Here is a 55399-nt window from a genome sequence, read left to right on the forward strand (position 1 = left end):
ACCGCCCGCATATCCCTTCATTCATCCAATTTTCAAAGAGCTACCCGCAGACAAAAAACTTGCGATACACCAGCTACCTGGCGTATCCCTCGCGCCTTGCCTCCAGATTTTCCGAACCTCAGCGCCGCATCCCGCCGCTTCCGCCCGTCGCCGCCGCGTCTCCGCTTCGGTGAGGCGGTATTTACGAATACCAACCAAAACCCGCAAGAGGGAAAATGACAGGAAGATGACGATTCTTTGGAAGCCGCCATCTTCCCCTGCGATTTCATATACTTAAACAGAACCTCCGGTCATGCCTGCCGGGTCGTGGGTCACATTTCCCCCCGCGATCGTCAGGGCGATTCCGGTCCGGCCCAGCGAATCCGGGGGAATCGACTCGATATCGCCGTCGATCAGCACCAGGTCGGCCGCGAATCCGGGCGCGAGCCTTCCCGTCAGGCCTTCCATATGCGCGGCGCGGGCGCCTCCGGCGGTATAGGCGCGCAGCACCTCCATCAGTCCGACCCGCTCATCCGCCGCACCTTCGAAGGGCACCCGGGTCAGCGCGGCCTGGATTCCCCGCATCACGCTGACATCCGTCACCGGCCAGTCGGAAGCGAAGGCCAGGGGCGCGCCATGCTCGACGAGCGTCTTCCACAGATAGGCGTCCTGCCAGCGGTGGCGGTGGAAGACATGGTCCATCGTCGACATCGGGAAATCCATCGCCCCCGGAGGATGCGGCGGCTGCACGCTGGCGGTGATCCCCAGCGCGCCGAGTCGCGGCACGTCGGCCCGGTCGATCAACTCGATATGCTCGATCCGGTGCCGGCTGTCGCGCTTGCCGTTCGCCTTCTGCGCCGCCTCATAGCCGTCGATCGTCTGCCGCACCGCCCCGTCGCCGATGGCATGGACGGCGATCTGCAACCCGCGACGGTCGATTTCGACACAGATCTCGTCGAACCGCTCCGGCGGGAACAACGGCGCGCCCCGTTCGGTCGTGCCCGGATAGTCCTGCAGCATATAGGCGGTGCGGCTGTCGACCACGCCGTCCATGAACATCTTGACGAAACCGCTCGTCACCCAGTCGCCCCGGAACTCCGCTGCCATGGCGCTGGCGCGCTCCAGCTCGGACAGCTCCATATGCGGCTTGAAGTGGAAGGGCACCTTGACCCTTGCCGTCAGCCGTCCCTCCGCCGCCAGCTCCTGCAACAGGACACAGGTGTAGCGGTTGCCGTCCATGTTCACCATGCTGGTGATCCCGTGCATCGCGCAATGCGCCAGGCCGGCGACGATCTTCTCCTTGTCCTTCGCGCGCTGCGCCGCATCGGGCCAGGGCTCCGGCTCGCCCCCGGTGGCGATGCCCAGCTGCAGGTGCAGGTCGCCGGTCAGCGCCAGCACCGGGCTGAACGCCTCGAACTCCAGCAGCTCGCCGGTCGCGGTGCCGTCCGCGCCCATCACCACCACATGGCCCTGGGGCATTTCGGCCCCGTGCAGGATCCCCGCCGCCTGCAGCGCCGCGGTGTTGGCCCAGACCGTATGGTGATCCGGCGACATCATCGCGATGGGCCGGTCCGCGATCACCCGGTCCAGATCGTGCCGCGTCACCGGATGCTCCAGGATCTCGTAGGCGGCCCCCTGCGCCATCAGGAGCGGCAGGTCCGGATTCTTCGCCGCATAGGCCCGGAAGAGGCGCGCCAGTTCGTCGAAGCCCTGCACCCCGCCCAGCTGCAACTGCGTCAGCTCGTTGCCGCCCAGCACCAGGTGCAGGTGGCTTTCGACGAAGCCCGGCAGCAGCGTCCGTCCCCCGGCATCGACCACGCGCGTCGAGGGCCCGGCCAGCGCCTCCACCTCGGCCCGGCTTCCGACCGCAAGGATGCGGCCCGCCCCCAGCGCCACCGCCTCGGCGCGCGGCCCGGCCTCGTCCATCGTCAGGACCTTCGCATTGGTGATGATCGTCTCTGGCTGCATCTTCCAGCTTCCTCTTGGTGCAAATATTCCGGAGTCCGGGACGCCCCTGGGGTCAGCCCCGGGCGACCCGCTCTGCCATGACACACAGCATCTCGAACATCAGGCTGATCCCCAGCCAGGCCGTCCCGCCGCTCGCATCGAACGGCGGCGAGACCTCGACCAGGTCCGCGCCCACCACATCCAGCCCCCTGAGCCCCCGCGCGACCTGCAGGGCCTGCCACGAGTTCGGCCCGCCCACCTCGGGGGTCCCGGTGCCGGGCGCGAAGGTCGGGTCCACGAAGTCTATATCATAGGTCACATAGACCGGCGCGGAGCCCACGATCTCCCGCGCCTCGGCCATCACATCCTCGGCCCCGCGGGCGTGGAACTCGGCGATCGGGATGATGCGGATGCCGTTCGCCTCGGCGAAATCCCAGTCCTCACGGCCATAGGCGGTGCCCCGGATGCCGATCAGCACATAGCGCGAAGGCTCGATCAGCCCCTCTTCCACCGCGCGGCGGAACGGAGTGCCGTGGTTATATCGCGAAGTGCCGAAATAGACGTCGTTCAGGTCGGTATGGCTGTCGAACTGGATCATCCCCACCGGCCGCGCCTTCGCCACCGCCCGCAGGATCGGCAAGGAGCACAGGTGATCGCCGCCCCCGGTCAAGGGTCGGATCCCCGCCGCGACGACGTGGGTATAGAAGGCCTCCATCCGCGCCATCGAATCCATCAGGTCGCCCGGATTGGGCGCCACATCCCCAAGGTCGGCGCAGCGCGCCAGCTCGAAGGGCGCCACCCAGGTCGCCCCGTTCACCGCCCGGATCATCGTCGACAGGTCGCGCAACTGGCGCGGTCCGTGGCGCGCGCCGGGGCGGTTCGTCGTCCCGCCGTCCCAGGGCGCGCCGATCAGACCGATCTCGACCTCCGCAAAGCGCGGATGCCCGAAACCGACATGCGGCAGGCGCATGAAGGTCGGCACTCCGGCAAAGCGGGGCAGGTCAAAGCCCGAAACGGGCCGAAAGAACGCATCCATCACCGCAAGCTCCCTGAGTCACGCTGGCATCTGATCATCCCTGACCGCGCCTGTCAGGCCGCAAAGCGACACCGGGTCGGGGGAAACCCGCCGCCCGGCCAAGGCGACCCTTGACCGGCCTGCCGCGATTCCCCCTTATCGGGGACAACCGTCCAAGGAATACGAAATGTTCTCCAAGACCGCCGACCCGACCTCCGCCCCCGCCCAACCCCGCAACCAGGGTCCGGGGGGCAATACCGGACGCTCGGTCCTCGGTGCCGATCTGCGCATCACCGGCGAGATCACCACCACCGGCTCGGTCGAGGTCCTGGGCGAGATCGACGGCAACATCACCGCCAACGGCCTGATCGTCGGGCATGAGGGGCGGGTGACCGGCTCGGTCACCGCCCAGACGGTCGAGGTGCGCGGCAAGCTTGACGGCAAGGTCACCTGCGAGAACTTCACCCTCCGCGCCTCGGCCGAGGTCAAGGCCGACATCACCACCGGCGGCATCATCATCGAAAGCGGCGCCCGGATCGAGGGCCGCTTCCTCAAGGCCAAGGGCTAGCGGACCGGCGGGATCGAATAGGTCAGGCTCGCCCTGGCAACCGGCTCGGCCTGGCCCTCGCTGCGCACCAGCACATCGCCGACCGCCAGACTGCGCCCCAGCTTCAGAAGCCGCGCCTCGCCCAGAAGGTCGCGCCCGGCCACCGGCTTGCGCATGAAGTCGATGGAAGAATTCGTCGTCACCGCCAGCGCCACCGGCCCGATCCGGCTAAGGATCGCCAGATACATCGCCACATCGGCCAGCGCAAAGATCGACGGGCCGCTGACCGTCCCGCCCGGCCGCAGGTGCCGCTCGGCCACCTTCAGCCGCAGGAGCAGACCCTCCGGCCCCACGCGCTCCACCGCGAAATCCTGCGCCACCTGGCCGAATTCCCGCTCCAGAAAGCCGCTCAGCCCTGCGGTGTCCAGTCGAAGCTCCATCATCCCCTCTCCTCTCCGGCCCGGAAACGCAGCAGGAGCGCCGCGATTGTCCAGCCGGTCAAAGCCATCGCCAGACAGGCGGCATAGACGGCCACCGGCCCGCCCGCCACCAGCATCCAGGCTCCCAGCGCCGGGGCGACCGCGCTCGCCAGGATCGGCGACATCGCCACCGCGCCCGAGATCGTGCCGAACCCCTCGCGCCCCAGGATCTCGGCGATAAGCACCGGCCGCAGGATCGACATCAGCCCCGCCCCCGCGCCCTGTGCCAGCGCGAAGCCGAAGACCAGCACCGGCGCCAGCCCCGCCAGCCACAGCACCGCACTCGCCGCGACCACCCCGCCCAACGCGATCAGCGTGGCGCGGGCATTGCCGGCCCGCGCCTCGCCCAGCATGAACAGAAGCCGCCCCGCCACCTGCGACGGCCCGATGCAGGCCGCCGCCGTCGCCGCCATCGCCGGACCCGCACCCCGGTCGGCGAACAGTTCCAGCACATAGGTGATCAGCACGCCATGGTTCAGCCAGATCAGCCCGAAACAGGCCACCAGCGCCCAGAAGGCCGGCCGCCGCAGCGCCGCCGCCAGCACGCCGGACGGAGCGGGGACGGGAGCAGCCCCCGCCCGCTCGCGCCGCCGCAGGCTCCGCACCGCCCAAAGATTGCAAGGCATCGCCAGCAGCGTGACGCCGACAAAGACCGCAAGCCCGCCCTGGCCGCCCAGCCGCTCGCCGACCCAGTGGCCCAGCGGAAAGGCCAGCGTTCCGGCAAAGCCCGCGACCAGAGTGACCCTGGTGATCGCCGCCCGCGCGCCTCCGCCCAGCCTGCGGGTCAGGAAGGCGAAACAGGTCTCGTACAGGCAGCCCGCCTGCGCCACGCCCACCAGTGCCCAGGCCGCCAGCCAGACGGCGGGCGTCGGCGCCAGCGCCATCCCCGCGACGCCGAGGGCCGCCAGCACCGGCCCCCAGACCAGCATCTCGCCGCCCAATCCCCGGTCCACCAGCCGCCCGGTGACCACGGTGAGGCTCGCCATGATCAGGAAGGCCAGCGACGGCCCCAGCGCGAGGGTGGCCTTGGACCAGCCCGTCGCCGCCTCGAGCTCGGGCAGAAGCGCCGGGAAGGCATAGTAGGACCCGGCATAGACCACCGTCTGGCCCACCGCCAGAAGCCAGACCGCCGCCCCGCCCCCCTCGCCGGCGCCCGACGCCTGCGTGCCTGATCCCGCTCTGGCCAAAGCTTACCAGTTCCCTAACGCCCGCAGGCAAGCCCTTGAAATTCCACAGGCCGGGCGTCACAACCCGTAGATCTCGCCGAACTTGGCCTCCAGATAGTCCAGCAGCGGCCCCTCGTCCGGCTCGAACCCGCAGGCCCGCCGCACGACATCCCGCGGCTCGTAGAGCCCCCCATGCCGCTGCAGCCGCTCCCGCAGCCACCCCGTCGCCGCGCTGACGTCCCCCGCCGCCATCATCCCGTCCAGCCCCGGCACCTCGGCCCGGAGGGCCTTCACCAGACAGCCCGCATAGACGTTCCCCAGCGAGTAGGTCGGGAAGTAGCCGAACAGCCCGCAGGACCAGTGCACGTCCTGCAGCATCCCGTTCGACGGCCGGTCCACCGCCACGCCGAAATCGGCCCGGAACCGCTCGTTCCACGCCGCTTCCAGATCGGCCACGTCCAGCTCGCCCCTGATCAGCGCCCGCTCCAGGTCGAACCGCATCATCACATGCAGGTTGTAGTGCACCTCATCCGCCTCGGTGCGGATATAGCCCGGATGCACCCGGTTCACCGCCCTGTAGAAGCCTTCCGCATCGCCGATCCCGAACTCGCCGAACACCTCCCGCATCCGGCCGTAGAGCCAGCCGGTGAAGGCCCGGCTGCGGCCCAGCTGGTTCTCGTAGGACCGGCTCTGGCTCTCATGCACCCCCATCGACACGCCCTGCCCGATGGGGGTCAGCGCGAAAGCGGGGTCGATCCCCTGCTCGTAGGCGGCATGGCCGACCTCATGGATCGTCGAATAGAAGCAGTTGAACGGGTCGGTCTCCGAGACCCGCGTGGTGATCCGCACGTCATGCCCGGAGCCCGAGCTGAACGGATGCACCGCCAGATCGACCCGCCCCCGGCTCCAGTCATAGCCGAAGGCCGTCGCCAGCTCGCGGCTCAGCGCAAGCTGGTCCTCCTGCCCGAACCGGCCCACCACCCCGTGTGGAGCCTCGGCCCCCAGAATCTTCTCCCGCAAGGCCACCAGACGCGGCCGCATCGCGTCGAACATCGCCGCGATCGCTGTCCCGGTCATGCCCGGCTCGTAATCGTCGACCAGCGCGTCATAGGGATCGCCGCCCGCCGCCAGCGCCCCGCCTTCCTCGCGCTTCAGTTCCACGACCTTGCGTAAGGTCGGCAGGAACCCCGCCACATCCTCGCGTCCCCGGCACTCGGCCCAGATCCCCTGCGCCAGCGAGGTGACGCGGGCGATCTCCTCGGCCAGCCGCGCCGGCACCTTCATCGTCCGGTCATAGGATCGCCGGATCTGCCGCAGCTGCGCCGCGCCCACCGCATCCGGCGCAACCGCCTCGGCCAGCCAGCCGGCAATCCGCGGGTCGGTCCGCCGCGCATGCAGCACCGCTTCCAGCGCCCCGATCTCCTCGGCCCGCTGCCCGGCGGCGCCCTCGGGCATCACCGTCTCCTGGTCCCACCCAAGCCGCCCCGCGACCTGAGCCAGCGCCTCGGTCTGGCGCTGGAAGGCCATCAGATCATCATACGCGCTCATGCCGTGCCCTCCCGGATCGACCCCGCCACGGGATATTGTGCCAGATGCCGTGCCCGCAGGATCAGCACCCAAAGGATCACCGCCCCGATCTGATGCGTGATCGCGACATGCGCCTGCGCCACGGTAAGCACCGTCGCGATGCCGAAGCCCATCTGCACCAGCAGCATCGCCAGCATCTGATGGAACGCCGCCCGCGTCGCCTGATGGCTGGACTTGCGCCCGCGCAGCCAGACCACGATGCCGAAGGCCAGCAAGAGATAGCCCGACATCCGGTGGATGAACTGCACCAGACCCGGGTTCTCGAAGAAGGCATGCCACATCGGCAGCGTCCCCCCCTGCCCGTCCGGCACATAGAAGGCATCCGCCGGGAAGAACTCGCCGTTCATCAGCGGCCAGGTCGGGAAGGCACGGCCCGCATCGATCCCGGCCACCAATGCGCCCAGCAGGATCTGCAGGAAGGCGAAATGCATCAACCCGGTGGCGAGGCCGAAAAGGCGCGCCTCCCGCCCGCGCCGCGCGGTCATCAGCGCCGCCTCGGACCGCCCCAGCAGGAAGACATACCAGGCGATGAAGCCAAGGATCACGAAGGCCAGCCCCAGATGCGTCGCCAGACGGTAGCTCGCCACGTCCAGCATCGCACCCGTCAGGCCCGAGGAGACCATCCACCAGCCGATCGCCCCCTGCGCCCCACCAAGGGCACCCAGCAGCAGCAAGCGCCCGGTCCAGCCCGGCGGGATCTGCCGCGCCAGCGCAAATCCCAGGAAGCCCGCCAACCAGACCAGGCCGATCAACCGGCCAAGCTGGCGATGCCCCCATTCCCACCAGTAGATGGTCTTGAAATCCTCAAGGCCCATCCCCTTGTTCTGCAGCTGGTATTCCGGGATCGCCTGGTATTTCTCGAACTCCGCCTGCCAGCTTGCCTCATCCATCGGCGGCAGCGCGCCCGTCACCGGCTTCCATTCCGTGATCGACAGGCCCGAATCCGTCAGGCGCGTGAGGCCGCCGACCGCGATCATCGCCACGACCAGAAGGAACAGCGCGACCAGCCAGATCCGGATCCCGCGCCGCGCCCCCTTGGATCGCGCGTCGATTCCCCCCCCGACCGGAGGCGCCGGGACCGCATGCCCCTCGCCCACCTCTTCGAAAATGCTGCGCTTTCCGGTCATGGCTCACCTGTTCATTGCGCCCGGACAGTATGCCTGCCCCGGATGGCCTTCAAGGCCCCGCCATTTCACATCGGCCCGAATATCCCCGGCGGAGGCGCCGCCCCCTGCCGCCGGGCGCGCGCCATCCCCCTCCGCGCAACGCAAGGTAGGGTGGGCAATATTGCCCACCTTACGCCTGCGCCTCAGCCCAGCGGGGCGAGCAGGGATTTCAGCGCGGAGAGCGGGTCCTCGGCCGACCAGATCTCCTCGCCCACCGCGAAGAAGTCGGTCACCGGGCCGAAGCGGGCGACGAGTTCGGAGGTCAGCGCGCCCTCGGCGATGACCGGGACCTCGATCACCTCGGACCACCATTCGAAAAGGTCGAAGGGCGCCTGGCTGCCGTCGCCGAGCGCCGTGGCCCCGATCGGCCCGAAGGCGACGTAATCCGCCCCGGCCTCTCCCGCCGTCATCCCGTCATGCTTGCTGCTGCCGCAGAAGGCGCCGACGATGGCATCGGCCCCGAGATCCTTGCGGGCGCTGCGGACATGGCGCGAGCCGTCGGTCAGGTGGACGCCGTCAAGACCCAGCCGCTCGGCCAGGATCAGGTGGTTGTCGATCACCACCGCCACGTCGCGGGCATGGGCCGCCTCGCGCGCGGCATCGGCGGCGCGCATCAGGATGTCCTCGTCCCTTGTGCCGAGCGAGAGGCGCAGGCAGGCGATTTCGGCCCCGTCGAGGACCCGGCCGATCCGGTCGGCGAAAGTGTCGGGGTCGAAGGCGGGGGGCGTGATCAGCGTGATCTGCGGGCGGTCGTCAGCGGCCATTCCTGGGGCTCCGGTCTTGCTCTCGCGGCCGGTCTAGCAGCCTTTCGCCGGCTTGGCGAGGGCGGGGCCTTGCTTGCCAGGGGGCCGGGGCTGGCCTATCTGGCGGCAAGGTTTCCGCGAAAGGTGGCGCATGCTCCCCCCTCATACCGTTCCCCCGGTCTTCATCCTGGTCCGGCCCCAGATGGGCGAGAACATCGGCGCGGCGGCGCGGGCGATGCTGAACTTCGGGCTGGAGCGCATGCGGGTCGTGGGACCCAGGGATGGCTGGCCCAACCCGAAAGCCGTCGCGATGGCGAGCGGGGCAGGGCGGGTGCTGGACCATGCCGGGCATTTCGCCGACCTGGCCGGGGCGGTCGCGGACTGCGACTTCGTCTTCGCCACCACCGCCCGGGGGCGGGAGCTGGTGAAGGAGGTCGTCACGCCGGAGCGGGCGATGGAGATGACCCGGGCTCTGGGGGCGGAGGGGAAGCGGGTCGGCGTCCTGTTCGGGCCCGAACGGGCGGGGCTGGAGAACGAGGACATCGTGCGGGCCAATGCGATCGTGACCGTGCCGGTCAACCCGGAGTTTCCCTCGCTGAACCTTGCCCAGTGCGTCCTCCTTCTGGGCTACGAATGGCAGCGGCAGGGGGCGGGAGTTCCCCCTTCGGTGATGGAACTGGCCCGGACCGACTTTGCGAGCCGCGAGGAGGTGGAGCGGTTGGGAGACCACTTCGAGGAGCGGCTGGCAGCAGCGGGGTTCTTCTTTCCCGAGACCAAGGTGGAGGGGATGAAGGCCAACCTGCGGAACATGTGGGGCCGGCTGGGGCTGACGCGGGCCGAGGTGCAGACCTTCCACGGCATGCTGCGGCAGATCGCGTACAAGTTGAAGCAGCAGGGCGACTGAGGCGGATTGTCCAGGCGCGGCCAAGTTTCAAGGTCAATAATGTCACGGTGTTTCAAACGCTGTCCCACTGGGCAGTCCCGGCAAGCGGCACCCCAACCCGGTGTAATCGGGATTGTGGCAACTTTGCCGATTACACCGTGCGTGCAGCACGTTCACAGGTTTGGCCGAATTGCCATGCAGTATACCTCCGGGAATAGTCCGATAGAGCAGCAATCGGCGCATCGGCGATTGCCCCAACCCCAGCGGGAACCAGATGGCCGGACGTCTTTTGGAAATCGATGCCTTGCGCGGGATAGCCGCTCTGGCGGTGGCGTTTGTCTTCCATATCCATCATCTGCTGGGGTATTATCGGACAGGTCCGCTGGACGGCCTGCCACTCTTTTCGTGGCTTCACGACTATGGGTTCGTGCTCGTCGACCTTTTCTTCGTGATCTCCGGTTTCATCTTCGCCCATGTCTATCTTCCCGACGGACGGCTTAAGACCGACGCCCGCACTTTCGCCGCGGCGCGTTTTGCGCGGCTTTATCCTCTGCATCTCGTCACGCTTCTGGCTGCGGCGGCCGTCCTTGCGGCGGGACCATCGGCAACGGCAGAAGGCTGCTGCAACGACGCTTATCACTTCGCTCTCAACCTGGTGATGTTGCAGGAGACGGGACTTAACGAGGGCATGAGTTTCAACACGCCCTCCTGGTCGATCTCGGTCGAGGTGTTGTGCTATGTCCTTTTCTATCTTGTCGCCGCCCTGGCGACGACCCGGTTCTGGCATCTTGCCTTCGTCCTATGTGCGGCCGGCCTCCTTGGCACAATGTCGGGCGATGCGCAGCTCGACCATATCGCGCGCGGAGTGTGTGGCTTCTTTGCGGGAACCCTTGCCTATCGGCTTCGGTCCATGACGGTCGGCATCTGGCTGGCCTTGCTCCCGACCGGATTCCTGGTCGCGGATCTGGTCCCCGGCCTTGCGTTCGGCGCCGTGCTGGCTGTGACCTCCTGGCCTGCAGCGGTAAATCTGGCGCGCCGGGTCGCCTTGCTGCGATCCCCCGCGCTTGTCTGGCTGGGGGATCGCAGCTATTCGATCTATCTCATCCACTCCCCGCTTTACATGGCGATCAACGTCCTGGTCTTTTCCGGCGAAGCGGTTCCGCCATCCTTGACCGTTCCGCTGATGCTGGTGGGCTGGGTGCTGCTTCTTGCACTGGCGGATCTCAGTTTCCGGTATCTTGAAAGCCCCGCCAGGCGCGCATTGACGCAAAGACTGCTCCGGGCCCGTCGCAACAGCCGCAGTCCCGCATGATGCAGGGATCTTGCCGACGGTGGCGTGCGGGCCTTGGCCGCTTTGGTCCACCTGGGCTATCATGGCCCGATAAAAAACGCAGATGGCGGGCAGGATCATGAGACAAGAGGCGAGCGGCGTGGCTTTCACGCGGCGCGGGGCAATGCTGGCGGGGGTGGGGGCGGTGCTCTCGGCCTGCGTCGGCGTGGCGCGCAGCGGCGGAGGCTACCGGGCGGCGGACCCGGCCCCCAGGGCGGTGCCGGATGCCGGGTGGGATGCCTGGGTGAGGGGATTCAAGGGGCGGGCTGCCGCGCGGGGGATCTCTCCGGGCGTCGTCGATACGGCCTTCCGGGGGGCGGGGTTCCTGCCGGAGGTGATCGAGAAGGACCGCAACCAGACCGAGTTCAAGCGCAGCCTGGAGGATTACCTGAACATCGCCGCCTCAGACGAGCGGGTGAGCCTGGGCCGCCAGAAGTTTGCGCAATATGGCGGCGTGCTATCGGCCATCGAGAACCGCTACGGCGTCGAGGGCCATGTCGTTGCGGCGGTCTGGGGGCTGGAGAGCTTTTTCGGCACAAGGCGCGGAAATGTCCCGGTGATCAGCGCGCTCTCGACGTTGGCCTACGAGGGGCGGCGGGGCGCGTTCTTCGAGGACCAGCTGGTCGCGGCGCTGAAGATCCTGCAGGCGGGGGATGTCTCGGCGGCAGGCATGACGGGAAGCTGGGCGGGGGCGATGGGACATACCCAGTTCATCCCGACCTCCTACCTTGCCTATGCGGTGGATTTCACCGGCGACGGGCGGCGCGATATCTGGAGCGAGGATCCTTCGGATGCGCTGGCCTCGACGGCGGCCTATCTGGCGCGTTCGGGCTGGACGCGGGGACTGCCCTGGGGGATGGAGGTCACGCTGCCCGCGGGCTTCGCTCCAGGGCTGCTGGGCCGGGGCAAGGGCCGCCCGGCCGCGGACTGGGAGGCGCGGGGCGTGCGCTCGGCGGATGGGCGGGCGCTGGCGGGCGGGTCGATCATCGCCGGGGGCGGGCCGTATTTCCTGCTGACGCAGAACTTCGCGACGATCCTGCGCTACAACAACGCGCAGAATTACGCGATCGGGGTCGGGCATCTGTCGGACCGGCTTCTGGGCCGGGGCGGGGTGCGGGCCGCGTTCGGGCCGGACGCCAGCGGCATGACCAAGGCGGACCGGCAGGAGTTGCAGCGCCTGCTGACGGCGCGGGGATTCGATACCGGCGGCACGGACGGGGTGATCGGGGCGAAGACGGCGGCGGCGATCGGGGCATATGAGGCGAGCGTGGGCCTGCCGGTCACCGGCGAGCCCTCGCTGGAGTTGTTGCGCCGGTTGCGCTGAAGCGGAGGCGCAGGGTGGGTGAATCACCCACCCTACTCGACCGCCCGGACATGCGCGGTGCGGATCACGCGCTCGCAGTGCTGGGCCAGGACCTTGCGGTTCTCGAAGGCATCCACCGGCACCTCGGGATGGAAGATCACCTCCACCTTGCCCTGGCGGGGGGTGGCCAGCACCTGCAGAAGGTGGCTGGCGAAATCCATGTCCCCCCACCAGCCGTAGTGCCGCCGGTCCGCGCCCTCGGGCGCATGGAGGATCACGGTCACCGGCTGGATATGCATCGAGCGCACCAGGGCGGGCTCGAAGAAAGCCTGGAAGAGCGTGCTCTTGAACGGCAGCACCCGGATCGCATCGGTGCTGGTGCCCTCGGGAAAGAACAAAAGCCGGTGCCCGGCATGAAGCCGCACCTCGAAGACCTGCTGCTGCCGCTTCGCCTCTACCCCCTTGCGCGCTATGAACACCGTCCCCGTTGCCCGGGCGAGCCAGCCGATTCCAGGCCAGGCGGCGACCTCGGCCTTGGCGACGAAATAGACCTGCTGCACCGCGTTCAGCACGAAGATGTCCAGCCAGCCGGCATGGTTCGCCACGATGGCGCCCGGCGCCGCCATCGGCCGCCCCTGCACCACCAGCGGCAGGCCAAGCGCCCGGAGCACGAAGCGGCAGACGCCCTGCGTTATCCGGGGCGTGACCGGACGCGCCTGACCGTAGAGCGGCCATTCCACCAGCCGCACCAGCAACAGGACCAGAAGCCCGCCATAGGTGGCAAGGCCGATCAGCCCGCCACGCCAGGCCACGCGGAACCAGCCCAGGGGTCCGATTCGCTGGCGTGGCGGCGGGACGTCCTGCCAGCCGCTCACGCCTGGCCCTTCTTGCGGATGTAGAAATCGCGGTGCCGGGCCGACATCTGGCCAGTATCCATCACCAGGCAGACATCGGTGGTGTTGAAGGGCCGGTCGACCCAGGCCCCGTCGCCGACAAAGCCGCCCAGCCGCAGATAGGCCTTGATCAGCGCCGGGATCGCCGCCATCGCCGTCTTGCGGTCCAGCTCTGCCGCCGGGATCAGGTCCATTTCCAGCCGCTCGGGCGGCAGGGCGCGGACCCGCATTCCGGGCGGCGCGAGGTGGTGGTGGTAGAGCCAGGACAAGGGGCCGGCGAGGGCCACCGGATCGGTGCCGTGGAAGCTTGCCACTCCGAACAGGACCTCGATCCCGCGCTCGAGCACATAATCCGCCAGCCCGTTCCACAGATGGAACATCGCCGTCCCGCCCCGGTGGTCGGCATGGACGCAGGAGCGGCCGAGTTCCAGCAGCCGCCGGCCCGAGGCCAGGAGCGGCCCCAGGTCATATTCCGATTCCGAGTAGAACCGCCCCGTCTCGGCCCGCCGGTCGCCCGGCAGCACGCGATAGGCGCCGATCACATGCGCGAGGCTTGCCGGATCGACGCGGCGATCCACCAGCACCAAATGGTCGAACCAGGGGTCAAGCTCGTCCCGCTCCAGCCGGGCGGCGTGATCGACCAGCGGCCCGTCCCCGCCCAGTTCCGCCACGAAAACCTCATAGCGCAGGCGCTGCGCCGCCGTCAGATCCTGTGGCGTGGTCGCGATCCGCACGAGGTAGGGAGAGTCTTCGGCTGTCATCTCTGGTCGCTTCAGGCTCGGGCCCGTCTGACTTAGCCAGCCCCCCGCCGCAATGCAACCACTTGCGGTCCGGGCGGAAAGGCGGAACAATTCACGGTTGAGATGTCCCGGTCGGTTCGCCTATAGGCGGATCAACCCGTTACAGGAACCAGTGCGATGTGTCTCAGGTCGATCACCACCTTGCCGGCATGCTCGAAGTTCACGGTGATCCGCGCGCCCACCACCGACTGGACCTGACCCAGGCCCCAATCCGCCTGCTCCGGGTGGCGCACCAGCATCCCTGGCTCCAGGAACGACTGCATCCCTTATTCCTCACTGGACATCCGATGACCGACCGACCCGATCTTGCCGCCCTGATCGCCTCGCGCATCTGCCATGACCTTATCAGCCCGATCGGCGCCATAGGCAACGGGGTCGAGCTTCTGACGATGGAGCCCGGCGGCCAGCGGCCCGAGATCGCGCTGATCTCGGAAAGCGTGACCAATGCCAATGCGCGCATCCGCTTCTTCCGCATCAGCTTTGGCGCGGCCTCCGGCGACCAGCGGATCGCCCGGTCCGAGGTCCTTTCGGTGCTGACCGACCTCACCCGGGGCGGCCGGGTGAGCTATGCCTGGACCTCGGCCTCGGACCTGTCGCGGCGCGAGGTGCGGCTAGTGTTCCTGCTCTTGCAATGCCTGGAGAGCGCGCTGCCCTATGGCGGCAAGGTGAGCGTGACGTGGGGTGAGACGGGCTGGCAGGTGCTGGCCGAGGCGCCGAGGCTGAAGGCGGATCCGGCGCTATGGGAAGTGCTGACCGAGCCACGCGCGCCTGCCGGGATCGGGGCGAACCAGGTGCATTTCGCGCTGGTGCCGGACGAACTGGCCCGGCAGGGGCGGGGGCTGATCACCGAGATCGGCGAGACGACGATCCGGCTGACGTTCTAGAGCAGGTGACGCAGGCGGGTCTGGATGAAGGGGATCAGCCCCCAGACCATGCAGATCACCATCATCGGCACGAAGACCAGGTTGCGCAGCAGCATCGGCCAGCCGTCGGTCAGGGGCAGGATAACCGCCTGAAGCAGGCTGACGAGGGGATAGACCCCGAGAAAGACGAGGAACGCGAAGCGCAGCCGCGACGGCGCGCGGGTTCGGGCTTGATTTTCCGGCATGTGAGTCCTTAATGAAACGGAGTGTTCCGTTTATATGAAACGAGACGTTTCGTTTCGCAAGGGGAAAATGTCTGAAACCCGACCCCAGCTATCGGAAGCGCGCAGCTCGGTCGGCGCGCGCCGGTCCGAGGCGACGGAAGCCGCCGTGCTGGAGGCCTTCGCCGCCTTGCTGGCCGAAGTCGGCTATCCGGCGATCACGATGGAGGCGGTGGCGCGGCGCGCCCGGGCCGGCAAGGCCACGGTCTACCGCTGGTGGCCGACCAAGGCGCATATCGCCCTGTCGCTGATCTCGAAGGCGAAGATCGAGATTCCCGCGCCGCGAGGCCTTTCGCTGCGGGAGGACCTGATCGACTACATGACGCGCGTCGTCGGGCTGTGGCGGGGCGACGCGGGCCTGCCGGTCGGCCTGCTGGTCCGGCACTGCTATGCCGAGGCCTGGTCCGACCCGGAACTGGCGGCGGCCTTGCAGGCGGAACGGCGCGAGCGCTGGACGATGCTGAACGCCATCATCGAGGCGGCGGTCGGGCGGGGGGAATTGCCGCCCGGGACCGACCTGGCGCGGGCCAAGGACTTCGTGATGTCCTGGCCGTTCTACCTGCTGATGACGGACCGGCTGCCGGCGCCCGACGAGATCGCGCGCATGGTCGACGACACGCTGGACGGGCTCAGGGCCGGATCGTCCCGTCGCCCGTCACCAGGTATTTGAAGCTGCACAGCTGCTCGGCGCCCACGGGGCCGCGGGCGTGCATCTTGCCGGTGGCGATGCCGATTTCCGCGCCCATGCCGAACTCGCCGCCGTCGGCGAACTGGGTCGAGGCGTTGCGCATCAGGATCGCGGAGTCGAGCCGGTCGAAGAAACGCTGCGCGGTGGCGTCGTTCTCGGTCAGGACGCTTTCGGTATGCTGGCTGCCGTATTTGCGGATATGGGCGATGGCCTCGTCCACCCCGTCCACCAGTTTCGCGGCAATGATCATGTCAAGGAATTCGCGCCCGAAATCATCGGGTTGCGCCTTCTTCGTACCGGGGATCTTCAGCAACTCGCCCTCGGTGCGGACCTCGACGCCGGCCTTCAGCAGGTCCTCGATCAGCACGGCTCCGTGCTTCGTATAGAACTGCCAGTCGATCAGCAGACACTCGGCCGCGCCGCAGATGCCGGTGCGGCGGGTCTTGGCGTTCAGCACCACCTTGCGGGCCTTCTCAAGGTCGGCGTCGCGGTCGGCGTAGATGTGGCAGATGCCTTCCAGATGAGCGAAGACCGGCACCCGCGCCTCGCGCTGCACGAGGCCGACGAGGCCCTTGCCGCCGCGGGGGACGATCACGTCGATATGGTCGGTGGCCTGAAGCATGGCGGTGACCATCTCGCGGTCGCGGGTCGGGATGAACTGGATCGAAGTCTCGGGGAGGTTGGCGGATTTGAGGCCCTCGACCATGCAGGAATGGATCGCCTCCGAGGTCTCGAAGCTTTCGCTGCCGCCGCGCAGGATCACGGCATTGCCGGATTTCAGGCAGAGCGCGCCAGCGTCGGCGGTGACGTTCGGGCGGGACTCATAGATCACGCCGACGACGCCCAGGGGGGTGGCGACGCGCTGGATGTGGAGGCCGTTCGGACGGCCCCATTCCGCCAGGATACGGCCCACGGGATCCTTCTGCTCGGCGATCTGGCGCAGGGCATCGACGATCCCGCGCAGGCGGTTGTCGTCGAGGCGCAGGCGGTCGAGCATGGCCGGGGTCAGGCCCTTCTGCGCGCCGGCGTCGAGGTCGAGGGTGTTCGCGTCGAGGATTTCCTGCCGCCGCCGCCAGACCGCATCGGCGGCGGAGATGAGGGCGGCCGCCTTGCGTTCCGAGGAGGCGCAGGCGAGTTCGGCGGCTGCCGCGCGGGCCTTGCGGCCGATTTCGGTCATCAGGTCGGTGAACTGGCCGTCCATTGTCTCGCTCCGTCTCATCCGGGGCCAAAAGTTTTCGAAAACTTTTGCAAATTCCTTCGAAGGAATTTGGCCCCTCACACCACCATGTCGTCCCGATGCACCAGCGCCGCGCGGCCCTGGTAGCCGAGGATCGCCTCGATCTCGCTGGACCGATGCCCCGCGATCTTGCGGGCCTCCGCCGAAGTATAGCGCACCAGCCCCTTGCCGAGAACCACGCCCTCGGGCGACAGGATCGCCACCGGCTCGCCCCGGCCGAAGCTGCCGGTGACCTTGGTCACGCCAGCGGGAAGCAGGCTCTTGCCCGCACGCAGCGCCGTCACCGCGCCCGCGTCCAGCATCAACTCGCCCTTCGGCTTCATCGCGTTGATCCAGCGCTTCCGCGCGACATGCGGGTCGGCGGCGGGAACGAACCAGGTGCGCGTCGCGCCCTCGGCCAGGGCCTTCAGCGGCCGCAGCGTCGAGCCCTCCATGATCGCCATGGCGCAGCCGCCCGCCACGGCGGTCTTGGCAGCCAGAAGCTTGGTCTTCATCCCGCCCTTGGACAATCCGCTGATCGGATCGCCTGCCATCGCCTCGATCTCGGGGGTTATCGTGTCCACCACGTCGAAGCGGGTGGCGGCGGGGTCTTCCTTCGGGTTGGCGGTGTAGAAACCGTCGACGTCGGAGAGGAGCACCAGCTGGTCGGCACCCACCGTCACCGCGATCTGCGCGGCCAGCCGGTCGTTGTCGCCGAAGCGGATCTCATCCGTCGCCACCGTGTCGTTCTCGTTCACGATCGGCACGACGCCGAGGCCGAGGAGGGTTTCCATCGTCGCGCGGGAGTTCAGGTAGCGGCGGCGGTCCTCGGTATCCTCCAGCGTCACCAGCACCTGCGCGGTGGTGATGCCGTGCGGAGCAAGGACCTCCTCATAGGCGCGGGCGAGGCGGATCTGACCGACAGCGGCGGCGGCCTGCGATTGTTCCAGGGTCAGCACGCCGGGCGGCAGGTCCAGCACCTTGCGGCCCAGCGCGATCGAACCGGAGGAGACCAGCACCACATCCGTGCCGCGCGTCTTCGCCTCGGCGACGTCCAGCGCCAGCGCCGAAAGCCAGTTCTGCTTCAGCCCGGTGCGGCGATCGACCAGCAGCGCCGAGCCGATCTTGACCACCAGCCGCTTCGCCGTCCGGACATCGGGCGCAGAAAGGGTCAGGGCTGCCATGCGCCGCGTTCCTCCTCGGGCTCCTCGGCCTTGATCGTGGCGTAAAGCGCGCGCAACACCTCGGGCAGGCCCTTGCCGGAAACGCCCGAGATCACATGCACCGGCCCGCCCGAGGCCTTTTCCAGCGCGCGGCGCCGGTCGCTGACCTGTTTCGCATCCATGGCGTCGGTCTTGTTCAGCGCCAGGATCCGGGGCTTGTCGCCAAGGAGGTCGGAATAGGCCTCAAGCTCGGTCACGATGGTGCGGTAGTCCCTGGTGATCGTGGAGGAGGTGCCGTCGACGAGATGCAGAAGGACCTTGCAACGCTCGACATGCGCCAGGAACTGGGTGCCAAGGCCACGACCTTCCGAGGCGCCCTCGATCAGGCCAGGGATATCGGCCATGACGAATTCATGCCCGTCGATCCCGACGACGCCGAGGTTCGGGACCAGCGTCGTGAACGGGTAGTCGGCGATCTTCGGCCGCGCGTTCGAGACGGCGGCGAGGAAGGTGGACTTGCCGGCATTGGGCAGGCCCACCAGCCCCGCGTCGGCGATCAGCTTCAGCCGCAGCCAGATGGTGCGCTCGATGCCTTCCTGGCCGGGGTTCGCCCGGGCGGGTGCGCGGTTGGTCGAGGATTTGAAGCGCAGGTTGCCCCAGCCGCCGTTGCCGCCCTCGGCCAGGCAGACGCGTTGCCCCGGTTCGGTCAGGTCGGCGAGTACGGTCTCCTCGTCCTCGTCCAGGATCTCGGTGCCGAGGGGGACTTTCAGGACGATGTCGTCGCCCGACTTGCCGGTCTTCTGGTTGCCCATGCCGGGCTGGCCGGACCTGGCGAAGAAATGCTGCTGGTAGCGGTAGTCGATCAGGGTGTTCAGCCCCTCGACCGCTTCGGCCCAGACGCTGCCGCCATGGCCTCCATCGCCGCCGTCGGGGCCGCCGAATTCGATGAACTTCTCGCGCCGGAACGAGACGCAGCCGGCCCCGCCGCCGCCCGAGCGGATGTAGACGCGTGCGAGGTCGAGGAACTTCATTGCCTTGGCTTTCGGGAAGGGGTCAAGGGTCAGGGGATACAGGAAGCGGCGCGGATGCTCAAGCGGGCGGTCGGGGCAGGGCGCGGGCGGAGGGTGGATGGTTCACCCCCCTGCCCTTATGCTTCGGATCCGGCGCGACCGCAGGCTTCAGACCGGGCGGTCCTGTCCCAGCTTGCGGATGTAGGTCCAGGTCGGCACCGTTTCCCCGCGCGCGACCGAGAAGCTTTCGGCATCGCCCAGATACTGGAAGCCCGCATTGGTGAGGACCCGGGCCGAACCCGGATTGTCCTGGAAGGCCTCGGCGAACATGGTGGAGTTCTTCTGCGGATTCGCCGCCACCAGCGCCTGCACCGCAGCCGAGGCGATGCCGTGGTTCCAGAAGGCGGGCGCGACCCAGAAGGCGACCTCGGACTGGTTGCGGTCCATCTTCTTCAGGCTGATCACGCCAAGGACCTCGGGCAGGTCCGAAACCGTGCCATCCATCACCCAGATGTCCTCATCCGCGCCGGGAGCCATCGCCCGGGCACAGAAAGCCTCGGCCGCGCCGGGGGGAAGCGGATGCGGGATGCCCTGGGTCGCCTCGGCCACGCGCCTGTCGCCTGCGTAAAGCGCGAACAACCCCGCGTCGGACTTGCGCACCGGGCGCAGCGTGAAATGTTCGGTCGGAATCTCGACCGGAGCGGCGAACTTCTCCAGGATCATGGCTCCCCTCCTTTGAAGCACATGTGGGGATTGCAGACTGGCCCCGCAATCGCCCGATTCTTTGACCGTTTCGCGCCGGATTGACGGCAGTTTGCGCCAGACCCCGGCAAGCCCCCGGAAACAGGCAGGGGGACCGGCCCTTCGGCCGATCCCCCCTTCTACAATCCGATTGTAAAGGTTCGGCTTACTCGGCTGCCTCCGCGACCGGGAGAACCGAAATGAAGGTGCGGCCCTTGAGGCCCTTCTTGAAGGTCACGCGGCCTTCGACCGTCGCGAAGATGGTATGGTCGGTGCCCATGCCAACACCCTCGCCCGGGAACCACTGGGTTCCGCGCTGACGGCAGATGATGTTGCCCGGAATGGCGAGCTGGCCGCCGAACAGTTTCACGCCAAGGCGACGACCGGCCGAGTCGCGGCCGTTGCGGGTAGAACCGCCTGCTTTCTTCTGTGCCATGGGGGCTTACTCCTGCGCTGCAGCGGCCTTGGCGGCGCGCTTCGGTTTCTCGGCCTTGGCGGTGCCCGGCGCTTCATGCGCGGCGACGCGGGCTGCGGCGGTGCCGGTGGCGGCCTTGACGCCGGTCTTGTCGGCGCCGGTGGCGAGGACCTCGGTCACACGGACCAGCGTCAGGTGCTGGCGGTGGCCCTTGGTGCGCTGCGACGAATGCTTCCGGCGGCGCTTGACATAGTGGATGGTCTTTTCGCCCTTGATCTGGTCGATGACCTCGGCCTGGACGGCCGCGCCGGCAACCAGCGGCGCACCGACGGTGGTGTCGACCATCAGGATGTCGTTGAACTGGATCTTTTCACCAGCGACGGCATCAAGCTTTTCCACGCGCAGAACGTCGCCCGCCTGCACCTTGTACTGCTTTCCGCCGGTCTTGAGGACCGCAAACATGGGTCTTTCCTTTTCTTGCTCCGCGCCCTGTGGCCCCCTTCACGGGTGTTGCCGGGTTTCCCCGCCTCGGACAGCGCGCCCGTTCGGGCGTCATGAATGAATAGGCCCGGCGAGAGTCGCCACTCGCCGGGATGCGCGCTTATGCGTCGAACCCCGGTGGCTGTCAAGCGCGCCCGTCAGATGTCGTGGCCCTGCATCGCCGTCCCGGCCGCCCGGCCCAACTCGTAGGAGACCCGGCTGAACACCTCGTCGAAGGCCAGGAACAGCGCCGCGTTCAGCCGCTGGCCGGCGGGGCTTTCCATGAAGTCGGCGTAGCTGGCCAGTTCCGCCTCGGTCAGGGGCGCATAGGCGAGCCCGAGATAGGCCTGCAGCCAGGAGGTCGTGTCGGCGCGGATCATCTCCTCCTGCGCCCAGACCTGGGCCATCAGCTCGTCCCGGGGCAGCGAACCGCCATCGCCCGAGGTCTCGGCCAGGCCGGTGAGGAAGGCGAGGTTGCCCGAGAGGCCGCCGGCCACGTTCATCTCGATCAGGTCGCCCGCAGCGATGAACCGCTGCAGGAGCTTGACCTTGGGGTCGCGGTCGGCGGCGCGGGTTTCGGCGGCGACGCGGGCGGCTTCCTCCTGCGCCTCGTCCAGGAAGGCGCGGCGGGCGTCGATCTCGAGCCCCACGACCTTGCGGCCAAGCTCGCTGGCGAAAAAGGCGTCGATCTCGGCCAGAACCGCGGCCTCGGCCCCGAGTTCGCGCTGCAGCACGGCTTCGAAATCGGCTCGCAGGCGCGGCACGTCGTAGATCCGGCCCACCCGCTCGCGCCAGCGCGGGCCGCCGCCATCGGGGAACATCCGGGTTTCGAGATCCTCGCCATAGGCCAGCCCCTCGTCGTGCAGGACGGCGAAGAGATCGTCGAGCCGCAGCGCCTCGGCCAGCGCCGGGACCGAGGTTTCGGCCGCCGGGGCCTCCTCGGCCAGCGCGGGCAGGACCAGGGGCGGGGTCAGGGCCAGCAGCGCGGCGAGGACGAGAATGGGCAGCGGCATGGCGGATCCTTGACGATTGCGGCGACAGGCGCCCGGAGCAGAGGTAGAGCCTGCCGCCCCCCTTGCCAAGCGCCGCGCCCGCAAAGAGCCGTGATCGGCGGAGGAGTGCGAATTGCCCCTTGCGCATCGCCCCGCGCACCGCTATCCAGCCGCCACATAGACGACCCCTGAAGCGCGGAGAGGTGACGGAGTGGTCGATCGTGGCGGTCTCGAAAACCGTTGTAGGTTTGCGCCTACCGTGGGTTCGAATCCCACCCTCTCCGCCACCCTTAGAAAATTCCCTGATTTCTCAAGGAGATGACAGACATTTTGTCAAACCGCGGAGGCGGGTTTGACGGTTGTTAGTCCTCTTTCGATCCTCCGATTGCTGCCATCGCGGCATAGTCCATGCGGACTCGTTTTCGCAGTTTGGCGAGCCCGCAGGCGAGCCTTTTACTCGGCCGCCACTGAAATGACTGCACATCATCGCCTCGTCGGACCGGTGGCGTGAGAACCGGCCGATTCAATGCAATCGGTGATTCATGCCCCTGCCCGATCGGGAATTGTGACGACGAAAAGTTGCGCCGGCTCATCGCTGTCCGAGACAGCGTAATGCTCCACCTTGGAGTCGAATTGGACGCAGTCACCCTTCTTCAGGATGAAATCGGCTCCGGCATAGGAGAACCGCACCCGACCCTCGAGCACGAGGAACACTTCCTCGCCCGAATGCTTGAAATGGCTGGGCTCCTCTCCATTGGGTACCGGCACGGTCAGGAAGAACACCTCGGCGCGGGGGTCGAGCTTGCCCGTGGAGGCCAGTTCGAACAGGTAGCCTGAATCATTTCCCCGTTTCGTGGGGATGCGTTCGTTGGCCCGCACCACCGAAATGGGCTGGCGTTGCCCCTCCGGCATCAGAAGATCGCTCAGCGGGATGCCGAAGGCGTCGGCGAGACGGACCATGACCCCCACCGAGGGCGTGGCCTGGTTGTTCTCCACCTTGGACAGATAGCCCTTTGTCACTTCGACCTGACGTGCCGAAGCTTCAAGCGTAAGGCCGCGCGCCAAGCGGGCGCGGCGCACGGCGACGCCGATGCCTCCTGTCCTGTCGTCAGCTTGCGTCACGGCGCTTTCCCTCACTGCGGTGGCCAAACGGGGGCCGACAGCCCCCTGCACCGACATTACATGCAGGTTTCCGGGGATTCCAGGTTTTTGTTGACATGAAGTTTTTCATGAGGAAACATCCATGAAACTCTCCTCCAAGCGCCGGTACTCCGATGAACGATGCCCAGCCCGTCCGCGATCCGCTCCTCCAACCATTGCGGCTCGGGCATCTGACGGTGAAGAACCGCATCGTCAGCACGCCCCACGCCCCCGCCTATGCCGAGGACGGCAAGCCGAAGCTTCGCTATCAACTGTACCACGAGGAGAAGGCCAAGGGCGGAATCGGTCTCACCATGTTCGGCGGGTCGTCCTTCGTGGCGCCGGACACGCCTTCGGTCTTCGGCCAGATCGACGTCAGCAATGACGAGATCATCCCGTGGTTCCAGGAATTCGCCGACCGCATCCACCGCCATGACTGCGGGCTGATCTGCCAGATCTCGCACCTTGGCCGGAGGACGACCTGGAACTCGGGCAACTGGCTGCCGGTCGTCGCGCCTTCGCCCGTTCGGGAACCGGCCCACCGCGCCTTTCCGCGCGCGATGGATCGCCATGACATCCGGCGCATCATCGCGGCCTATGCGGCGGCGGCGCGGCGTTGCCGCAAGGGCGGGTTGGACGGGACCGAAATCCTGGCGCACGGCCACCTGCCGGACCAGTTCCTCTCTCCTGCCACCAACCTCCGCGACGACGAATACGGCGGGTCGCTGGAGAACCGGCTGCGCTTCACCATGGAGATGCTCCAGGAGGTGCGGGCCGCCGTGGGCGACGACTACATCCTTGGCATACGTTTCGGGGCGAGCGAGGACATGAAGGGCGGCTACGGCCTGTCCGAAGGCATCGAGGCGGCGCAGATGGTGGCCGAAAGCGGCCTCGTCGACTACATGACCGTCAATTTCGGCCATATCGAAACCCATTACGCGCTGGCGCAGCACATTCCCGGCATGTGGTCGCCCCTGGCGCCCTGGCTCTCCCGGGTGGCCGAGTTCCGCAGACACGTGAAACTGCCGCTGATCCACGCCTGCCGCATCGCCGACATCGCCACCGCACGCCATGCGGTCTCGGAGGGGATCCTCGACCTCGTCGGCATGACCCGCGCCCATATCGCCGACCCGCATATCGTGCGGAAGATCGCCGAAGGGCGGGAACAGGAGATCCGGCCCTGTGTCGGCGCCAGTTACTGCCTCGACCGCGTCTCGCAGGGGGCGGATGCGCTTTGTCTCCACAATGCGGCCACCGGGCGTGAGGCATCGGTGCCCCATGTGATCCGCAAGGCTGATGGACTGCCGAAACGCGTGGTCGTCGTGGGCGGCGGCCCGGCGGGGCTGGAGGCCGCGCGCGTCAGCGCCGAACGCGGGCACGATGTCACGCTGTTCGAAGCCGGCACCCAGTTGGGCGGCCAGATCCGCATCGCGGCGCTGGCCGCCTGGCGCAAGGATCTGATCGGAATCGTCGACTGGTACGCCGCGCAGCTCGAGCGGCTGGGCGTGACGATCCGGTGGAACGTGATGGCCGGCCGGGACGAGGTCGAGGCCGAAAGGCCCGACGTGGTGATCGTCGCCACCGGCGGCCTGCCCGATACCGATTTCGTGCCGGGTGGAGAGCTGGCGACCAGCGTCTGGGACGCGCTGGCCGGGGCCCAGCTGACCGGAGACATCCTTGTCTACGATGACAACGGCCAGCCTGCGGCCCCTTCCTGCGCCGACCATCTGGCCGGACACGCCGATGCCAGGGTCGAATATGTGACCGCGGACCGGGCGGCGGCGATCGACATGGGGACGCAGAATTTCTCGATCTTCCTGCGGAACTTCTACCGCAAGGGGGTGACGATCACCCCGGACTCGCGCCTTGCCGGGATCGAGCGGGTGGGAAACAAGCTGAGGGCGACCTTCAGCAACGAATATGGCGGCCCGGACATCGAGAGGATCGTCGACCATGTCGTGGTCGAGCATGGGACCGTGCCAGCGGACGACATCTATCACGACTGTCGCGCGCTGTCCTCGAACGACGGGGTGACCGATGTCGATGCGCTTCTGGCCGGCCGTCCCCAGTCCCTCCAGCTGAACCCGGAAGGATCGTTCCGGCTGTTCCGTGTCGGCGATGCCGTCACCAGTCGCAACATCCACGCCGCAATCTACGACTCCCTCCGGCTGTGCAAGGATCTTTGAGGCGATGCAATGGCTTACGACCTGGACGTTGCCCGGATGAAGGCGCTTTCCCCCTCGCCGCTCGGCGCGCCTTCCGCCTCCGGGTCCCCGGCCCCCGAACCATCGCGGCCGGTGATCAAGCTGGATCACCTGTCGAAGAGCTTCGGGACCTTCCAGGCACTGCAGGACATCAACCTTTCGGTCCTGCAGGGGGATGTGCTGGCCATCATCGGGCCCTCGGGGTCGGGCAAGTCGACGCTTTTGCGCTGCATCAACTGGCTTGAGCCGGCGAACAGCGGCAGGATCACCGTGGGCGACCTGTCGCTGGATTGCAGCAAGCCCGTGGGCAAGGAGCAGATCACCACGCTCCGGCGGCAGTTGGGCATGGTCTTCCAGTCGTTCAACCTGTTTCCGCATATGACAGTGCTACGCAATGTCAGCCTTGCGCAGGAACGCACCCTCGGCCGCAGCCGTCGCGAGGCCGACGAGGTCTCGATGGGCCTGCTCGAGCGGGTCGGGCTGGCGGACAAGGCGCACCAGTATCCGGTGCGCTGTTCCGGCGGCCAGCAGCAGCGCATCGCCATCGCCCGCGCCCTGGCGCTGGACCCCAAGGTGATGCTCTTCGACGAGCCGACGTCGGCGCTGGATCCCGAACTGGGGCTCGAGGTGCTGGCCGTGATGCGCGAGCTGGCGTCCAGCGGCATGACGATGATCGTCGTCACCCACGAGATGGGCTTTGCCGAAAACGTGTCGGAACACACGATGATCATGGCCGACGGCCAGATCCTGGAATACGGCCCGAGCCGCGAAGTGATCCGCAATCCGCAGACCGAGCGCGCGCGCCGGTTCCTGCGCGCGGTGAACGACAGATGACCTGGGGGCACCTGGTCCACATCGCCTATGGCATCCCGCTGACCCTGGCGCTGACCGGCGGCGCGTTCTTCGTCGGCGCTGTCCTGGGCTTTCCGATCATGCTGCTGCGGGAAAGTTCCTTCATGCCGCTCAAGGTGGCGATGATCGCCATCATCGCCTTCATCCGGGCGCTGCCGCCGATCCTGTGGGTCTTCCTGCTTTATTTCGGCATCGGGACCGGGCTGATCAACCTGTCCCCCTTCGTCGCCGCGGTCGCCGCCTTCGGGATCATCGCCGCGGTCAACATGGCCGAGATCTACCGCGGGGGGATGGTCTCGATCAGCGCCGGCCAATGGGAAGCCGCGCATGCGCTGAACCTGTCCCGCCTCAGCATCTGGCGTGACGTGATGGCGCCGCAGATGGTGCGCGTGGCCCTGCCACCCTCGGCCACCTACGTGATCGGCCTGATGAAGGACAGCGCCATCGCCTCGACCATCGGCGTCGCGGAACTAGCCTACCGGGGCAAGCAGGTCTCGCAGATGAGCTTCGAGGGCCTCCTGCCCTTTACCGTGGTGGGGGCCTGCTACATCGCGCTGAGCCTGCCGGTGGCCTGGCTGTCGCGCACCGCGGAACGCAAGCTGAGGGCGAAGGTAGCACGCTGATGGACATCCTCGATTCCCTTCTGATGGGCGTTACCTGGGCGGATGTGCAGTCCTGGCTGCCGGGGTTCTGGAACGGTTTCATCATATCGCTCGAAGTGACGGCCGCCTCGCTGGCGCTTGGCATCCCGATGGGTTTCCTGCTGGCGCTCGGGGTGCAGTCGCGGCGAAAGGTGCTTCGGCTTGCAAGCCTTGCCCTGGTCGAGATCGGGCGGGGCGCGCCGGCGCTGGTGCTGCTGCAGCTGGTCTACTTCGGCCTGCCGTCCGCCGGATTGTCCCTGTCGGCCTTCCTTGCGGCCGTGGTCGCGATCAGCTGGAACACCGGCGCCTACACATCCGAAATCATCCGCGCCGGGCTTGACGCGGTTCCCGCGGGCCAGCGCGAGGCGTCCCACGCCCTCGGCCTGTCGGCGCTGGACGAATTGCGCTTCGTCATCCTGCCCCAGGGCCTGAGGATCGCCGTGCCGGCGCTGATGGGCTTTGCCATCCTCGTCTTCCAGGGCACCTCGCTCTGCTTCGCCATCGCCCTGCCGGAAATCGTCAGCCGCGCCTACGACATCGGCTCGATGTATTTCTACTACTTTCCCGCACTCGCCGTCGCCGGCCTGTTCTTCGCGGCGGTCTGCATACCGGCCTCGTTCCTTGTGGGATGGATCGAGCACCGGGCCGGCGCCTATGCGCGCCGATAGATCAACAAGAGTCCCAACAGGAGGAATGCAACGATGATCCCGAGAATGACCCTGGCCGCCGCCCTTCTGATCTGCGCCAGCCCGCTGGCAGCGCAGGACTGCACGCCCACCGTCAGCTTCCCCACCGTCGAGGAGGGCTATCTGACCATCGCCGCGGTGACCTATGCGCCCTATTCCTACATCGACACCAATGGCCAGATGCAGGGTGTCGACGGGGCGATCGCGGCCGAGATCGCCAAGCTCGCCTGCCTCGAGGTGAAGGCGGTCCCCTCCGATGCAGCGTCGGGCATCCAGTCGGTGATCGCCGGAAAGGCCGATATCTCGACCGGGGACTGGTACCGCACGGCCGAGCGCGCCCGTGTCGTCCTGCTGTCCGCGCCTCTCTATGTCGATCAGATGGCGATCTACTCCAAGGCCGGGCACACCAAATTCGCCGATATCGAATCCGGCACGGTCGGTTCGGTCCAGGGCAACCTCTGGGTCAACGACCTGCGCGAGATCCTTGGCGAAAACCTGAAGCTCTATCCCGACTCGGTCGCCATGCAGCAGGACCTGGTGGCGGGCCGCCTCGATGCCGCGGTGGACGGCAATTCGATCGGCGTGGTCGCCCAGGCGCAGGGCGGGCTGGAGGGCATCCAGATCAAGGTGATCGAGCCCGACGAGCGGATCGGCGCATCGCAGGAAGCCGGCCAGGGCACCTTCCCGATCAACAAGGACAACGCCGAGATGCTTGCCGGCATGGACGCGGCCATCAAGCAGCTGCACGAAACCGGCAAGATCGCCGAAATCCTTGCCGCCCACGGGCTTGACGCCTCGGCCGCCGAAACCGGCGAGCCGCGCCTGATCGAGTGACGCGAGGACCGGCGGCGCCCTGTCCGGGCGCCGCCACGACATCGGGGGAACCAGGATGACCGGGATCTACGACGCCGTGGTGGTCGGCGGCGGAATCATCGCCGCGGCGGCCGCGCAGCACCTGACGGCCGCCGGGTATCGCACCCTGCTGGCGGAACGCGGCGACTATGCCTCGGGCGCCTCCAGCCGCACGTCGCGGCTTCAGCATTGCGGCCTGTCCTATTTCTCGCCCGCGGGCAACTCGATGGCCGCATTCCTGCTGAATCCGCGCTTCGCACTGAAGAGCATGGAACTGACACGGCGGGCGATGCAAGGACGCGCGGAGTTCGTGAAGACCTCGCCGGAACGGGTAAGGCCGATCACCTTCTTCGTGCCGCTCACGCGGGAAAATGCGATCCCGGTCTGGAAGGCGAAGCTGGCCTTCAGGATGATGCAGCTGTTCGACCGCGGCTCCACCCCGCTCGATCTTCGGGTGCTGTCGCCGGACGAGGCACGACGGACGCCGGTCCTTCAGGGTCTGGCCGGGCTGGACGCGATCAGCGGCGCGATCAGTTTCACCGAATATCAGTATCTCTGGCCCGAGCGCATCGTCATCGACACGATCATGAAGGCCCGCGACGCCGGGTGCCAGGCGTTGAACTACACTCCGGTCGTGAGCATCGCCCGCGACGGCGAGGGGTGGCGCGTGACATTGGCGACCGCCGATGGCCCCCGCGAGGTGCGGACCCGCGCAGTGGTCAACTGCGCCGGGGTCTGGGTCGACGAGGTGACGGCGCTTACCGGGGCGAACGGCGCGCGCCTGAACTCCGGCGCCAAGGGCACCAACATCGTGCTGCGCCTGCCCGAGCGGTTCCGCGGGATCGGCCTGGACACCGTGACCTCGACCGGGATGGCCTTCTACCTCATTCCCTGGGGCGATCTGCATTATGTCGGCCCATGGGACAGCCCTTCGGACGGCCGGCGCGAGGATTTCCGCGCCACCGGCCAGGAGATCGACGCGATCCTGAACGAGCTTGCGCTGCTGTTCCCCGACCTCGGCCTGTCGCGAAAGGACGTGGTCTTTTCCTGGGCGGGGGCACGGCCGCGCACGGCACAGGACGGACATCCGCTCGGTACGATGGAGGTGATGGAGCACGACCTGACCGAAAGGGGCATGCCGAATTTCTTCGTGTTCACCGGCGGCCTGTTGATGACGCACCGCGACGCCGGGCGCCGCCTCACGGCGGCCGTGGCACGGCGGCTCCGCCCCTCGGGTCCGTCCCTGCCGATCGATTACTCCGCGAAAGCGGTGCCGGACGGCGACCGGGTCAGCGAGCTGTCCGTCGCCCATGCGATCGAACAGGAACAGGCGAGGAGCCTCGCCGGAATCCTGCGACGCCGCCTGAGCGTCGGGTGGGAACCGGACCTCGGCCTGCCCCATGCCGAAGAAGCCGCGCGCATCGCCGCTCCCCTGCTCGGGTGGACCTCGTCCCGGACACGCGACGAGGTGGAACGGTTCCAGAGACAGACCGCGCTGCACTACGCGCGCCCAACCTGAGGACGAGGCATGCTTCATCTCGACGCCGAGGCGGTTCACGCGGGCCTGCCGTGGCCGGACCTGGTAGAGGCGCTGCGCCTGGCCCATGCGGCAAGGTCCAAGCCGGATGCCACCACTGCGATCTTCGACGCGCCGGATGGCAGCGGCGACCAGTTCGTCAACCTGACCGCCTGGTCGGGCGGCCGGTCGATCGCGGTGAAGCTGGTGGGCGTCTTTCCGGACAATCCCTCCCGCGCGCTGCCGGAGCCTTCGATCCAGGGCCTCGTCGCGCTGTTCGACGGAGCGACCGGGCGACCGCTGATGACTTGCGACGGCGCGGCGTTGACCTACCGCAAGACCGCCGCGGATTCGGCCCTGGGCGCCGCCCTGCTGTCGCGACCGGACGCCGAAGTCCTGGCCATCGCCGGGGCCGGTGGCCTCGCGCCTTTCGTGGCCGAAGCGATCGCGGCCGTCCGGCCGGTCCGCCGGATCCTGATCTGGAACCGCACGCGACCCCGCGCCGAGGCCATGGCCCGAACCTTGCGCGGTCCCGGTCGCGAGGTCACGGTGATCGACGACCTCGATGCGGCCCTGCCCGAGGCCGACATCATCAGCGCCGTGACGATGGCCACCGCTCCGGTGATCCGCGGCCGATACCTGAAGCCCGGGGCACATGTCGACCTGATCGGCGCCTATCTTCCGACCATGCGCGAGGCGGACGCCGAAACGGTGCGCCGCGCCGGCAGGATGTTCTGCGACCACCGCGCGGGCTTCGCCGCCTCGGGAGACGGGGCCGCGCCTGTGGCCGAAGGGCTGGTCACCGGACCCGAGGCCGACCTCTTCGATCTTTGCACCGGCCGCCACCCCGGAAGAAGCTCGCGCGAGGAGATCACCGTCTTCAAGAACTGCGGCGGCGGCCACCTCGACCTTTTCACGGCGGAGCGTCTGTACCAGCATCAAGCAGCGACGCACGGAAGGCTCGGCCTCGATGCCTGAGTCCAGCGGCGTTGCCGAGGCAACTGAAGTTCGTTCCGGCAAATCGCGGCATGGCGCCGGGGAAGTCCTGGCCGGCATGGCCGGACGGCACACCGGGAAATCGCGACGATCGTAGGCCTTGCCGGCGGAGAACCGGGAGCCGAGCACCCCCGTCAGACGCCCGATTTTCGCGGCCGTCGGAATCCCGGCCCGCCCGGCCAGCCGGAGAGCTTGCGGCCCGAGGCGATCCGCGCCACTCTGGCCGGCGATGACCCTTGCCGCGCCCAGCCCACGCCTGATCCCGCTTGACCTTGCGCGGACGCTGGCGATCCTCTGCATGGTCGCCTTCCACTTCACCTTCGACCTTGCCCTGTTCGGCTATATCGCCCCCGACACGATGGGCCGGCCGTTCTGGTACTATTTCGCCCGGATGATCGCCGGCAGCTTCCTGTTCCTCTCGGGCGTCAGCCTCTGGCTGGCGCATGGCCGCGGCATCCGCTGGCCCGCCTTCTGGACCCGCTTCGCCAGGATCGCGGGGGGCGCGCTTCTGGTGAGCATCGCCAGCATCTGGCTTGTGCCCGGCGGAACGATCCTGTTCGGCATCCTCCACGCCATCGCCGCCGCCAGCCTCCTTTGCCTGATCGCGCTGCGCCTGCCCTGGCCCGTGACGCTTGCCCTCTCCGCGCTGATCCTTGCCGCCGCCTGGGGGCCGCGTTCTGCGGCCTTCGACCCGCTGTGGCTGGTCTGGACCGGCCTGGCCGAAAGCCGTCCGATGATGGGCGATTATGTCCCGCTGATCCCCTGGGCCGCACCGGCACTGGCTGGCGTCGCCCTTGCCAAGGCCGTCCGCCTTGACCTCTGGCGCGGCGCCACCCCCACCCGGCTGACCCGCGCCCTGTCCTTCCCCGGCCGCCACAGCCTGGTGATCTACCTGATCCACCAGCCCATCCTTTTCGGCCTGTTCAACCTCTACGCCCGGGTCGCGTCCTGACGCTTTCCCTTCCCGTCGCTTTCCGGTAATCCCGACCCGAAGTTTGGGAGCCGATCCGATGAAGTTCACCCTGTCCTGGCTGAAAGATCACCTTGAAACCGAAGCCGGCACCGAGGCGCTGGCCGAGGCGCTGACCGACCTGGGGCTGGAGGTCGAGGGCATCGAGGACCCTGCCGCAGCACTGGGACCGTTCCGCATCTGCCGGGTGATCGAGGCCGTCCAGCACCCGAACGCCGACCGCCTCCGCGTCTGTCGGGTGGAAACCTACCCGGAAGGCCCCGGCGGCCGGACCGAGGAAGTCCAGGTCGTCTGCGGCGCGCCCAATGCCAGGACCGGCCTCGTCGGCGTCTTCGCGCCCCCCGGCACCCATGTCCCCGGCACCGGCGTCGACCTGAAACCCGGCAATATCCGCGGCGTGGATTCCAACGGGATGCTCTGCTCGGAACGTGAGCTGATGCTGTCGGACAACCATGACGGCATCATCGAGCTGCCCGCCGACGCGCCCCTGGGCGTGCGCTACATCGACTGGAAGGGCGTCAACGACCCGGTGGTCGAGATCAAGGTCACCCCCAACCGCCCCGATGCGCTGGGGATCCACGGGATTGCGCGCGATCTGGCCGCGCGGGGCCTGGGCAAGCTGAAGCCCGTCACCGTGACGCCGGTCGAGGGCAAATTCCCCACCCCCATAGCCGTCCATATCGACGCAGGCTTGAAGGCCAAGGGCTGCCCGCATTTCGCCGGCCGTCTGATCCGCGGCGTGACGAACGGCCCCTCGCCCGACTGGATGCAGGCGCGGCTGAAGGCCATCGGGCTGCGGCCGATCTCGGCACTGGTGGACATCACCAACTACTTCACCTTCGGGCTGAACCGCCCGCTGCATGTCTTCGATGCGGCCAAGGTCAGGGGCGACCTCCATATCCGTCCCGCGCGGGAAGGGGAAACCCTGCTGGCGCTGGACGGCAAGACCTACACATTGACCCCCGGCCAGATGGTCATCGCCGACGACCACGGCCCGGAATCGCTCGCCGGGATCATGGGCGGCGAGACTTCGGGCTGCACGCCGGAGACGACCGACGTATTCCTTGAATCGGCTTGGTGGGACCCGATCACCATCGCCGCGACCGGCCGCGCGCTGAAGATCAACTCCGACGCCCGCTACCGCTTCGAGCGCGGCGTGGACCCCGCCTTCACTCTGCCGGGACTGGAGCTGGCGACGCAGATGGTCCTCGACCTCTGCGGCGGCGAGGCCGGAACCGTGGTGCAGGACGGCGCCCCCATCGACCCGACCCGCAGCTACCGGCTGGACCCCGCCCGCGTGGTCAGCCTCGTCGGCATGGAGATCCCCGAGGCCAGCCAGCGCGCCACGCTGGAGGCTTTGGGCTTCGTTCTGGACGGCAATGACGTGACGCCTCCAAGCTGGCGGCCCGATATCCTGGGCGACGCCGACCTGGTCGAGGAAGTCGCCCGCATCGCCAGCCTGACGAAACTGCAGGGCGCGCCGATGGCCCGGACGCAGCCGGGTGTGCCACGTCCGATCCTGACGCCGCTCCAGGTGCGTGAACGGACCGCGCGGCGCACCATCGCGGCGCTCGGCTACAACGAATGCGTAACCTACAGCTTCATCGACGCCAGGGCGGCGGCGCTGTTCGGCGGCGGCACGGATGCGGTGCGGGTGGAAAACCCGATCTCCTCCGAGATGACGCATCTGCGCCCCGACCTCCTGCCCGGCCTCCTCGCGGCGGCGGCAAGGAACCAGGCGCGCGGCTTCATGGACCTCGCGCTCTTCGAGATCGGTCCCGCCTTCCACGGCGGGGAGCCGGGCGAGCAGCACCTGCAGGCTGCGGGCCTGCTGGTCGGCGCGGCGGCGGGCCGCGACCCCCACGGCAGCCGCCGGATGATCGACGTCTTCGACGCCAAGGCCGATGCCGAGGCCGTCCTTGCCGCCCTCGGCGCGCCGGCACGGGTGCAGATCAGCCGCAAGGTCGCGCAATGGTGGCACCCCGGCCGCTCCGGCGTGATCGGCCTGGGGCCGAACGCGATGGCGACCTTCGGCGAGGTTCATCCGCGCGTGTTGCAGGCGATGGAGGTGAAGGGCCCCGCCGTTGCCTTCACCGTACTTGTCGCCAATATCCCCGCGCCCAAGGTCAAGACGCCGACCCGCCCGGCGCTGGCGATCAGCGACCTGCAGGCGGTGGAACGTGACTTCGCCTTCGTCGTCGACGCCCGGGTCGAGGCGCTGACCGCCGTCAACGCCGCGCAGGGCGCCGACAAGGCGCTGATCGAAAGCGTGCGCGTCTTCGACCAGTTCGCCGGCGAGAAAGCCGAGGCGCAGATGGGATCGGGCAAGAAGTCGATCGCCCTGACCGTCCGGCTGCAACCGCAGGACAAGACCCTGACCGAGGCCGAGATCGAGGCGGTTTCCGCAAAGATCATCGAGAAGGTGACGAAGGCCACCGGCGGCAGCCTGCGCGCCTGACCGGGCAGGCGGGCGGTCCGAGTGCCGCCTGCCCCCGTGACGTCAGTTCCCCGCGCCGACCATCCTGCGGTGGGCGATGACCCGCTCCAGCCAGCCCAGTTCCATCTCGGGGACGGACGAGAGCAACAGGTCGGTGTAGTCGTCGAAGGGCGGGGCCAGCACGTCGCTCTTCTGGCCGTAGCGCACCACCGCGCCCTTGAACATCACGGCGATCTTGTCCGAGATCGCCCGCACCGTCGCAAGATCATGGGTGATGAAGAGATAGGCCACCTGACTTTCGGCCTGAAGGTTCAGGAGAAGCTTCAGGATCCCGTCCGCCACCAGAGGGTCCAGCGCCGAGGTCACCTCGTCGCAGATGATCAGCTTCGGCTTGGCGGCCAGCGCGCGGGCGATGCAGACGCGCTGCTTCTGGCCACCGGAAAGTTCGGCCGGGTAGCGGGCGGCAAAGCCCTTGCCCATCTCGATCTGATCCAGAAGCTCTTGCACCCGCCGGTCCCGCTCGGCCCCTTTCAGGCCGAAATACAGCTCCAGCGGGCGGCCGATGATCGTGCCCACGGTCTGGCGCGGGTTCATCGCGGTGTCGGCCATCTGGTAGATCATCTGGATCTCGCGCAGGTCGTCCCGTGACCGGCCCGCCATGTCGTTCGACAGCGTCCGCCCGGCAAAGGTGATCCGGCCCGACCTCGGCGGCAGGAGGCCGGTGATCGCCCGCGCGAGGGTGGACTTGCCCGAGCCGGATTCGCCCACCACCGCCAGGGTCTGCCCGGCCGGCAGGTCGAGCGAGACGTTCTTCAGCACGTCGAAATTCGTGCCGCGATAGCGGGCGGTGACGTTCTGGATCGACAGCACCGGCGGGGCGGGCGGCTTTTCGGCATGTTCCAGCGACCGGACCGAGACCAGCGCGCGGGTATAATCCTCACGTGGGGCGTTGATCACCTGGTCGGTGGTGCCAAGCTCGACCATCCGGCCGTGGCGCAGGACCATGATGTCGTCGGCAACCTGCGCCACCACGGCTAGGTCATGGGTGATGTAGAGCGCGGCCACCTGCGTGTCGCGGATCGCCTCCTTGATCGCGGCCAGCACGTCGATCTGCGTGGTCACGTCCAGCGCCGTGGTGGGCTCGTCGAAGATCACCAGATCGGGCTTGGGGCACAGCGCCATCGCCGTCATCACCCGCTGCAACTGCCCGCCCGAGACCTGGTGCGGATAGCGGCGGCCGATGGTTTCGGGCGAGGGCAGGCCCAGCTTGCGGAACAGCGCGACCGCCCGCGCCTCGGCCTCGGCCCGGCCCATCAGGCCATGCGAGAGCGAGGTTTCGATCACCTGCTCCATCAGCCGCTTCGCCGGGTTGAACGACGCGGCGGCGGATTGCGAGACATAGGTGACTTCCCTCCCCCGCAGGGCGCGCAGGGCGGCAGGCGGGGCGGTGCGGATGTCGCGACCGTTCAGCCGGATCGTGCCCCCGGTCAGCCGTACCCCGCCCCGTCCATAGGACATGGCGGAAAGGCCGATGGTGGACTTGCCAGCCCCGGATTCGCCGATCAGCCCCAGCACGCGACCGCGCTGAAGCTGCAGGTCGACGCCATGGACCAGCGTCACCTCCTTCGGCGGCTCGCCGGGCGGGTAGGCGGTGGCCTCGATCACGAGGCCCTTGATGTCGAGCAGGAGATCGTCAGCCACCGCGGCCCCCTTTCAGGCTGGAGGTGCGGGTCAGGATCCAGTCCGCGACCAGGTTGACGCTGATCGCCAGCGCGGCGATGGCCCCGGCCGGCAGAAGCGCAGCCGATTTGCCGTAGATCAGCCCGTCCTTGTTCTCCTTCACCATGCCGCCCCAGTCGGCCAGCGGCGGCTGCACACCAAGGCCGAGGAAGGACAGGGTCGAGATGAAGAGGACGGCGAAGATGAAGCGCAGGCCGAACTCGGCCACCAGGGGCGACAGGGCGTTGGGCAGGATCTCGCGGAAGATCACCCAGCCGCCCTTTTCGCCGCGCAGCCTGGCGGCCTCGACATATTCCATCACCGCGATATCGGCGGCGACGGCGCGCGAGAGGCGGAAAACGCGGGTTGAATCGAGGACGCCGATGACGAGGATCAGCACGGTCAGGTTCAGCGGCAGGACCGAGAGCAGCACCAGCGCCACGATCAGCGCCGGGATCGCCATGACCAGATCGACCGCCCGCGACAGGAGCTGATCGATCCAGCCGCCCTTCACCGCCGCGAGAAAGCCGAGGAAGGCCCCAAGCGAGAAGGCCAGCACCGAGGAGGCCAGCGCCACGAAGATGGTGATCTGCGCGCCGTAGATCAGCCGCGAAAGGATGTCGCGGCCGATGGTGTCGGTGCCCAGCCAGAACTGCGCCGAGGGGCCCTCCCAGACGCCGCCCACCGGGGCGTCGATCGGATAGGGCGCGATGAGATGGGCGAAGACCGCGATGAACAGGAAGCCGCCGGTCAGCACCAGCCCGATGAGGGCGGAGATCGGTATCCTCATTTCGGGTGCCTCAGGCGGGGGTTGGCAAGGATGCCGATGATGTCGGCCGCCATGTTCAGGAAGATGTAGACCGCGGCGAAGATCAACCCGACCGCCTGCACCACCGGCAGGTCGCGCTTGGTCACATGGTCGACCAGATACTGGCCGAGGGCGTTGTAGCCGAAGACCACCTCGACCACGACGACGCCGACCACCAGATAGGCCAGGTTCAGCATCACCACCGAGACCACCGGCGCGATGGCATTGGGGAAGGCGTGGCGCCAGACGACAGCCATGGGCGAAAGGCCCTTGAGCTCGGCCGTCTCGATATAGGCGGATTGCATGACGTTCAGGATCGCCGCCCGGGTCATCCGCATCATGTGCGCCAGCACCACCAGCACCAGCACGATGACCGGCAGCGCCACAGCGTGCAGCTTGGCCCAGAAGCCCATGCCGGGGAAGACCATGGCGACGGGCTGGAACACCGGGATCAGTTGCGTCAGCAGGTAGATCACGAAATAGGCCGCAACGAATTCCGGCAGCGAGACGGTGGAGAGCGTGATGCCCGAGATCACCTTGTCCGGCCATCTGCCGGCATAGCGCGCCGCGATCAGGCCCAGGATGATCGCCAGCGGCACCGCGATTGCGGCGGCGCAGCCGGCAAGGAACAGCGTGTTGCCCAGCCTCTGGCCGATGGATTGCGCGATGTCGGCGCCATTGGTCAGCGCCTTGCCCAGGTCGCCGGTCAGGATGCCGCCCAGCCAGGCGAAATAGCGGGTCAGCGGCGGCTCGTTCAGGCCCAGTTTCTCGCGCAGGTTGGCAAGCGCCTGCGGCGTGGCCGACTGGCCAAGGATCGCCTGCGCGGTATCTCCCGGCAGGGCCTCGACGCCCAGGAAGATCACAGCCGAGACGGCCAGAAGCAGAAGCAGGCCCAGCGCGACGCGCTGGACCAGAAGTCTGACGATCAGATGCACCGGCGGAGCCTCAGGCGAGCCAGCACTTCGATGGGGCGCGGTAGTTCATCATCTCGGCGTTGGGATCATCGATCCAGCCGCCGACCGCATCGCTGACGCCTGCGACGAACTCGTTGAACATCGGCAGGATCAGGCCGCCCTCGTCGCGGACGATATGGGCCATCTCGGAGTACATGCCCTTGCGCTTGTCCTGGTCCAGCTCGGCCCGGGCCGCCATCAGAAGCTCGTCGAACTTGGCGTTCTTGAACTTGGTGTCGTTCCATTCCGCCGTCGACAGATAGGCGGTGGAATACATCTGGTCCTGGGTCGGGCGACCGCCCCAATAGCTGGCGCAGAAGGGTTCGACGTTCCAGACGTTGGTCCAGTAGCCGTCATCGGGCTCAAGCTGGATCTGCAGCGGGATGCCCGCCGCATTGGCCGAGGCGGCAAACAGGTTGGCCGCATCCACCGCGCCGGGGAAGGCGCCGGGGGCGCTGCGCAGGATGATCGGGCTGCCGTCATGGCCGGACTTGTCGTAATATTCCTTGGCCTTGGCGGCATCGTATTCGCGCTGCTCGATGCTGTCGTCGAACAAGGGATAGGCGGCGTTGATCGGAAAGTCGTTCCCGCGCGAGCCGAGGCCGCCCAGGACCTTGTCCACCATCTCCTGCCGGTTGATGCCGTATTTCAGCGCCATGCGCAGGTCGTTGTTGTCAAAGGGCGCCTTGTCGACATGCATGATGAAGACATAGTGACCCCGGCCCACGGCCCGGCGCACCTGCACCCCCGACACGCCCTTCAGAAGCTCCACGATCTTCGGATCGACCCGGTTGATCATGTGGACCTGCCCTGCCTGCAGGGCTGCGGTGCGGGCGGTGTTGTCGTTGATCGACAGGATCTCGATCTCATCGGCGTGGCCGGTGTTCGGGTCGAAGTAGTTGGGGTTCTTCTTGTAGGCGTAGCGGACGCCCGGCTCGAAAGATTCCAGCAGATAGGGACCGGCGCCGATGCCGGCGGTCGGATCGTCATAGCCGCCACCGGGCTGGATGATCAGGTGATAGTCGGTCAGCAGGTAGGGAAGGTCTGCCGAGGGGAATTCCAGCGTGACCTCAAGCTTGTCGCCCTCGGCCTTCATCTCGGAGATGCCCTTGACGATGCCCAGCGCGCCGGATTGCGCATTCTCGTCGGTGTGCCGCTTGTAGGTCGCCATCACGTCCTCGGCCGTCACGGTCTTGCCGTTCGAGAATTCCACGCCCTGGCGGATCTTGAAGGTCCAGACCTTGGAATCGGGCGAGGAGGTAACTTCCTCGGCGATCCGCATCTCGACCTGGCCCTCGGGGGTCATGTCGACCAGTTGCTCGCCCCATTGCGCGTTGCCGACCTGCGGCACGACCGAAGCGGCCAGCGCCGGGTCCAGCGTGTTGGTGCTTTCGCCGCCGGCAAGGCCCGCGCGGAGCGTCCCGCCCTTCTTCGGCTCCGCATGGGCGGCCTTGGTGAAAAGCGCGCCGGCAAGCCCCGCCGAAAGGCCGAGCGCCGTCGAGCGGCCGACGAATTCGCGCCGCGTCATCCGACCGCGCCGCACGTCCTCGATCATATGGTCCAGCCGCTGGCTTGCATCGTTCATCTGGTGTCTCCCTGCTTGCAGACCCGGAGTTTCCCCGGGGGATTCTTGTTATGTGGTGGAAGGCCACTAGACTGCGAAGCCCGCCACAGAGCAAGCTTTTCGCACCGCCGGGGCCGCATTTCCTGTCGGGCGACGCCGCCAGACCGATGCGAATCGCTGTGCAAGCCCGATCCCGTAGCGGCCGCCGGATTTGCGGATCGGCCGGGCGGGCTAGTCCTCGACCGCCACCATATGCCCCGCACCCCGGTCGACCAGCCGGACCCGGGCCGGGCCGGAGCCCGCGGGATGGACCGGACTTGGCACGTCGCCCGTCGGTCGCACGCCCGGCGGACGGCGGTGGCCGGGGTCGGGAACCGGGACCGCCTGGATCAGGCGGCGGGTGTAGGAATGTTGCGGATTGCCGAAGATCTGGGCGCGGGTGCCCATTTCGACGATCTGGCCCAGATACATCACCGCCACCCGGTCCGAGATGTTCTCGACCACGGCCATGTCGTGACTGATGAACAGGAAGGCGATGCCGAATTCCTTTTGCAGCGTGCGCAAGAGCTCCAGCACGCGGGCCTGGACGCTGACGTCCAGCGCGCTGACGCTTTCGTCGGCGATGATCAGGTCCGGTTGCAGCGCAAGGGCGCGGGCAATGCAGATGCGCTGGCGCTGCCCGCCCGAGAATTCGTGCGGATAGCGCGCCAGCTGGTCGGCCGTAAGCCCGACGCGCTGCATCAGGTCGGCTGCCCGGGCACGTCGGCCGGCGGCGTCGCCGATGCCGTGGATCACAAGCGGCTCGGCGATCTGGTCGCCCACGGTCATGCGCGGATCAAGCGCGGCCATCGGATCCTGGAACACCATCTGGATCCGGCGGCGCAGTTGTTTCATCCCGCCGGGATCCACGGCGGAAAGCGTCTCGCCCGCCACCTCGATCCGGCCCTGATGCGGCACGAGGCCCACCATGGCCTTGGCGATGGTGGATTTGCCGCAGCCGGATTCGCCCACCAGGGCGAAGGTCTCGCCCCGGCGGATGTCGAAGCTGACCTGCTCGACCGCGTGGACATGATGCGTGGTGCGGCCCAGAAGTCCGCCCTTCAGGGGAAAGCGCACCACCACGTCGGACAGCCGCGCCACCGGGGCATCCGCCACGGCCGGCCGGCCCGCGCCCTGCCCCATGCGCGGCACGGCGGCCAGCAGGTCGCGGGTGTAATCGGCCTGCGGGTCGGAAAACAGACGCTCGACCGGGGCTTCCTCGACCATGGAGCCGTTGCGCATCACGATCACGCGGTCGGCCATTTCGGCCACGACGCCCATGTCATGCGTGATCAGAATGATGGCCATGCCGGTATCGCGCTGAAGATCGCGCAGAAGGTCCAGCACCTCGCGCTGCACGGTCACGTCCAGCGCGGTGGTCGGTTCATCGGCGATCAGCACCTCGGGGCGCAGGGCCAGGGCCATGGCGATCATCACGCGCTGGCGCATCCCGCCGGACAATTCATGCGGGTATTGACCCATCCGCCGTTCCGGCTGCGAAAGCCGGACGGCGCGCAGCGCCGCCAGCGCACGGGAGCGCGCCTCGGCGCGGCCGACCTGCGCATGGGCGCGGATCGCCTCGGCCAGCTGGGTGCCGATGGTCATGACCGGGTTCAGGCTGGTCATCGGCTCCTGGAAGATCATCGCCACCCGCTCGCCCCGGATCCCGCGCATCCGGGCCTCGGGCAGCGCGGTCAGCTCGGTGTCATGCAGGCGGATGCTGCCGCCCGTCACCCGCACGGCCGGGGGCGGCAGCAGCCCCATGATCGCCAGCGAGGTGATGGACTTGCCCGAGCCGCTTTCCCCGGCGATGCACAGGGTCTCGCCCCGGCGCAGCGAGAAGGAAAGGTCCCGCACCAGCGGGCGCAGGCCCGCCTCGGTGCGGACCGAGACGCAGAGGCCTCGCACCGACAGCACGGCCGCATCCTCCGGGGCGGGCGCCGCCCCGGAGCGGCTTTGCATGATCCCTGCCGCCGGCGTCATTCGAAGACGCAGCGGGGGAAGTAGAAGCTGACCACCCAGTTCGGCATGTCGACGATCTCGGAGATCCGCAGGTCGCCGCAGACCGAGCAGAGCATGTAGGCGTCCACCGCCGAAATCCCCCGCTGCGCACAGAGGAGATCGACCATGTTCGACACCGCGTCCCGCGCCCCAGACATGAGGTCGGGCCCGATGCCGGTCGTCACCTCGTAGCCCTTGGCGTCCAGATGGCGCGTGACCGGACCCGGCGTGGTGAAGCGCGGGGTCTTCAGGTTCGCGCCCTTCACCACGTCCAGCGTCAGGACCACGTCCATCGGGCTTTCGATGGCGGTGCCGCAGACCTCGCCATCGCCCTGCGCGGCATGGGTATCGCCCACGCTGAACAGCGCGCCCTCGACCTCGACCGGCAGGTAAAGCGTCGTGCCCGCCGCGAGGTCGCGGATGTCGAGGTTGCCGCCCACGCGCCGGGGCGGGACCACCGAATGGTGGCCGGCCTCGGCAGGGGCGTTGCCGATGGTGCCCGCGAAGGGCTTCAGCGGCACGCGGGCCTCCTTGCCCCACAGCGCGGGGGCAAGGCTGGCCGGATCATAGGACCAGACGTTCAGCGCCGGGTCGGGGAACTGGTCGGCCAGGAGGCCGAAGCCCGGGATGTTGGCCGTCCAGCCAAAGCCGCGCCCGTCGAAGGCCTGCGGAGTGAAGCTCTCGATCGTCACCTTCAGCGCATCGCCGGGCCTGGCGCCCTCGACGAAGATCGGGCCGGAGACTGGGTTGATCCGGCCGAAATCCAGCGCCTGCACATCGGCGAGCGTGGACGACGGGCCAAGCTGGCCCGCCGAGGAATCCTGACAATGGAACAGGATCGTCGATCCCGGTTCGGCCCGCAGCGCCGGAGGCAGGGAATTGTCCCAGCCGAAATGGTGCTGCGCGCCGTGGATGGTGTAGTCGCAGGCCTTGCACATTACTCTTTGACCCAGACGTAGTCGTAGTTCACCGGGATCGAGACCGGATCGACGAACAGCTCATCGGCGCCGCCCAGCCGCTCGGACTTCATCGTGTAGCGTTCCTCGTTGAAGACCGGCGCCCAGGGCGCGTCATCCATCACGCCCATGTAAACGTCGGACCAGAGCTTCAGCCGCTCTTCGGACTTGGCCGGATCGAACATGCTGTCGGCCTCGACCGCCTTGGCGTCCAGCGCCTCGTTGCAGTATTTCGACCAGTTCCAGCCGCCCTCGCCCGCGCCGGCGCAGCTGAGGATCGGGCCGAAGAAGTTCGACGGATCGGGGAAGTCGGCGATCCAGGCCATGCCGCCAGACCAGATCATCGGCGCTGTGCCTGCGCCGCCGGCCTCGATCACGTTGGCCTGGGCAAGGCTCTGGATCGTGGCCTTGATGCCGATGGCGGCAAGGTCCTGCTGGATGGCCTGGGCGATGCGCGGGTTCGGGTCGGTGTTCATCACGAAAAGCTCGGTCTCGAAGCCGTCGGGATAGCCCGCGTCGGCCAGAAGCTTCTTTGCGCCTTCCACGTCATAGGGATACCCGCCGTAATCCCTGGTATAGCCCGGCATCGAGGGCGGCAGCGGCTGGTTCGCCGGGACGGCGCGGCCGTTGATGATCTGGACCACGCGGTCCTTGTTGATCGCCATGTTGACGGCCTTGCGCACCTCGACCTTGTCGAAAGGCGGCTGCGTGACGTTCATCGTGACATAGCCGGTGTGCAGCTGCCCACCCTTGACCACGCGCTCGGCCTGTACGGGATCGGCCATCACCTCCTGGAACTTGGCCGGAGGAATGCCGTCGCCGGGAATGTCCACCTCGCCGTTCTGCAACCGCAGCAGCGCCACGACCGGCTCTTGCCCGACTTCGACGGTGAAGCTGTCCAGATAGGGCACGCCCGCGATCCAGTAGTCGGGGTTCTTCTCGAACACCAGCCGCTGGCCCAGCGTCCATTCCGTCAGCTTGAAGGCCCCGGTGCCCACCGGCTTCTTGCCGAAGTCCGCACCCTCAGCCTCGACCACCTCTTTCGGCACGACGAAGGAAAAGTTCAGCGCCATGACATGCAGGAAGGTCGCGTCGGGACGGGTCAGCGTGATCTTCACGGTCTGCGGATCGACGACCTCGACCCCCGACAGCCCGCCCTCGCCCGCCGCGTCGAAGCCGGCGATCGAGGCGAAGAAGCCCGCGCCCGGCGACTGGGTGGCGGGGTTCGTCACGCGGTCGAGCGAATATTTCACGTCCTCGGCCGTCATTTCGCGGCCGTTGTGGAACTTGACGCCGGGGCGCAGCTTGAAGGTGTAGACCAGACCGTCGGGCGAGATCTCGTAGCTTTCCGCCAGGCCCGGCCGCAGCGTGGTCGTGCCGGGGACATAGTCCATCAGCCCGTCGAACAGCGACTTGATCATCGACCAGTTCTGCCAGTCATAGCCGATGGCCGGGTCCAGCGTGGCCACGTCGTCCTTGTAGGTCAGGACGATCGAGCCGCCCGCCTTGGCGTTCGGGTCCGGCGCGTAGTCCTGCGCCGCGGCGGGAAGCGCCAGTGACAGGATCAGGGCCGTGGAAGCAAGAAGGTGTTTCATTCCGTTTCTCCTCTGTTGTCATTTCAGCTTGATGCGGGGATCGATCAGCGGGGCGACCAGATCGGCCAGCAGGTTGCCCAGCACGATGGCAAAGGCCGAGACCAGCGTGACGCCCATGATGATCGGGATGTCGACGCGCTGGATCGCCTGCCAGGCCAGCTGGCCGATGCCGGGCCAGCCGAACACGCTTTCCACCACGACGATGCCGCCCATGAAGATGCCGATGTCGATGCCGATCATGGCGATGATCGGCAGGATCGCGTTGGGCAGCGCATGGCCCAGCACCACGCGGGCGCGGCCCAGTCCCTTGGCGCGGGCGGTGCGGACATAATCGGCGCGCAGGACCTCGATCATCGAGGAGCGCATCATCCGGGAATACCAACCCGATCCCAGGATCCCCAGCGTCAGCGCCGGCAGCACCAGATGGGCGAAGCTGCCGTAGCCGCCGATCGGGAACCAGCCGAGCTTGACCGCAAAGACGTAGAGCAGCAGCAGGCCCACCACGAATTGCGGGGCCGAGACGGTGACGAAGCTGGTCATCATCAGCGTCTGGTCCAGCATCGTGCCGCGTTTCAGCGCCGCGACGATGCCCAGCGTCAGGCCCAGCGCCAGCTCGGCCGCGATGGCCCCCAGCATCAGCAGCAGCGTCGCCGGCAGGCGCGAGGCGATCAGCTCGGCCACCTCGGTCTTCTGCAGGTAGCTCCGGCCCAGGTCGCCCTGCACCAGCCCGGCGAGGTAGCGGCCGTACTGGATCAGGAATGGCCGGTCGAGGCCCAACTCGCGGCGGATGTTCTCGACCGTCTCGGCGGTGGCCGAGCGGCCGGCGATCTGGCGCACCGGATCGGCGGGCAGGACGTAGAGCAGGACGAAGGTGATGAAGCTGACCCCCAGAAGGATCAGCGCGGACACCAGCAGGCGGCGGATCAGATAGGCGGCCATCAGTCACGTCCCCGCTGCGTCGGATCCAGCACGTCGCGCAGGGCGTCGCCCACCAGGTTGAAGGCCAGCGCCAGGAGGATGATCGCCGCGCCGGGGATGAAGACCAGCCAGGGTGCGGTCTGGAACCAGGTCTGGTTCTCGAAGATGATGTTGCCCCAGCTCGGCGTCGGCGGCTGCACGCCCACGCCAAGGAAGGACAGCGTCGCCTCCAGCAGCACGGTGGTCGAGATGCCCAGCGTGCCCCAGACGATGATCGTCGGCACCAGATGCGGCAGGATGTGGCGGAAGAGGATCCGCCCCGTGCCCGCCCCCAAAGTGCGCTCGGCTGCGATGAAGTCGCGCGTCGCCAGCGAGGAGGTCTCGGTATAGATCACCCGCGCGGCCTGGACCCAGTTCACCAGCGCGATGACCATGGCGACGATCCAGAGCGAGGGCTGGAAGATCGCGGCCAGGCAGATCGCCAGCAAGAGCGCGGGGAAGGCCATCATCAGGTCGGTGAAGCGCATCAGCACCGCCCCGATCCAGCCGCGGAAATAGCCCGCGGTGATGCCGACCAGCGTGCCGATGATCAGCGCCAGCCCGTTCGCCACCACGCCGATCACCAGCGAGGTCTGCGCACCGTAGAGGATGCGGGTGAACAGGTCGCGGCCCAGAAGGTCGGTACCGAAGATGAAGCGTGCGTCGGGCGGCAGCGGCGCGCCTTCCAGCGTCAGCCCGTCGAACAGCTGTTCGTCCGGGGCATAGGGCGCAATCCAGGGCGCAAGCACCGCACCCGCCACCACCAGCGCGATCAGCGCCAGGCCCAGCAGCGCCAGCTTGCGCCGCATCAGCCGCCGCAGCGGCGAGGGCGGCGTGAAGGACGCGTCAGCCACGGTCATCGCGGGCCTCCTCGGGGGCGGCGGTCAGCATGGCCACCACGCGGGCGGCGGCGTCCTCGAAGCTGACGCGCCAGGCCATCGCCATCTGGCGCAGCTGGGCATAGGCCGCCGCATCGTCGCGCGCGCCTCTTGCGGCCAGCAGGGTAACGGCCCGCACGACCGTCTGCCGCTCGTCCAGCCGCCGACGCAGGTCCGAGATTTCCACGGTCAGCGCCCGCTGCGCGTCGAAGGCATCCCGCGCGATCAGCAGCGCCGAATAGGCGCCGTTGTCGCCCACCGGCTTCAGCAGTTGCGCATGGGCCCCGGCCCGCAGCGCCCATTCGATCCGCCCCGGAGCCTCGGACCCGATCAGCGCCACCATCGGCATCGGGCTTTGCCCCGGCGCCCAGGGAAACTGCTCGTCATGGCCCGTGTCCGCGTCGAAGAAGACGAAATCCGCCGCCAGCGCCACGGGGCCAAGCTCGGGCCAGGCCTCGGAGACCTGCAGGCCGATGGCGCGCAGCTGGCGCTCCAGCGCCTGAACCGTGGGATGGGGGCGGTGCAGGATCACCGCCGTCGCGCCGCCAAGGTTCTGGATGCGGATCGCGCGCCTCATGACACCACCCGCAGCTGCGGCGCGGCAACAGGCGTGCGGTCGCGGGCAAGATAGGGGTCGCCGGGCAGCGCGGGCAGCGTCTTGACCGGCCGGAAGATCCCGCCCTCGACCCGGGCGATCATCACCGGCAGGGCGGTGTGATGCGTCGTGCGGTCGATCATGCCGGGACCGGGCACCCGGTCCAGAAGCGCGGGAAGGGCCAAGGCCTCGGCCCCCGGCCGCCCGTTCAGCAGACGCGCCAGCTCCATCACCGCCGCATGGGCCGCCGCCTCGGGCGAGGAGCCGAAGCCTCCCGCCGCCGCGCCACGGAAATAGGGCCCGGCCGAGACCAGACCCTCGGCCGCCGGGCCGATGGCGGGCAGTTCGGCCTCGGTCAGGTTGCACGACAGGATGGGCCGCCGCGACGGCGCGAAGTCGGGATCGGTGGCCGCCAGCCGGTGCATCCGGGCAAGGAATTCATAGGATGACGGCCCGACAAGGTTGTTCAGGATGAAGGCCGGGCGCGTAGCCTTGATCTCCTCCAGGATCCGTCCCACCTCGGTCGATCCCAGCGGCAGGCAACGCTCGCCCACCACCTCGCCCCCGGTGGCCGTGATCCGCTCGCGGGCAAGACGGTTCATCTCCCAGCCCCAGATGTAGTTGGATCCGGTCAGATAGGCCCGCGCACCATGGGCGGGCAGCGCCCAGTCCAGCAGCGGCAAGAGGTGCTGGTTTGGGCAGGCATGGGTATAGACCACATGGTCCGAGGCCTCGAACCCCTCGTAGGGCAGGGCATACCACAGGGTTCCACCGAGCTTCTCCAGCACCGGGATCACCTCCTTGCGGCTGGAGGAGGTGACGCATCCCAGGATGTGCCGCGTCCCGGTGTTGCGCAGGAGATCCTCGCAGAGCGGGGCATATCGGTCGAGATCGCCGCCGGGATCCCGTTCGACCGGCAGGAAGGCCAGGTCGATCGAGGGGTCGGCATTGACCTGGGCAATCGCCGCCGCAGCACCGGACCTGCAGGCTTCGGCTAACAGCGAATAGCCCCCCGAGCGCGAGTACAGCAAACCCAGTTCGATCGGTCGTTTCCCGGTCAAGTTGTCCCCAGAATGCCAAAAAGCCCCGGCGCCGACGTTAGGTCAGCTTCCAGGGCCCGATTGCCGCACGGTTTTTCACCAGATTTCCCGCAGTCTACAGGGGACCGCCAGCCAGTCAAGATGCCTGCGGGGCCGTCAGAAGCAGAGGATCTCGGCCTCGGCCTCGGCGCGGCGCAGATCGGCGACAAAGCCGTTTGCCGGGGCGGTGTCGCGGAAAAGCGTCGATCGCTCGCCCGAGGTCTGCCGCATGGCCAGAACAGTCTCGGCGGATACATAGGCGTCATAGGGCAGGATCGTGGCGATCACGTCGATCGCGCAGGAGCAGCGGCGAAGCGCGTCCGGCGTCTGGCCGTTCGCCGCCATGCAGCCGAAGACATAATCCGCCCGCGCCTCGGTCGGATAATCGTTCACCGGCAGGGTCTGGGCCTCGGCCGGCAGAAGGAAGAGCAGGGGCAAGGCGTGCAGAATGCGTGTCATTTGCCATCCTTTCCGGTATCCATCAGCGTGATGGTCTCGTGATAGCCTGCGCCAGAACCGGGTATATCGGCGCTCAGGCTCAGGAAATGTCCGGGAACCGAGTCCGAGATCACGAAGCGCAGGCTCAGCCCGGCGAACTCGCCCATCCGCCCGCGGTTCGGGTCGGCCTCGAACGGGTGCAGGGTCACGACCTTGGCCGCGACCCTGCCCGCGCCGAGCGGCTGGCTGACCTCGTCCAGATCGCCGCCCTCGCGCAGGGCGTCCTTGATGCGGTTGCGGATGTAGAACGGGCTGCCGCCGGTCAGCGTGGCCATGCTGCGCGCGACGGATTCCAGAAAGACCAGCAACACCGGATTGCCGCCCCCGGCCGGAAACTCCGGCAGTTTGCGGCTGCGGCCATCCGCGACCAGGGTCAGCACAAGGCCCTCCGTACCGTCCCTCGCCAGCACCATGCTCCCTTCCGCCACCGGCAGGAACTCCGGGGCGGCGGGCCCGTTGCGGACATGGGCGTAGTGAATCTCCTGCCCGGCCGGCAGGGCGGAGAAGATCCCTTCGGCAAAGAGACTGTCGGTCACGGGATCGGCTCTGGCTGGCCCTGCAAGCACAAGCAGCAGCGCCGCAAGCAGTCTGGTCATGGGAAGTCCCCCGGTCTCATCTCTGCTCTCCCACCAGACGCAGGAGCGCGTCGCGCAAGTCCTCGGGCCGGATGGGCTTTTCCAGCACCCGGACGCCGTGCCGCGCACAACTGCGCACGACCGAGGCCGTGCGATGCGCCGTCACCACGATGGCCGGAATCTCCGTGCCGCTCAGCTTGCGCAAAAGGGTGATGGTCCGCAGGCCGGTATCGCTGCCGCGCAGGTGGTAGTCCGCCAGGATCAGGTCGGGCGGCTGACCCGGCCGCGTCGCGGCATCGCGCGCCGCGGCCGTACCCTCGACCACCTGCGTCCGCATCCCCCAGCTGTCGCGCAGGATCACGGCATAGCCATGGCGCATGGCGGCGTTGTCCTCGACGATCAGCGCGTGCTTGCCGCGCAGCCGGTCGCGGTCCGCCGGCGGCGGGGCGGAGGAGCGGCGGGGCAAAGCGTTGCGGGCCACGATCTCCAGCCCGATGCGGAACACCGACCCGCGTCCGGGCTCGCTGTCCAGCGCGATGGGATGATCCAGCTTGACGCAGGCGCGCTTGACGATGGAGAGGCCCAGACCCATGCCGGGCTCGCCGCGCCGGTCGTGTTCCAGCCGGTGGAATTCGGCAAAGATCTGTTCGCGGTCCTCGGCCGGGATGCCGATGCCGGTGTCATGCACCTCCAGCCAGGCCCGCGCCCCGCAGCGGCGCGCGCCGACCAGGACGCTGCCGGTTTCGGTATATTTGATCGCGTTCGACACCAGGTTCTGTGCGATCCGGCGCAGGAAGACCGGGTCGCTGTCCACCGCCAGCGAACTGCGGACGAAGCGCAGCCGCAGCCCGCGGGCCGCGGCCGGGGCCTCGAACTCGCCGCGCAGGCGGTCGAACAGCGCGTTCAGGTTGACGGGCTTGCGGTTGAACTCGATCCGCTGCGAGTCGAGCCGCGAGATGTCGAGGACGGCGCGGATCAGCTCCTCGACGGATTCGAAGGCATTGCCCAGCCGCTTGACAAGGTCGGCCTCCGCGCCGCCAAGCTGCAGCGTGGACAGCGTGGACAGGAACAGCCGGGCGGCGCTGAGCGGCTGCAGGAGGTCATGGCTGGCCGCGCGCAGGAAGCGGGTCTTCGAGCGGTTCGCCTCCTCGGCCGCCATCCGTGCCGCCGCAAGCTCGTGGTTCTTCTGGCTGAGGTCCGCCAGCGCGCGTTCAAGATCGCGGTTGCGGGCGGCGACCTCCTTCTCCAGAGCCAGCGCCGCCTGGAACAGCGACCAGGCCGAGCCGCGGGTCTTGTCGTAATGGTCCAGCCTCTCGATCAGCGCGGCGTTGATCCGGCCCAGCTTCTCGATCCGGCGTTCCAGGTCGTCGCCGTCTCGCAGCATCTAGTGGCCCTCGGGATCGAGGAAGGCGAGGCCGACAAAGGTCTGGTTCATGTGCATGCCGCCATGCTGCTCGCCATAGGTGTTGAAGCCAGCCATGTTGTAGCGATTGAAGATGTCCTTGATCACGCCCCCCAGCCCGGCATGTTCCATCGCCAGCCGGCGCAGGATGCAGTCGAACGACAGGATAAGCGACGGGGTGGCCGGAAGGTTCCGCAGCATCGCCTCGAAACCTTCGGTCAGATCCTCGGCCAGCCCCAGCGACATCACCGCGCCGGTGTCGATCGAGGACATCAGGAGAAGGCGGCCGTCCTCGGTCTGCTGGCGGATCGCGCGGACGAAATAGCGGCCGCCCATGTTCACCAGCAGCGGGTGGCGGGCAAAGACCAGGGGCGAAAGCTCGCCGACCGGGACGCCGACGATGCGGGCATATTCCTCGGCTGCGGGTTCGGCGTTGATTTCCAGAAGCGAGCGTTCCGCCGGATTGGCGCGGGTGACGATCATCCGGGTCTCGGTGGCGCGGAAGTGGTCGAAGATCAGGTCGCGCACTTCCAGATCGGTCTCGATCAGGCAGAAGATCGCGACATCGCGCAGCACGGCCTGATCGGCGATCACGAAGGTCTGCGAGAAATCCAGATCGTCCCCGGCCGAGCCGCCCATCACCATGACATGCGGCAGGGCCGCATCCAGCGTGGCGACCAGCACCTCCTCCTGCTGCGCGGACCCATCCACCAGCAGGATCCCGAACAGCCTGCGGCCGGGATCGGGCCGGAACCGCTGCACCAGGTCGCGCAACCCGGTCATCCAGCGCGAGACCGGCAGCCGGGACAACTCGTCCAGCACCAGCACCTCGGAGCGGAAGCTGCGCGCCGGAAAGCCGATGGCGACAGCGGTGCCGTTCGAATAGCCCTCGCCCGACAATTCCCCCGCCGAGGAGCAGCCGACGATCCGGCAGGCAACAGGCAGGCCCTTGCGCAGTTCGGCCGCCAGCACCGGCAGCGTGGCGCTGGGCGAGGCGAAGATCAGCACCAGCTCGGGCTCGGCCGGCGCAAGGCTGGCCAGAAGGCCGGCGGCGGCCGAGGCCACGTCGCCCATGTGGATGGTAGCCTTGACCGGGGTGGCGACATGCGCAGCGGCGGACTTGCTCACCTCCCGGCCCCCTTTCCGGTCAGTCGCAGTCGAACAGCTTGATCGACTTGGCCAGCAGCACGATCTGCGTCCGCCGCCGTGCCCCGATCTTGCTCATGATCGCGGCGATATGCGTCTTCACCGTCGCCTCCGAGATGTTCAGCTCGTAGGAGATTTCCTTGTTCGCCTTGCCAAGGCAGATCTGGCGCAGGGTCCGGACCTGCTGATGCGTCAGCGAGGCGAAGCGGTGCGCGATCTCCTCCATGTCCGGGCGCGCGCCCTGCGGCGGGTGGTCGTCCGGGTCATAGCCATCGGGCGTCACCCTCTCGCCCGACCAGACCCGGCGCAACGCCGCGCACATCGCCTCGCGCCCCAGCGACTTGCTGATATAGCCCTGCGCCCCGGCCGCCATGACCGCGCTGATCATCGCCGGATCCTCGTTAGCCGAGATCACCGCGATGGGGATACCCGCAGCCACGCGCCCCAGCGCCACCATCCCCTCGGACCCCTTGGCGTCGGGCAGGTTCAGGTCCAGCAGGATCGCATCCGGCGGCTTGCCATATTTCAGGCGCTGGATCGCCGCCGCAAGGTTGCGCTCGCAGGCCGTCTGGCGCAGGCCGAAGGCGACGCGCAGCGTCACCGTCAAGGCCTCGCACATCAGGGGATGGTCGTCGACGATCAGAAGGTCGTCGACCCTCATCATGACGCCGGTCGCCGCCGGACCCGGAGGTCCGGTCACAGTCTGGTGCCGCATGTTCTCCTCCCGTCCGCGCCCTGGTCATGCCCCGCGGTTCCAGAACGAACGCCCTGGCAGCTCCCCGGGTTCCTCGCGCCCCGGTTGTCCCCCTGATATTTCCGCTTTCGAGAATGACAGAGTTTTTCCCGCAGGTATCTCCTACTTTGGGTTGATTTACTCGTCCTGCGCAGCGTGGCATGGTTGGTGGAATCCGGGGAGGGGGAAGATGCTAGACCGCTTCTGTCTGGGCGCTTTCGCGCTTGTCGCCGCGCTGTCCGCAACGCCCGCCGTCCTTGCCGAGGACCTGACGATCGGCAGCCTCGCCTCGGGCACGGTGCGCTGGGAACTGGACACGATCCAGCACTACGGCCTCGACAAGGCCGAGGGGTTCGAGCTGAAGATCGTCGAACTGGCCGGCAATCCGGCCACCCAGGTCGCGCTTGCCGGAGGCGAGGTCGATGCGATCGTGTCGGACTGGCTTTGGGTCGCGCAGCAGCGGGCCGAGGGCAAGGCCTATGTCTTCATCCCCTTCTCCACCGCCGTCGGGGCGCTTCTGGTGCCCGAGGGCAGCCCGGCGCAGAGCCTGGCGGACCTGAAGGGCAAGAGGATCGGCATCGCCGGCGGCCCGGTGGACAAGAGCTGGCTGATCCTGCGCGCCTATGCCCGGCAGGAAACCGGCGAGGATCTGGCCGCCGTCACCGAGCAGGTCTTCGGCGCGCCGCCGATGATCTATGAGGCCGGGCTTTCGGGCGAGGTCGACGGGGCGATCAACTTCTGGAACTTCCTGGCCAAGATGAAGGTCCACGGCATGCGCGAGCTGATCACCGTCGCCGACGCCGCCACGGCCCTGGGCCTTGACCCCGCGACGCCGCTCCTCGGCTATGTCATGGATGAAAAGCTGGTGCAGGAAAAACCGGAACTGGCGGCCGCGCTGAAGCGGGCCTCGCGGGCGGCGAAGGATCTCCTCCTGACCGACGAGGCGGCATGGGAGCGGCTGCGCCCGATCATGAACGCCGACGACGACGCCGAATATGCCGCCCTGCGCGACGGCTGGCGCCAGGGCGTCCCCGCCGACGCGCCGGTGGACGAGGCGAACGCCGCCAAGGTCTTCGCCCTGATGGTCGAGCTTGGCGGCGAGGAGCTTCTGGGCAAGGTCACGGCCTTGCCCGAGGGTGTATTCTACAAAGGTGACTGACCTCGGACCAACCAGGCGCCCCTCGGGAATCCTGCCGGTGATCCTTTCGCTGGCGGCCTTCCTGGGCCTGTGGGCCATCGTGGCGGCCCTTGTGGCCGAGCCCGTCACCATGCCCGGCCCGCTGCGGGTCTGGACCGTGCTTGTCGACGAGACCGCCTCGGGTCGGCTGCTGGCGAACACCGGCGTCACGCTCCTGCGGGTGATCGCCGCTTTCGTCGTGGCCATGGGCATCGGCGTGGCGCTTGGCCTGATCCTGGGCCGCAGCGGCAGGACGGACCGCTGGCTGAACCCCTGGCTGGTGATCCTGGTCAACATGCCCGCGCTGGTGGTCACGGTGCTGTGCTACATCTGGATCGGGCTGAACGAGGTCGCCGCCGTCGCCGCCGTGGTCATCAACAAGGTCCCCCTCGTCACCGTCATGGTGCGCGAAGGCGCCCGCGCCCTGCGCCCCGACCTCGACGACATGGCCCGCATCTTCCGCATGCCGCCCGGCGCGCGGCTGCGCCATGTGGTCCTGCCGCAGATGGCCCCCTACATCGCCGGGGCCGCCCGCGCGGGCCTGTCGCTGATCTGGAAGATCGTGCTGGTGGTCGAGTTCCTCGGTCGCTCCAGCGGGGTCGGCTTCCAGATCCACCTCAATTTCTCGATGTTCCGCGTCGCGCATATCCTGGCCTATGCCTTCGCCTTCATCCTGGTCATGCTGGTGATCGAATATCTCCTCCTGCGCCCGCTGGAACGGCACGCAAGCCGGTGGAGGCAGGATGGAGATTGACATCCACGCCAAGTCCTTCGCCGGCCGCCCCGTGCTTGGCCCGATCCGCCTGACGCTGGGCCAGGGGCAGCGGGTCGCGATCCTGGGCCCCTCGGGGATCGGCAAGACCACCTTCCTGCGCATCGTCGCCGGGCTGGACGAGGATTTCGAGGGCACGGTCACCGAGATCGGCCGGACCACGGTCGTCTTCCAGGAGCCCACGCTCCTGCCCTGGCGCACCGCGTTGGAGAACATCACCCTGCCCGCCGGAGTGACGGCGGAGGTCGCCCGCGCCCTGATGGCCGAGGTCGGGCTTGCCGGCAAGGACGCGCTCTATCCCCGCCAGCTGTCGCTGGGCCAGCAGCGGCGGCTGGCCCTGGCCCGCGCCTTCGCGCCCGCGCCCTCCACGCTTCTGATGGACGAACCCTTCGCCTCGCTGGACGCCGAGACCGCCGGGCGGATGCTGGACCTGACCGCCGCGCTTCTGGACCGGGCCGGGGCCTCGCTGATCTTCGTCACCCACGACCCGGCCGAGGCCGCGCATCTGAAGGCGCAGCCAATGACGCTGCGGGGCAGCCCGGCGACGCTGTCCTAAAGCCCGGTCAGCGGGAAGCTTTCGTCGAAGACATTGCCGTCGGTATCCTCGGCATGGACGGTGATCCGGTCGGCGCCGTTGTCGAGGAAGCGGAACTGGAACACCGGGTCCTCGGAAATCGAGATGCCCGCCGTCATCCGGAACAGAAGCTCGTCACCCTGCCGCACCTCCAGCAGATCGACGAAATGCGCCGGGATGTTCAGCAATGTCACCTGGTCGCGCTGGAAGCCGGTGGTATTCGGATGCCGCAGCATCAGCTTGGCGGTGTGGCGCATCCCTGTCCCCTCGGGCTCCGAGGACAGGATCTGGAACCGCATCCTGCCCATCTCGGCCATCAGCGCCTGCAGGTCCTTCGAGGCCGGGGCGGCGCAGCCCCCGCTCGCCTTGACGAAACGCCCCGCCAGCACGCTGGCCTTGTCGGTCGTCGCGATGGCGCGGACGTTGGAATAGGCGTTCACCCGCAGCCGCAGTTCCATGTCCAGCGGCAGCATCGCCGGGCCCAGCGTGATCTCGGCGGCGACGGGGGCGGGGTTCTCGTCGATCACCACCGTCAGCGCCCGGATCGGCGGGGCGCCGAGCGGCTGGGTCAGATGCACCGGGACGAAAGCCGGATCCACCGCGCGGGGCGGGGCGTCGAGAAGCAGGACCTCCGCGTTCTCCACGGCCGTATCGCCCCTGGGGACCAGGGCCTTCAATTCCTCCCAGGCCGAGCTTTCCACCAGCGGATTGTCCTGCGCCGCAAGGGGCGCGGGGCACAGCAGAGCGGCGACAAGGGCAGCGCGAAAGGGATGCGGCATGGCGCTTCCTCCCCCTCTACTACCGCACGAATCCGACCCCGGCGCGAGTCCTACTTAAGGCTGATCCCCCGTCCCCCGCCGATGCGCTAGACTGACCGGCAGGAGACCGCCCATGTTCCACCTGATCGTCACGGCCTGCCTTCTGGCCGATCCCGCCCTCTGCGCCGACCGCCTGCTGCCCACGCCCGGCCCCCTGAGCGAAGCCGCCTGCATCGCCGGGGCCGAGCGCCGCATCGCCGACTGGGCCGCGCGTCACGCCGACCTTGTCACCGGCGACTGGCACTGCCGCGCCACGGCCGACCTTCCCCACCTCGCCCTCGCCGAGATCGCGCCCGGCGTCCTTGTTCACGCCGGGCACCCAGAGCCGGTCTCGCCCGCGAACGGCGGCGACATCGCCAACCTGGGCGTCGTGATCGGAGACACGGTGGCCGTCATCGACCCCGGCGGCAGCCGTGCCATCGGCGAGGGACTTTACGCCGCGATCCGCCGCATCACCGACAAGCCGGTCAGCCATGTGATCCTGACCCACATGCACCCCGACCACATCTACGGCGCCGAGGTCTTTGCCGAGGCCGGGGCAGAGATCGTCGCCCACCGCAACCTGCCCTCGGGCGTCGA

General features: G+C 68.0%; 55 protein-coding genes and 1 tRNA gene (1 of these 56 cut by a window edge). 20 read left to right on the top strand and 36 right to left on the bottom strand.

Translation table 11 applies throughout. The features are described from left to right. Positions 1-273: 273 nt before the first annotated feature. Together I7S92_RS19985 and speB are read right to left on the bottom strand one after the other, a co-directional pair. Positions 274-1947: an amidohydrolase gene (locus I7S92_RS19985; RefSeq protein ID WP_197647281.1), complete on the bottom strand. Its 1674-nt coding sequence runs from the start codon at positions 1945-1947 to the stop codon at positions 274-276. 52 nt (positions 1948-1999) lie between these two features. Continuing rightward, positions 2000-2965, bottom strand: coding sequence for an agmatinase (speB, locus tag I7S92_RS19990; RefSeq protein WP_197647282.1), 966 nt, complete (start codon positions 2963-2965; stop codon positions 2000-2002). A 163-nt stretch (positions 2966-3128) separates the two neighbouring features. On the opposite strand from speB, the gene I7S92_RS19995 reads away from it, so the two are divergent. Beyond that, a complete protein-coding gene (locus I7S92_RS19995) occupies positions 3129-3509 on the top strand; it encodes a bactofilin family protein (RefSeq protein ID WP_197647283.1) in 381 nt (126 codons plus the stop codon). Here the strand turns inward: I7S92_RS19995 and I7S92_RS20000 are convergent. The 5 genes from I7S92_RS20000 to I7S92_RS20020 form a co-directional block, all read right to left on the bottom strand. Further along, positions 3506-3928 carry a PaaI family thioesterase gene (locus tag I7S92_RS20000; RefSeq protein WP_197647284.1) on the bottom strand — a complete coding sequence of 141 codons (423 nt, stop codon included), beginning with the start codon at positions 3926-3928 and terminating at the stop codon, positions 3506-3508. The genes I7S92_RS19995 and I7S92_RS20000 overlap by 4 nt on opposite strands. Then, the gene (locus I7S92_RS20005) at positions 3928-5154 is read right to left on the bottom strand and encodes an MFS transporter (RefSeq protein ID WP_197647285.1); all 1227 of its coding nucleotides are present in this window, start codon (positions 5152-5154) and stop codon (positions 3928-3930) included. The genes I7S92_RS20000 and I7S92_RS20005 overlap by 1 nt, the downstream gene beginning before the upstream one ends. A 57-nt stretch (positions 5155-5211) precedes the next feature. Then, on the bottom strand, positions 5212-6681 hold the full coding sequence (locus tag I7S92_RS20010; RefSeq protein WP_197647286.1) for a carboxypeptidase M32: 1470 nt from the start codon (positions 6679-6681) through the stop codon (positions 5212-5214). Beyond that, the gene (gene ctaA / locus I7S92_RS20015) at positions 6678-7847 is read right to left on the bottom strand and encodes a heme A synthase (protein WP_197647287.1); all 1170 of its coding nucleotides are present in this window, start codon (positions 7845-7847) and stop codon (positions 6678-6680) included. Before ctaA ends, I7S92_RS20010 begins: the two co-directional genes overlap by 4 nt. Positions 7848-8029: 182 nt before the next feature. Beyond that, positions 8030-8650 carry a thiamine phosphate synthase gene (locus I7S92_RS20020; protein ID WP_197647288.1) on the bottom strand — a complete coding sequence of 207 codons (621 nt, stop codon included), beginning with the start codon at positions 8648-8650 and terminating at the stop codon, positions 8030-8032. 130 nt (positions 8651-8780) lie between these two features. Between I7S92_RS20020 and I7S92_RS20025 the strand changes: the two genes are divergently transcribed. The 3 genes from I7S92_RS20025 to I7S92_RS20035 all read left to right on the top strand — a co-directional run bounded on the left by I7S92_RS20025 (position 8781) and on the right by I7S92_RS20035 (position 12166). After that, a complete protein-coding gene (locus tag I7S92_RS20025; RefSeq protein ID WP_197647289.1) occupies positions 8781-9533 on the top strand; it encodes an RNA methyltransferase in 753 nt (250 codons plus the stop codon). A gap of 253 nt (positions 9534-9786) precedes the next feature. Beyond that, positions 9787-10824, top strand: a complete 1038-nt coding sequence (locus I7S92_RS20030) for an acyltransferase family protein (RefSeq protein WP_197647290.1) — start codon at positions 9787-9789, stop codon at positions 10822-10824. A 97-nt stretch (positions 10825-10921) separates the two neighbouring features. Next, positions 10922-12166, top strand: a complete 1245-nt coding sequence (locus I7S92_RS20035; RefSeq protein WP_242070308.1) for a lytic murein transglycosylase — start codon at positions 10922-10924, stop codon at positions 12164-12166. A gap of 32 nt (positions 12167-12198) precedes the next feature. Here I7S92_RS20035 and olsA read toward each other — a convergent pair whose 3' ends face one another. The 3 genes from olsA to I7S92_RS20050 form a co-directional block, all read right to left on the bottom strand. After that, positions 12199-13020: a lyso-ornithine lipid O-acyltransferase gene (olsA, locus tag I7S92_RS20040; protein ID WP_197647291.1), complete on the bottom strand. Its 822-nt coding sequence runs from the start codon at positions 13018-13020 to the stop codon at positions 12199-12201. After that, a complete protein-coding gene (gene olsB, locus I7S92_RS20045) occupies positions 13017-13799 on the bottom strand; it encodes an L-ornithine N(alpha)-acyltransferase (RefSeq protein ID WP_197647292.1) in 783 nt (260 codons plus the stop codon). Before olsB ends, olsA begins: the two co-directional genes overlap by 4 nt. A 131-nt stretch (positions 13800-13930) precedes the next feature. Beyond that, a complete protein-coding gene (locus I7S92_RS20050) occupies positions 13931-14101 on the bottom strand; it encodes a DUF3553 domain-containing protein (RefSeq protein WP_197647293.1) in 171 nt (56 codons plus the stop codon). A 24-nt stretch (positions 14102-14125) separates the two neighbouring features. Between I7S92_RS20050 and I7S92_RS20055 the strand changes: the two genes are divergently transcribed. Continuing rightward, positions 14126-14722, top strand: coding sequence for a histidine phosphotransferase family protein (locus tag I7S92_RS20055; protein ID WP_197647294.1), 597 nt, complete (start codon positions 14126-14128; stop codon positions 14720-14722). On the opposite strand, the gene I7S92_RS20060 is transcribed toward I7S92_RS20055, so the two are convergent. Then, positions 14719-14946 carry a putative antibiotic biosynthesis monooxygenase gene (locus I7S92_RS20060; protein ID WP_197647295.1) on the bottom strand — a complete coding sequence of 76 codons (228 nt, stop codon included), beginning with the start codon at positions 14944-14946 and terminating at the stop codon, positions 14719-14721. The genes I7S92_RS20055 and I7S92_RS20060 overlap by 4 nt on opposite strands. 67 nt (positions 14947-15013) lie before the next feature. Between I7S92_RS20060 and I7S92_RS20065 the strand changes: the two genes are divergently transcribed. Then, complete coding sequence (locus tag I7S92_RS20065) at positions 15014-15652, top strand: TetR/AcrR family transcriptional regulator (protein WP_197647296.1); 639 nt, start codon at positions 15014-15016, stop codon at positions 15650-15652. Here the strand turns inward: I7S92_RS20065 and I7S92_RS20070 are convergent. The 7 genes from I7S92_RS20070 to I7S92_RS20100 all read right to left on the bottom strand — a co-directional run bounded on the left by I7S92_RS20070 (position 15612) and on the right by I7S92_RS20100 (position 21708). Further along, entirely contained in the window at positions 15612-16871 is a 1260-nt protein-coding gene (locus tag I7S92_RS20070) for a glutamate-5-semialdehyde dehydrogenase (RefSeq protein WP_197647342.1), read from the bottom strand. The two genes, I7S92_RS20065 and I7S92_RS20070, sit on opposite strands and share 41 nt — an antisense overlap. Before the next feature lie 74 nt (positions 16872-16945). Next, the gene (gene proB / locus I7S92_RS20075) at positions 16946-18070 is read right to left on the bottom strand and encodes a glutamate 5-kinase (RefSeq protein WP_197647297.1); all 1125 of its coding nucleotides are present in this window, start codon (positions 18068-18070) and stop codon (positions 16946-16948) included. Next, entirely contained in the window at positions 18058-19080 is a 1023-nt protein-coding gene (gene obgE, locus I7S92_RS20080; protein ID WP_197647298.1) for a GTPase ObgE, read from the bottom strand. The genes proB and obgE overlap by 13 nt, the downstream gene beginning before the upstream one ends. 147 nt (positions 19081-19227) lie before the next feature. Continuing rightward, positions 19228-19782, bottom strand: coding sequence for a GNAT family N-acetyltransferase (locus I7S92_RS20085; protein WP_197647299.1), 555 nt, complete (start codon positions 19780-19782; stop codon positions 19228-19230). A gap of 184 nt (positions 19783-19966) precedes the next feature. Continuing rightward, positions 19967-20236, bottom strand: a complete 270-nt coding sequence (rpmA, locus tag I7S92_RS20090) for a 50S ribosomal protein L27 (protein WP_197647300.1) — start codon at positions 20234-20236, stop codon at positions 19967-19969. Between the two features lie 6 nt (positions 20237-20242). Further along, entirely contained in the window at positions 20243-20677 is a 435-nt protein-coding gene (gene rplU, locus I7S92_RS20095) for a 50S ribosomal protein L21 (protein ID WP_197647301.1), read from the bottom strand. A gap of 176 nt (positions 20678-20853) precedes the next feature. Continuing rightward, a complete protein-coding gene (locus I7S92_RS20100) occupies positions 20854-21708 on the bottom strand; it encodes a DUF2059 domain-containing protein (RefSeq protein WP_197647302.1) in 855 nt (284 codons plus the stop codon). Positions 21709-21884: 176 nt separating this feature from the next. On the opposite strand from I7S92_RS20100, the gene I7S92_RS20105 reads away from it, so the two are divergent. Then, positions 21885-21974, top strand: a tRNA-Ser gene (locus I7S92_RS20105). A gap of 253 nt (positions 21975-22227) precedes the next feature. Here I7S92_RS20105 and I7S92_RS20110 read toward each other — a convergent pair. After that, a complete protein-coding gene (locus tag I7S92_RS20110) occupies positions 22228-22809 on the bottom strand; it encodes a helix-turn-helix domain-containing protein (RefSeq protein ID WP_197647303.1) in 582 nt (193 codons plus the stop codon). Between the two features lie 152 nt (positions 22810-22961). Between I7S92_RS20110 and I7S92_RS20115 the strand changes: the two genes are divergently transcribed. From I7S92_RS20115 to pheT, 9 genes are all read left to right on the top strand, one after another. Next, complete coding sequence (locus tag I7S92_RS20115; RefSeq protein WP_197647304.1) at positions 22962-25013, top strand: NADH:flavin oxidoreductase; 2052 nt, start codon at positions 22962-22964, stop codon at positions 25011-25013. A 9-nt stretch (positions 25014-25022) separates the two neighbouring features. Beyond that, entirely contained in the window at positions 25023-25865 is an 843-nt protein-coding gene (locus I7S92_RS20120; protein ID WP_277922985.1) for an amino acid ABC transporter ATP-binding protein, read from the top strand. Continuing rightward, a complete protein-coding gene (locus I7S92_RS20125; protein WP_197647305.1) occupies positions 25862-26506 on the top strand; it encodes an amino acid ABC transporter permease in 645 nt (214 codons plus the stop codon). The genes I7S92_RS20120 and I7S92_RS20125 overlap by 4 nt, the downstream gene beginning before the upstream one ends. Next, the gene (locus I7S92_RS20130) at positions 26506-27192 is read left to right on the top strand and encodes an amino acid ABC transporter permease (RefSeq protein ID WP_197647306.1); all 687 of its coding nucleotides are present in this window, start codon (positions 26506-26508) and stop codon (positions 27190-27192) included. The genes I7S92_RS20125 and I7S92_RS20130 overlap by 1 nt, the downstream gene beginning before the upstream one ends. 33 nt (positions 27193-27225) lie before the next feature. After that, positions 27226-28044, top strand: coding sequence for a substrate-binding periplasmic protein (locus I7S92_RS20135; RefSeq protein WP_197647307.1), 819 nt, complete (start codon positions 27226-27228; stop codon positions 28042-28044). A 55-nt stretch (positions 28045-28099) separates the two neighbouring features. Continuing rightward, complete coding sequence (locus I7S92_RS20140; protein WP_197647308.1) at positions 28100-29581, top strand: FAD-dependent oxidoreductase; 1482 nt, start codon at positions 28100-28102, stop codon at positions 29579-29581. 9 nt (positions 29582-29590) lie between these two features. After that, positions 29591-30556 carry an ornithine cyclodeaminase family protein gene (locus I7S92_RS20145; protein WP_197647309.1) on the top strand — a complete coding sequence of 322 codons (966 nt, stop codon included), beginning with the start codon at positions 29591-29593 and terminating at the stop codon, positions 30554-30556. A 247-nt stretch (positions 30557-30803) separates the two neighbouring features. Then, a complete protein-coding gene (locus I7S92_RS20150) occupies positions 30804-31526 on the top strand; it encodes a heparan-alpha-glucosaminide N-acetyltransferase (protein WP_197647310.1) in 723 nt (240 codons plus the stop codon). Positions 31527-31584: 58 nt separating this feature from the next. Then, entirely contained in the window at positions 31585-34002 is a 2418-nt protein-coding gene (gene pheT, locus I7S92_RS20155; RefSeq protein WP_197647311.1) for a phenylalanine--tRNA ligase subunit beta, read from the top strand. Positions 34003-34044: 42 nt separating this feature from the next. Here pheT and I7S92_RS20160 read toward each other — a convergent pair whose 3' ends face one another. The 16 genes from I7S92_RS20160 to I7S92_RS20235 all read right to left on the bottom strand — a co-directional run bounded on the left by I7S92_RS20160 (position 34045) and on the right by I7S92_RS20235 (position 51461). Then, positions 34045-35682 carry an ABC transporter ATP-binding protein gene (locus tag I7S92_RS20160; protein ID WP_197647312.1) on the bottom strand — a complete coding sequence of 546 codons (1638 nt, stop codon included), beginning with the start codon at positions 35680-35682 and terminating at the stop codon, positions 34045-34047. Beyond that, positions 35675-36490: an ABC transporter permease gene (locus I7S92_RS20165; protein WP_197647313.1), complete on the bottom strand. Its 816-nt coding sequence runs from the start codon at positions 36488-36490 to the stop codon at positions 35675-35677. The genes I7S92_RS20160 and I7S92_RS20165 overlap by 8 nt, the downstream gene beginning before the upstream one ends. Then, positions 36487-37443, bottom strand: a complete 957-nt coding sequence (locus I7S92_RS20170) for an ABC transporter permease (RefSeq protein WP_197647314.1) — start codon at positions 37441-37443, stop codon at positions 36487-36489. The genes I7S92_RS20165 and I7S92_RS20170 overlap by 4 nt, the downstream gene beginning before the upstream one ends. 10 nt (positions 37444-37453) lie before the next feature. Then, positions 37454-39046 carry an ABC transporter substrate-binding protein gene (locus I7S92_RS20175; protein WP_197647315.1) on the bottom strand — a complete coding sequence of 531 codons (1593 nt, stop codon included), beginning with the start codon at positions 39044-39046 and terminating at the stop codon, positions 37454-37456. Positions 39047-39256: 210 nt separating this feature from the next. Further along, positions 39257-41026 carry an ABC transporter ATP-binding protein gene (locus I7S92_RS20180; protein WP_435532923.1) on the bottom strand — a complete coding sequence of 590 codons (1770 nt, stop codon included), beginning with the start codon at positions 41024-41026 and terminating at the stop codon, positions 39257-39259. Positions 41027-41043: 17 nt separating this feature from the next. Further along, the gene (locus tag I7S92_RS20185) at positions 41044-42003 is read right to left on the bottom strand and encodes an acetamidase/formamidase family protein (protein WP_197647317.1); all 960 of its coding nucleotides are present in this window, start codon (positions 42001-42003) and stop codon (positions 41044-41046) included. After that, the gene (locus I7S92_RS20190) at positions 42003-43616 is read right to left on the bottom strand and encodes an ABC transporter substrate-binding protein (protein WP_197647318.1); all 1614 of its coding nucleotides are present in this window, start codon (positions 43614-43616) and stop codon (positions 42003-42005) included. Before I7S92_RS20190 ends, I7S92_RS20185 begins: the two co-directional genes overlap by 1 nt. A gap of 18 nt (positions 43617-43634) precedes the next feature. Next, positions 43635-44555 carry an ABC transporter permease gene (locus I7S92_RS20195; RefSeq protein WP_197647319.1) on the bottom strand — a complete coding sequence of 307 codons (921 nt, stop codon included), beginning with the start codon at positions 44553-44555 and terminating at the stop codon, positions 43635-43637. Beyond that, positions 44555-45433 (bottom strand): ABC transporter permease, encoded by an 879-nt coding sequence (locus I7S92_RS20200; protein ID WP_197647320.1) that lies wholly within the window; start codon positions 45431-45433, stop codon positions 44555-44557. Before I7S92_RS20200 ends, I7S92_RS20195 begins: the two co-directional genes overlap by 1 nt. Further along, a complete protein-coding gene (locus I7S92_RS20205; RefSeq protein WP_197647321.1) occupies positions 45420-46028 on the bottom strand; it encodes an ANTAR domain-containing response regulator in 609 nt (202 codons plus the stop codon). Before I7S92_RS20205 ends, I7S92_RS20200 begins: the two co-directional genes overlap by 14 nt. Then, positions 46025-47107 (bottom strand): transporter substrate-binding protein, encoded by a 1083-nt coding sequence (locus I7S92_RS20210; protein ID WP_197647322.1) that lies wholly within the window; start codon positions 47105-47107, stop codon positions 46025-46027. The genes I7S92_RS20205 and I7S92_RS20210 overlap by 4 nt, the downstream gene beginning before the upstream one ends. A 135-nt stretch (positions 47108-47242) precedes the next feature. Beyond that, positions 47243-47584 (bottom strand): hypothetical protein, encoded by a 342-nt coding sequence (locus I7S92_RS20215; RefSeq protein ID WP_197647323.1) that lies wholly within the window; start codon positions 47582-47584, stop codon positions 47243-47245. After that, positions 47581-48219 carry a hypothetical protein gene (locus I7S92_RS20220; RefSeq protein ID WP_197647324.1) on the bottom strand — a complete coding sequence of 213 codons (639 nt, stop codon included), beginning with the start codon at positions 48217-48219 and terminating at the stop codon, positions 47581-47583. The genes I7S92_RS20215 and I7S92_RS20220 overlap by 4 nt, the downstream gene beginning before the upstream one ends. A 16-nt stretch (positions 48220-48235) precedes the next feature. After that, the gene (locus tag I7S92_RS20225) at positions 48236-49582 is read right to left on the bottom strand and encodes an ATP-binding response regulator (protein WP_197647325.1); all 1347 of its coding nucleotides are present in this window, start codon (positions 49580-49582) and stop codon (positions 48236-48238) included. Then, a complete protein-coding gene (locus I7S92_RS20230; protein ID WP_287865425.1) occupies positions 49583-50728 on the bottom strand; it encodes an FIST N-terminal domain-containing protein in 1146 nt (381 codons plus the stop codon). Positions 50729-50747: 19 nt separating this feature from the next. Beyond that, positions 50748-51461: a response regulator transcription factor gene (locus I7S92_RS20235; RefSeq protein WP_197647326.1), complete on the bottom strand. Its 714-nt coding sequence runs from the start codon at positions 51459-51461 to the stop codon at positions 50748-50750. 208 nt (positions 51462-51669) lie between these two features. Here I7S92_RS20235 and I7S92_RS20240 point away from each other — a divergent pair, with 208 nt between their 5' ends. The 3 genes from I7S92_RS20240 to I7S92_RS20250 are packed head-to-tail and all read left to right on the top strand — an operon-like array spanning position 51670 to position 53984. Next, positions 51670-52638, top strand: coding sequence for an ABC transporter substrate-binding protein (locus I7S92_RS20240; RefSeq protein WP_197647327.1), 969 nt, complete (start codon positions 51670-51672; stop codon positions 52636-52638). Further along, positions 52631-53410, top strand: coding sequence for an ABC transporter permease (locus I7S92_RS20245; protein WP_354001351.1), 780 nt, complete (start codon positions 52631-52633; stop codon positions 53408-53410). The genes I7S92_RS20240 and I7S92_RS20245 overlap by 8 nt, the downstream gene beginning before the upstream one ends. After that, positions 53400-53984, top strand: a complete 585-nt coding sequence (locus I7S92_RS20250; RefSeq protein ID WP_197647328.1) for an ABC transporter ATP-binding protein — start codon at positions 53400-53402, stop codon at positions 53982-53984. The genes I7S92_RS20245 and I7S92_RS20250 overlap by 11 nt, the downstream gene beginning before the upstream one ends. Here the strand turns inward: I7S92_RS20250 and I7S92_RS20255 are convergent. Beyond that, positions 53981-54781 (bottom strand): quinoprotein dehydrogenase-associated SoxYZ-like carrier, encoded by an 801-nt coding sequence (locus tag I7S92_RS20255; RefSeq protein ID WP_197647329.1) that lies wholly within the window; start codon positions 54779-54781, stop codon positions 53981-53983. The genes I7S92_RS20250 and I7S92_RS20255 overlap by 4 nt on opposite strands. Before the next feature lie 112 nt (positions 54782-54893). Between I7S92_RS20255 and I7S92_RS20260 the strand changes: the two genes are divergently transcribed. Further along, positions 54894-55399, top strand: the 5' end (the start) of a protein-coding gene (locus I7S92_RS20260) for a quinoprotein relay system zinc metallohydrolase 2 (RefSeq protein WP_197647330.1). 541 nt of this gene lie beyond the right edge of the window; the window shows 506 of its 1047 coding nt (coding positions 1-506); the start codon lies at positions 54894-54896; its stop codon lies off the right edge, out of view.

This window comes from Tabrizicola soli (assembly GCF_015999335.1).
GTDB classification, from domain to species: Bacteria; Pseudomonadota; Alphaproteobacteria; order Rhodobacterales; family Rhodobacteraceae; genus Tabrizicola; species Tabrizicola soli.

Bases quoted from the DNA above. Each gene is read 5' to 3' on its own strand.
- I7S92_RS19985 (WP_197647281.1), bottom strand. From the start codon at position 1,947: ATGCAGCCAGAGACGATCATCACCAATGCGAAGGTCCTGACGATGGAC.
- I7S92_RS19995 (WP_197647283.1), top strand. From the start codon at position 3,129: ATGTTCTCCAAGACCGCCGACCCGACCTCCGCCCCCGCCCAACCCCGC.
- I7S92_RS20000 (WP_197647284.1), bottom strand. From the start codon at position 3,928: ATGGAGCTTCGACTGGACACCGCAGGGCTGAGCGGCTTTCTGGAGCGG.
- I7S92_RS20010 (WP_197647286.1), bottom strand. From the start codon at position 6,681: ATGAGCGCGTATGATGATCTGATGGCCTTCCAGCGCCAGACCGAGGCG.
- ctaA (WP_197647287.1), bottom strand. From the start codon at position 7,847: ATGACCGGAAAGCGCAGCATTTTCGAAGAGGTGGGCGAGGGGCATGCG.
- I7S92_RS20020 (WP_197647288.1), bottom strand. From the start codon at position 8,650: ATGGCCGCTGACGACCGCCCGCAGATCACGCTGATCACGCCCCCCGCC.
- I7S92_RS20025 (WP_197647289.1), top strand. From the start codon at position 8,781: ATGCTCCCCCCTCATACCGTTCCCCCGGTCTTCATCCTGGTCCGGCCC.
- I7S92_RS20030 (WP_197647290.1), top strand. From the start codon at position 9,787: ATGGCCGGACGTCTTTTGGAAATCGATGCCTTGCGCGGGATAGCCGCT.
- I7S92_RS20035 (WP_242070308.1), top strand. From the start codon at position 10,922: ATGAGACAAGAGGCGAGCGGCGTGGCTTTCACGCGGCGCGGGGCAATG.
- olsB (WP_197647292.1), bottom strand. From the start codon at position 13,799: ATGACAGCCGAAGACTCTCCCTACCTCGTGCGGATCGCGACCACGCCA.
- I7S92_RS20050 (WP_197647293.1), bottom strand. From the start codon at position 14,101: ATGCAGTCGTTCCTGGAGCCAGGGATGCTGGTGCGCCACCCGGAGCAG.
- I7S92_RS20055 (WP_197647294.1), top strand. From the start codon at position 14,126: ATGACCGACCGACCCGATCTTGCCGCCCTGATCGCCTCGCGCATCTGC.
- I7S92_RS20060 (WP_197647295.1), bottom strand. From the start codon at position 14,946: ATGCCGGAAAATCAAGCCCGAACCCGCGCGCCGTCGCGGCTGCGCTTC.
- I7S92_RS20065 (WP_197647296.1), top strand. From the start codon at position 15,014: ATGTCTGAAACCCGACCCCAGCTATCGGAAGCGCGCAGCTCGGTCGGC.
- I7S92_RS20070 (WP_197647342.1), bottom strand. From the start codon at position 16,871: ATGGACGGCCAGTTCACCGACCTGATGACCGAAATCGGCCGCAAGGCC.
- proB (WP_197647297.1), bottom strand. From the start codon at position 18,070: ATGGCAGCCCTGACCCTTTCTGCGCCCGATGTCCGGACGGCGAAGCGG.
- obgE (WP_197647298.1), bottom strand. From the start codon at position 19,080: ATGAAGTTCCTCGACCTCGCACGCGTCTACATCCGCTCGGGCGGCGGC.
- I7S92_RS20085 (WP_197647299.1), bottom strand. From the start codon at position 19,782: ATGATCCTGGAGAAGTTCGCCGCTCCGGTCGAGATTCCGACCGAACAT.
- rpmA (WP_197647300.1), bottom strand. From the start codon at position 20,236: ATGGCACAGAAGAAAGCAGGCGGTTCTACCCGCAACGGCCGCGACTCG.
- rplU (WP_197647301.1), bottom strand. From the start codon at position 20,677: ATGTTTGCGGTCCTCAAGACCGGCGGAAAGCAGTACAAGGTGCAGGCG.
- I7S92_RS20100 (WP_197647302.1), bottom strand. From the start codon at position 21,708: ATGCCGCTGCCCATTCTCGTCCTCGCCGCGCTGCTGGCCCTGACCCCG.
- I7S92_RS20115 (WP_197647304.1), top strand. From the start codon at position 22,962: ATGAACGATGCCCAGCCCGTCCGCGATCCGCTCCTCCAACCATTGCGG.
- I7S92_RS20120 (WP_277922985.1), top strand. From the start codon at position 25,023: ATGGCTTACGACCTGGACGTTGCCCGGATGAAGGCGCTTTCCCCCTCG.
- I7S92_RS20125 (WP_197647305.1), top strand. From the start codon at position 25,862: ATGACCTGGGGGCACCTGGTCCACATCGCCTATGGCATCCCGCTGACC.
- I7S92_RS20130 (WP_197647306.1), top strand. From the start codon at position 26,506: ATGGACATCCTCGATTCCCTTCTGATGGGCGTTACCTGGGCGGATGTG.
- I7S92_RS20135 (WP_197647307.1), top strand. From the start codon at position 27,226: ATGATCCCGAGAATGACCCTGGCCGCCGCCCTTCTGATCTGCGCCAGC.
- I7S92_RS20140 (WP_197647308.1), top strand. From the start codon at position 28,100: ATGACCGGGATCTACGACGCCGTGGTGGTCGGCGGCGGAATCATCGCC.
- I7S92_RS20145 (WP_197647309.1), top strand. From the start codon at position 29,591: ATGCTTCATCTCGACGCCGAGGCGGTTCACGCGGGCCTGCCGTGGCCG.
- I7S92_RS20150 (WP_197647310.1), top strand. From the start codon at position 30,804: ATGACCCTTGCCGCGCCCAGCCCACGCCTGATCCCGCTTGACCTTGCG.
- pheT (WP_197647311.1), top strand. From the start codon at position 31,585: ATGAAGTTCACCCTGTCCTGGCTGAAAGATCACCTTGAAACCGAAGCC.
- I7S92_RS20165 (WP_197647313.1), bottom strand. From the start codon at position 36,490: ATGAGGATACCGATCTCCGCCCTCATCGGGCTGGTGCTGACCGGCGGC.
- I7S92_RS20175 (WP_197647315.1), bottom strand. From the start codon at position 39,046: ATGAACGATGCAAGCCAGCGGCTGGACCATATGATCGAGGACGTGCGG.
- I7S92_RS20180 (WP_435532923.1), bottom strand. From the start codon at position 41,026: ATGCAAAGCCGCTCCGGGGCGGCGCCCGCCCCGGAGGATGCGGCCGTG.
- I7S92_RS20185 (WP_197647317.1), bottom strand. From the start codon at position 42,003: ATGTGCAAGGCCTGCGACTACACCATCCACGGCGCGCAGCACCATTTC.
- I7S92_RS20190 (WP_197647318.1), bottom strand. From the start codon at position 43,616: ATGAAACACCTTCTTGCTTCCACGGCCCTGATCCTGTCACTGGCGCTT.
- I7S92_RS20195 (WP_197647319.1), bottom strand. From the start codon at position 44,555: ATGGCCGCCTATCTGATCCGCCGCCTGCTGGTGTCCGCGCTGATCCTT.
- I7S92_RS20200 (WP_197647320.1), bottom strand. From the start codon at position 45,433: ATGACCGTGGCTGACGCGTCCTTCACGCCGCCCTCGCCGCTGCGGCGG.
- I7S92_RS20205 (WP_197647321.1), bottom strand. From the start codon at position 46,028: ATGAGGCGCGCGATCCGCATCCAGAACCTTGGCGGCGCGACGGCGGTG.
- I7S92_RS20215 (WP_197647323.1), bottom strand. From the start codon at position 47,584: ATGACACGCATTCTGCACGCCTTGCCCCTGCTCTTCCTTCTGCCGGCC.
- I7S92_RS20220 (WP_197647324.1), bottom strand. From the start codon at position 48,219: ATGACCAGACTGCTTGCGGCGCTGCTGCTTGTGCTTGCAGGGCCAGCC.
- I7S92_RS20225 (WP_197647325.1), bottom strand. From the start codon at position 49,582: ATGCTGCGAGACGGCGACGACCTGGAACGCCGGATCGAGAAGCTGGGC.
- I7S92_RS20235 (WP_197647326.1), bottom strand. From the start codon at position 51,461: ATGCGGCACCAGACTGTGACCGGACCTCCGGGTCCGGCGGCGACCGGC.
- I7S92_RS20240 (WP_197647327.1), top strand. From the start codon at position 51,670: ATGCTAGACCGCTTCTGTCTGGGCGCTTTCGCGCTTGTCGCCGCGCTG.
- I7S92_RS20250 (WP_197647328.1), top strand. From the start codon at position 53,400: ATGGAGATTGACATCCACGCCAAGTCCTTCGCCGGCCGCCCCGTGCTT.
- I7S92_RS20255 (WP_197647329.1), bottom strand. From the start codon at position 54,781: ATGCCGCATCCCTTTCGCGCTGCCCTTGTCGCCGCTCTGCTGTGCCCC.